Below are 57,671 nucleotides of genomic sequence, written 5' to 3' on the forward strand. Positions count from 1 at the left end.
TGCGCCATCAATCATAAATAAAAACATGTAAGCATCTTGGATGGAGACCGTAGCTTTTAAGGTTAAAAGCAACTTATAGATTTCGTTAACAAACCAGTTTCTATAGTCAACTACAACTTTATAGGCAACTGGATAGAGCTTTTCAATTTCAAAAATTGCTTTAAAGGGTAAACGATAAAAGCCATTTAAGTCGGCATGTAAAAGGTAAATCTGCTTAAGTTTATCGAGCACCATTTCTTCACGGTAAGAATTAACAATGGAAAATACTTTTACTTTGAGCGAGTCTTTTTGAAAAGTGAGACACATCTCGATGAGTCGTGCTTTTGAGTGAAAGTCGTTATAGAAAGTAGCTTTGGGAATTTTGGCTTCGGCAATAATCCGGTCGACACCGACTTTATGAAAACCATCTTGATTAAATAAATCTTTTGCTACGTGAAGCACGCGCAGTGCTCTAAATGAAGATTCTAAATTTGGCATAGGAATACCGTTTAAATAATTTTTTGTTGTATCTAAAAGAGATAGAAATGCCGTCACTCTTAAAATGAGTGCTAAAAACAGGCATGCAAAAGCAGCACAAAAATGTGCCTAAGCTATCTCAGGTTTTATTGTTGCTATGATTTTTTAGTCGTAACGAGCTAAGGTTGTAGAAAACCTAGAGTCGGTTAAACCGTTTTAAAGACCAGTTGGGCGGTATGGCAGAGAGTTTGGCAAAGGCCAATAAAGAAGAAATAGTACGCATAGCGGACTCCTAGATGAAATAGAAGTTCTACCGAATTACTGTCAAATAATTATGGTGGCAGAACGAAGGTGGGTTGACAGACCAGTCATCTAGGAACCGGCACGCACAAGGCGTCCCACCTCCGTCCTACCGCTACGAAGGGGGGACGAACGAGTTCGCCACCAAAAAATTACTTTCTTGGTGCCCTAGATGAAAAACAGCCTGTCAAAGCCGGCTGGCGATGTAGGCCAGCAGGCAAAGCATAATCGGAGAGGTTTTAGGTGTCAATGTGATATTGGCTAGAAAATAATTGAATAAATATTATTTTTCATTGGATTAGAAATTGATTATTTAGTAAAAATAATAATAGAACAAAAGAGGGTTAGCAGACTGGGCATATAGAACCAGCACGCACAAGGCGTCCCTCTCTCATCCTGAAACGAAGAATAATAAGAGAGATTTTAAGTGTCAATGTGATATTCGGTGAATTCTTAAAGTTTATTTTTTATTTTAAATTATATGCTGTGATACACCGATAAAATGAATAATTAAATCCATTTTATCGGCTTACTTACAAGATTTTTAAGATTCCATTTTATTTTCTAATATAGTTTGGAAATTCTTTTAAAACCGTATTACATAATTGGCCTTTCGCATCTCCTCTCTTGCGTGCTTCAAATTGGTCCATACCTAATCGCATAACTTCTCTACCGTATTTCTCACCTAGTTCATGTTTAGTACATTTGTCAGCTTCATGAACTAATTCTTGTGAAGTATAGTGATAGTTACAATCAAGTTGAGCACGGCTTAAATAACCATGTAGTTGTACTGTTCTCTCGCAACTTGATCGCTGTATATAAGTTTTGGACTCTTGAGCCGCATAAACTGAGGTTCCTACCAATAAAGTGAAAGCTGTTACTAAAATATTACGCATTATTTCCCCGATAAAATTATTAAAAGTATTAGTGGCAATGTTGCGGGCATATTAAATAATAATTGTTTACAAGTGTCTATTAATAATAAGAAAATTGGATAAATCTATTTCTGTTTTGAATACTTAATCACATTATTAAATGTTGTTTGATTAAGTTTTATCAAATGAATGATATTAGATTGATCTAATACCCAGCTATTCAAGAAAAGAGTTCTAGTAATGTTCAATTTATTTCTTATCTACTAAAACCCTTACTCATTAGCACTTTAAAATCCTAGTTTCTTAAAGACGAAATAACCCACATGGCTTTCAAAGCTTCCGTCCTTTTGGATTTTGAAATATTTCTTAACGAGGTCAGATGAACCTTCCTGCAAATAGCGTAAAGTTTTGACTTGATCTTCAGGAGTTTTCATACGCTTTACCCAACTATCAAAGTCTAATGAGAGCGTTTGCTTGTCTAAGCCCACTAAATCAAAGCCTGCATCTTCAATAAAATAGACCCACTCTTTCACACTATAGTTTCGTACATGACTTGGGTCTCGAATAGTTTCGATTGTCTGTAAAAACGTATCTAATATAGGCAAACTAGAACTAATAATGTCTACAAAAATAACAATGCCATCTGACTTAAGAACGCGGTTTATTTCTTTCATGGCAGTCGGAACATGCTGCCAATGATGAGCTGAATATCGGCTAATCACGACATCAAACTGTTGATCACTAAAAGGCATATCTTCGGCAATGCCCTGCTGCACAAAGATGTTTTTTAATTTGCGTTGGCTAGCAGCCTTAGAGACGGTGTCTAACATTTCATGAGATAAATCGTAGGCAAAGACTAGGTCAGCATGTGGAGCAACATTATAAGAGACATGACCACCACCACAGCCTAAATCTAGAACGACAGCCTTTTCATATTTCTGAATTTCATGAATAAATTTATTAAATTCAATTCCTTCAGAATGCGCTTGGCTATTCAAATAGTCTAAAGATTTATTTTGATATTGTTTTTGGTTTATATCGTGCTGGGTGATCATAACCTTGCTTCCTACTTTGCAATGAAATCACCATAAAGGAAAAGTTAGATAAAAAATAATGATTAGTTTTTCTTCAATTGATAAATAAAAGTTATTATTTAATTTATTTTAATACACAGTAAGCACAAAATTTTAAAATCCTTAAATTCAATAGACAGCTATACTGGCGTTATCTAAAAATTCTACAAAAACAGAAAATGCTAAAAGCTATTTTATTTGATTTAGATCAGACTCTACTTGACAGAAATACGTCACTTAAAAAATTTGTTGAATGGCAAGTAAACTTTTTCCAATTGGTATCACAGAAGAATAAGCAAAACTTTATCACTCGATTTATTGAATTAGATAACAATGGAAATGTCTGGAAAGACTTGGTTTATACCCAATTGCTTAAAGAATTTAATATCAAAAACTTTAACGTCGAGACCTTGCTGAACTCCTACGTTAATGACTTTAATAAGTTTTCTTCTTCATTTGAAAGAGTTCCTGAAACAATTCAAAATCTTTATAACAAAGGATATAAATTAGGCTTAATTTCTAATGGGAAATCCCCTTTTCAAGAAAATAACTTTTATGCACTAGGTCTTAAGGAATTTTTTTCTACAATTATTGTTTCAGAGGCTATAGGCTTACGCAAACCCGATATACAAATATTTGAACATGCATGTAAAGAGCTGGGCTTTATTCCTAATGAATGTATTTTTGTAGGTGATAATCCGAAAGCCGATATTGAAGGTGCTAACAAAGCCGGAATGAAAACGATCTTTTTCCATCCTGACCCTTCCATTGATTATCCTTTAGCAGATAAAAAGATTCACCATTATGATCAGCTAGAAATAGCAATTAACAAATTAGAGAATTCGATTCTTTAACAATAGATTTAAGAACTTATAAGAAATCCGCAAAGAGCACTGTTTAGTCACCCTTACTGAAACAGTGCTCTTTGCTCCATCACAACCCTTATCCAGAGAGGTTCGATGCATAGAACTAGTGTATGTACCTTTAACTCAAAATGTTTCCTGTATTTTTTAATATTTTTAAATATTCTAAGCATAAAAATGAAGTATATTTAAATTTATCAGAAGATTCTTCTTTGGTTTATATTTTGAACAGAACAGAATACACACTAGATCGCATAGATCGGAAAATTTTATCTGCATTACGTGGAAATGGCCGTTTAACCGTTGCTCAATTAGCAGAAGAAGTCGGTCTTTCATCCTCACCATGCTGGACACGACTAAAACGCCTAGAAACTTTAAAAATTATTGAAGGCTATACGGTAAACGTAAACCCAAAAGCGATTGGCATTCATGAAGTATTCTTTATAGAAATTACTTTAGAACGCCATGACGATGAAATGCTGGAAAATTTCAGCGAAGCATTAGCCGATATACCTGAAGTTGTAGAAGCTCATCTGGTTACAGGTGATTATGATTATTTGGTGAAAGTAGCTGTAAAAGATGCTGACCATTACGAACGTTTTTTACGAAAAAAACTCTATTCAATTAAGGGAATTCGACACACCCGTTCGACCTTTGCCCTGCGCCCTCTTAAATCTGCCAATACCGCCGATTTAATGTTGATTGAATAAAAGGTGTAGCGTCTATAGATCATCAAATTAAGTTATTGATCTAGAATTCTTATTAAGTTAAGCGACTAAAAACATAACAGATTTAGACTCTGTTATATTTTTTTTAAAAAATTCTGTATCTATGATTACAGCCTCCTCATCTCCATAATAAAATTAATCTGAATTGGAGGCATCGCCATGAACATTTTGAAGAAAAAAAATAAGGCCAGTTTTGTATTCTTTATTATTACTCTCTATTCTTTTATTGGGTTTGGCTTAGGTTATATTATTTGGGAATACTTTTTAAAGACCTAGTTTGCTAAAGAATGTTTAACCCACCTCAGAAATAATTTCTGAAGTAATTTCTTTGCTACGATGATATGCGGCCTTCATAGCTAAACGTATATCATCTGACACATTGCCTAATTCAAACATTCGTAAAGCAGATTCGGTAATCCCGTTTGCTAAAGTGACCTTACTACATAAATCCGCAGGTGAGACATTACTTTTACGAATCATTTCAACTGCCCCACTGGCTGCTTGAAGCGCAAGATCTAAGGCAAATTGCTTATCTAGCCCTAGTGAAACGCCCGTCTTAATCATGCTATCTAGAATATAGAAAAAGTAAGCTGGCCCTGAACCTGATAATGCAATAATGGCATCACTTTGTGTTTCGGACTGCGCCCAAAAAGTCTGTCCCGTTGCAGAGTACAACGTATCAATTAAGTCTTTATCAAGCTGATCCATTTGCTCTGAAGCAATGAGCACATGAGTACCCGTGTGCGTAAGCACAGGCGGATTTGAAATCACACGAACGATTTTTTTTGAACCGGTAAAACTCGATAGATGCGCAATATCAATCCCTGCCATCATAGAAACAATAATCTTATTGGTTAACCATTTTTTAAACGGCGCAAGTGCCTCTTTTAATTGTTTCGGATCGAGTAATAACACAACAATGTCAGCTTTTTTTAAACCATTCTCTTTTTGCTTCAATGCATTTATATCATTAATTTTTTTCTCTTCAATTAAATGTATCTTTTCTTTTTTAAATCCTTTTAAAACCATGCCACCTATTAACGCTAAAGCTAGATTACTACTGCCAATAAAGCAAATATTAGGTTGTACTTCATTTAACATTTAAAACATTTTCCTTTCTAAGGGATGCTACAACAGTAAATATTATCTATAGTTTAATTATAAATATTGAATTAAAGATATCCATCTAAATAAAGAAACAACTCAAATAAAATATATTAAATTGGGGTTTCATTTTACTTACACAATGAATAAAAAACTCCAACTCAAACCCAATGTATAACTATATTTAGAAAAAAACATATCTGAATTGTTAAAATATGCAACTATTTTCCAAAACTCTGTAAATTACCACCTAATACATTAAAACAAAATATTTAAATACAAAATCTTAAGTTTTTCTGTTATAGCCATTTTGATTAATTTAATAAAAATATATTATATTAAATCGTAATTTTTTAAATTAAGAGGCCATAACAAAGGCATTATGATTTATTAGTTAAATATTTTCTTTTTTAAAATTATCTCGGCTTTTCTTATTGCTTGACTTAAATCAACATCTTCACATACCCAGAAGGTAAAAATTTGTCCAAACAAGTGAAAGTGTTGTTTAATATATTTAGAACTATTGTCTGAATAATGCTCTTCTATCTTAAAGAAATCATTATTGTTTTCTATTTTCTGACCGTCAAAAATACCGCCAATACAAATATCCATTTTAATACTACATACCTAATTGCTTATATTATAATATAAAATATAGAAGCATTTCTTAAACTATTATTTTTCGCTTCTTCTTATTTTAAATATAATTTTCGTTAAAATTTATAAAAAACCCACAAAAGTAAAGTGGGTTTTTTAAACTCTCTAAAATGTGATACTTTAAATATAATTTATTTAAAAGTACTCATGCATTTTATTTAATTATGAATTTTGAAGAATCACAATATTTGAAGCCTGTGGACCTTTTTTACCCTGTACTACGGTAAACTCAACACGTTGACCTTCCAATAGAACTTTAAAACCTTGTGTTTGAATATCAGTAAAATGAGCAAAAATATCTTTACCTTCATCAGTCACAATAAAACCAAAACCTTTAGTTTCATTGAACCATTTTACTGTACCAGTAGTTGTAGACATATCTTATATCCTGAATCTTAAAATATTATAACTTATTATTGGGTAAACCAATTTAACTAAAAAATAGACGTCAAAACTTAAATATCTGAAAAACCCAAGGATTATAAATAAAACTGCGCAAATAGAAATTTATAATGACATGAATATTTTGTTAGTTATTTTCGATAATACACGCTTCGGAAGCATTTGCAATCGATATTCAAATAAGAAGGCTTCCATACTCTCACGCCCTCCTATTTCATATTGATTTCATTAAATTTTATTTCATTTAAAAATCAAATTTTGTTGCATTTCAAGTGAAAGAAGTAGCTTTACTACACATCATAAGACCATTAATAAAACTTCTGTTCACCAGCAGGACGTGTCTTAAAACGTCGATGGAACCACATGTATTGTGTAGGAGCAATACGAATTTGTTTCTCAATAATTTTATTGACTCTTTCAGCATCACTCACTTCGCACCCACTCGGAAAATTCTCTAATTTAGGTTCTACGAGCACATGATATTGAGGATTTCTAATATCACCACTTCTGTAAAAGTACAGAGGTACTGCTGCTGCTTTTGAGATATCCATCAGTCTGCGGTGGGCTGTGACAGTAGCTGCCTGCACCCCAAAAAATGAGGCCATTACCCCTTGTTTTAAGCCAAAATCCTGATCTGGGCTATACCATATCGCATGACCATGTTTGAGATTTTGAATAAGCCCACGCATGTTGTCACGAGAAATCTGGTTTTTATAGACTCTTGCACGACTACGATGAATCAGAAAATCTAAAAAGGGATTGTTTTGAGGTCGGTACACCACGTCCATATTAAAAAATAAGGTACAAGCGGCTCCACCAGCATCTAAAAGCGTACTATGAGTACCTAATAGAAGTACGCCATTTTCTTGATTATTGGTTAAGTTCTCTAGTCCATCTATATGAACGCGGCTTTTAAACCAGTTTGGGCTGTACCAAGCATTTAAAGCTTCAAATACACCCGTTATTGTATCTACAAAAACCTGTTTGGCTTTATCTTCAATTTGCATAGATGTTTTTTCAGGAAAGCATGCCTCTAAATTACGTAGTGTTGTTTTTCTTCTTGAACCTAAAGATTTCCATGCTATTTTTGATAGAAGATCGGCGAGACGCCATTGAATAGCCCAAGGTAACATGGCAAATAACATCAAAATAAAAGCTAAAAACCATAAACCCCAATATTTAAACGATAAAAAGGAAAATCGAAATTCGCCAGATTTAAACTGCCGTTCTATTTTCGTCATATTGTATATTTCTTGAGGTGTAGACTTAGCATACTAACACGCCCAATCATTGGACTTGTATGTTTATGTTGCTCTCCCTTTTATATTTTTATATACCCTATCTATGTATATAAATGCATATTTTATTTCGAAACTTTCAAATTTTAATATTTAATCTATTTAATTCTTAAATATACATAACCTTCTGTATACATAAATTATTTTCTCATTTAAAGTAATCACACAATCTTGCCTCAATTGATAAATAGGATATATCAGCGTGAGCGGTCTTTTAGTTTTTATAACAATTGCATTTCTTACCCTATTAAGCCCCGGCCCGGGCGTTTTATTTACTGTCACAAATTCAATCAATTATGGTGTTAGAACCGCTTTATTCGGTATTAGCGGCTTAATTATTGGTATGTTTGTAATTGCTGTAATTTCCGCGAGCGGTGTAGGTCTTATTATTACGAGTAACCCTACTATTTTTACGGTTTTAAAATTTATTGGTGCATTTTATTTAATGTATCTGGGATATAAAAACTTCAGTAAAAAAACGCCATCGCAAGATTTAATCACTGATCAGCAAAGCGATAAGGATGTAAGTAAATCTAAACTCTTTTATCAAGGCCTCCTCGCATCATTGCTTAACCCAAAAACCATCGTGTTTTTTATTGCGTTATTCCCTCAATTTATTGATATAAAGAAAGAAATTTTAACTCAGTTTTTAGTTCTATCTTTAACCTTTTGTTTTATTGGTTTCTTAATTCATTTGGTCTATGCAAATTTCTCTTCAATTTTTAAAGAAAAGATGTTGGCTGGAAATAATTTTTCTATACTCAATAAAGTCAGTGGAGCTGTTTTCTTTTTACTTGCAATTTTACTCATCGCACAATAAATCATTATTTTTCAGAATTATGCTTTAAAAGCCTTAACTCATGTTTAGACTTTTAAAGCATTTTTATTATTCAGCATCTTTTCATCTAATTACAATTTTTACAACGACACCCTGTTTAAAACCCATCCATAAAAGAAGTCTTCATAGTTTGGGTTCTTCTCTGTAATTTCGATATAGTGCTGCCCTTGCATAATATTTAAAACGCGTAGTAATACCGTTTCTCCATCTTTATTACGCCTGTTCAAATAAGTACTCAGTGCTTGAAAAGTCAGAGGACCATATTGGCCATCTAAAGCAAGCTTGGGCCAGCCTTCCTTCCCCTGCTTATTTAGCAGATTTAAAGCACGTTGTAACAAGGGCTTTGCAAAGTTGACTCCGCAATTTATAGCTGTATCAAATAACTCTTCTGCAATAGCAGGGCTAATCTCATTGATCTGATCAAATTGAGGTTCAAACCAATATTGTTTTTTATAAATAGATTTGGCCACAGCTAAAGGTAAATCTTGCATATCACCTTGATAGCCGTTCGATCGAGCGACTGCCTCTGTAATGCCAAATTTGGTGGCATGCCCATGGTCTGATGGATGATTAACATATCCACCTTCTCTGTCTATGATTGCTTCTAAGTATTGGTCAATATTCATTTTATTTTACCTTTATGATTGAAACTGTTTTTAGCTATTTTGAAGATCATCTTTCGCTTTTTTTAAGTCTTTCATGACTTCCACAATCGTTTTACCTTCTTGTTTATTAATGAAGTTAAATATCCATCTCACAATCGCCCAGCCCGGCAAACCGCAAATAAAGAAGAATCCACATAGTGTGATCATTCCCCAAATGTCCGATACCCATTCATGTAAATTCCATTTCATGATAATAAATGAGCCACCAGTTAAGCTTGAAACCACTGTACATATCAGTCCAACAATCCATTCTTGTGGTGAACGAGGGAAACGCATCATCAACACGACTGCCACAACTAAGCTGACTGCTAAAGCCACCATAATTGCAATGCTATAAAAATTTAAAAAGGTGGTTAATCCACTCATTGGAACTGTTTTCATCATCTTGTCCTGCTTTAAAGGGTAAAACTTGAAAACTCGCCACTCTTACCAGCTTGTTGTTTTTCAGGTTTTATCAATACCCTTAGTTTTCTTTATTACAGTCAATAAAAAACACTAACGCTTTTTTAACCGCGCTAAATCGCAAGACGAACTTATCCTTGACCCCATATTTTCAGGGGTCCAAGAAAGAATGTTTGTATGCTAAAGCCTGTTAGTGTGCACTGTTTAAGGCTTGTTCAATCAACTCAATCACGGTGATTGCACCTATCGCTTTTTGCATAGAGACTTGATCATCGAATTCGAATGCATCATCTTCAAGCTCACTTGCAATTTGCCTTGCCTCTTCAAGTGCCCTTTTTATTTTTTGTACCTTGTATTTGTTTACGTCTTTTGCAATTGTTGGGGCATATCCTCCACGTTTTGCATTTTTAAGTTGTTTAGCTCTGTTCTGCATTGCTGTAGTCATTCACTATCTCCAACTCACACGTTTAGTAAGGTATCTTTATCGTTTGTTATTCTTGAAGTTTTGATCCATTCTTTGAGCAATATAGCTAAGCTATGACTACAAATGTGTGTTCAAAACGTTTCATCTGGTGCAACAAACATAAATAACTAAACGGTATGCATTTAAAGCATTAATTTAAAAATAGATATTTCCTTTTCTAAAATTGTAAAAAAGTATGAAAGTGCTTAAATTTAAGCTTTTTTCGCACTTTAATTTTTTGACCAAAAAGTTCAAATAAGGCTTTGCCGTATATCGGAAACTTTTGTTAGGACTCACAATCTTTGCTAAATTCTTCATGTTCTTGATACCCTTTATCGACGAACATTAAGCCTGATCCACGGAATCGGGCTTTTTTTATTCCAATTTTTGTTTTGATAGCCTACTTGTAAATAATAATTGAGCTATCTCCGTTTTATTTTGCCTCTTATAGAAACAAAATAAATTTAGCTTCCATCTCAATACGTTGATAAGCCTATAAATAGAGTCTCAAACTCTACTTAAACTTTATCTATTCATCTGAAGATATAACTGATATTATAACTATAGTTATTAATAGTCAATAACTATAGTTGTTTTACTAGATATAACTTTAGTTATATATTTGTTATAAGTTTGCTGGTGTAACCATTATGGCTCTTAAAGATCGTTTAAAAGATTCCAGAATTAAAGCGAAGAAAACTCAGGCTGAAGTCGCAGAGGCAGTAAAGATGTCTCAGCCTGCCTACCAAGCTTTAGAGTCTGGAAAAAATTTAAAATCTGCGTTTCTTCCACTTATTGCCCAATTTTTAGGTGTAGATGGTTATTGGTTAACGACTGGAAATACAGAAGACTCTTTTAAAGAAAGTGATGTATTTAGTCCTACTGTTGTGAGTGCTGAATCCTCCGATCAATATGCCTGGATTGAAGTAGTAGAAGCTAGTTTTTCTTGTGGTACAGGTGAGTCGATCGAGTTCCACTTCGATGCAATTAATGGGAAAATTCCTTTTCCTGCTTCATTCTTTAAAGAAAAAAGAGTTGCTCAAGAGTGCATGCGCATTATTAAAGCTAAAGGCGATAGCATGACAGACTACATTAAAGATGGAGATTTAGTCGGTATTGATATTTCTCAAACTGAAGTGATTGATGGCGAGATTTATGCGGTTTACTTTGCAGGCGAAGGGATGATTAAGCAAATTTTTAAAGAAGCAGATGGTTCTTTAATTTTGCATAGTTTAAATGAAAAATTTAGAGACCGACGTGTAACCGAAGAAAATGGAAAGAACTTTAAGGTCATGGGTCGTCAATTCTGGCGAGCGGGTTAAGGTCGTTATAAATATAATTAAAATAATAATTCTAGCAATTTAATATGTTTTTGCTTTTTATAACTTTAATTGTTTTTATCTATGTAGATATAAAAAAAACCTATCTCCTTTACAAGAGATAGGTTTTTAGCTTTAAGGCTAAACATTTTTATCAACAATACGCAGTTAAACGATAAAGCTGATTAAATCCAGCGTAGAAGCTTTTACCATCTTGGTTTAATTCGATTTCTTCACCAGATTGAAGTTGAATTTTCTTACCAACTTCGACCCAACGATAGCCATCTTGAGAGTTTTGCTTACGCACATGAGGAACGATCCTCACATTAATCTCATTACCATTTACGGATGTGGCAATTAGCCACTCATTTACTATATTCACAATCATTCACTCATCACTGAGCTCATGTGATTTGACGTTATTTAATTAGAACGCTAGATTTAAGGTATGGACAGTCAGTCTAGAATTTAATATTTAGCTTGATATAGGGTTATTTATAAGCTAATGCTTTTCATAATTTTCGCATCATGAAAAGTGGTACATCACAGAGCATAATATTTTGGTTGCGGGGGTTGGATTTGAACCAACGACCTTCGGGTTATGAGCCCGACGAGCTACCAGACTGCTCCACCCCGCAATAGGAAGTAAGCTTTATACGCCTATATATTTCATAAAGCAAACTCTATTTTTCAATCCCTTGTAATTCATCAGATTTATATTTTTTAATTAAGATTATCTTTTTAACTGGATAGTGATTAATAAGCTAAATTTAAAATTAAACTTTTGAATTGTTGTATTTATTTTAAACAGAACCCTAAATTCACAGACAACAATTGCCTTGGGTGGGCTGCTTTTTATACTATCTAGGTTAGTCTTTTAATGTTTAGTTCGTATGTCTGAACCTCAGTTTTCCCTTAGTGAATATCTCGGCACAGTTCAGGAAGTCATACGTTTGGCTTTTGATGAGCCAGTCTGGGTAAAAGCAGAGATTCGAAATTTAAATATTAAAGGTGGTCATTACTATTTAGAGCTTGCAGAAAAAGATACAGAGACTGATAAAGTCATTGCCAGTTGTAAGGCCACCATCTGGAAATTTTCGGCAAGTAAAATTGTTTTAAAGTTTGAACGCGAAACAGGTATTGAGATTTCAAGCGACCTCAATGTTCTCATTAAAATTAGAGCACGTTTTGATCCTCAATATGGTTTTTCAGTCAATATAGAAGAGATCGACTCAAGCTTTACCTTAGGTGAAATTGCTAAACGTTATCAGCAAATTATTGAACGACTTACACAAGAAGGTTTAATTCATAAAAATAAACTTCTCCCTACTCCTTTTGACATTCAAAATGTTTTAGTCATTGCTCCTCAAAATGCTGCGGGCTTAGGTGACTTTAAAAAAGATGCCGATGCGCTAGAAAAAAATGGTGTTTGCCATTTTGTGTATCACACCGCTACTTTTCAAGGGAACACCGCTGCAACTAGCTTGATTGAATCTTTAGGTTCGGGTTTAAGACAATGGGCCAGCACATTTAAATTTCCACCTGACCTTATTGTAATTATTCGCGGCGGTGGATCTGTAAATGATTTGGCTTATTTAAATGATTATGAACTTGCGGCCCTACTCTGCAAACGCACTGTACCGATTTGGGTCGGTATTGGTCATGAAAAAGACCGAACCATTCTTGATGAAATTGCCCATCGTTCATTCGACACACCAAGTAAAGTTATTGCGGGTATTCGCAACCATATTGTTGAACGCGTACAAGAAGCAGTCGATAGTCTGCAAACCATTAAGCTTCTTTCGCAGCATCAAATCACGACCTATCAAAGCAAGAATGATCAGCTACTTCATCAGATTAAATCTTCGGCCCAAGGTCAACTTAGCTCGGCACATCGCCTGCTTGACCAAATGAAAGAACGTATTCAGTTTAGTTCACAGCAACAAGTTAAATTTTCATTAGCTCAAATTGAATCTTTGATGAAAGAAGTCCTTTTACAAAATCCGAAACAAGTTCAAGCCAAAGGCTATGCAATTGTCAGATCCGAAGGAAAAGCGATTCGGTCTATACATCAAATTTCAAGCCCTGCCATTGCGATTGAAATGCAAGATGGTGTGATTGAAGCCAACATTACACAGGTAATTCCAAATGAAAAATGAAGAGTTAACGTTTAAGGACGGCCATGACATTTTGAAAAAAAATGCCGAATTACTTGAGTCTCAAGAAAGCCCCGATATTGATAATTTAATGAAGATTGTTGAAGAATCGATAACTGCTTATAAAGCGTGTAAATCACGTATTGAAGCCGTTCAGCAAGCTTTAGATGAAACATTTAAAGAATAAAATGCAAAGAAAAAGCCCATTCCTACTTCTCATTGAAGGAATGGGCTTAGTGAAAACCACTTAGTCCTGAAATGCAAAAATGTGGATTAGGTCACACTTTTGCAAAAAGTATAGTCCCACAAGAATTGGGCATCTTCAATATTTTAATTGTGTCTATTACGTAGTTTGGCTTTATTTTCAGCACTTCTTAGCTAAAAGCTATTCCTCGCTGAATGCTCCAATCAATTGATAAATCTTCCCGTCTTTAGGGTTTTCATAGAGCAAATCCATGTTCGGCAAAATAATATCATCATCAATTTCAATATGTTCAACACTTTTATGAAGTTCAAGGGCATGGTCATTCATAGGTCGAACTTTTGCCAAAGCAATCGTTTCTTGGTTAAACTGGTCCTTAATAATTACTTTTAATCTTTTCATAAAAATCTCCTGAAATTAAATTTTTTAATATAAATAACGAGTTAAGTTTAAAATAAGCTAATCGCTGAATAGCCGATTGGCATAGCAAAAAAAGTTAAAATAAATGCAGCCGTACGTTATAAATTACGCTGGTTTAACCAAGTTACTTTCTTTGAAATAAATACAGTTCCAAAAGCAATTTAATTGTGCTAGACGAAATATGTCAAAAAGGAGCATCTATTGTCGATAAAATGGTTGTAACAAGAAGTATTGAAATTAATTTTTTTATTTTTAAAACAAATAATTAACTTAAAATGACCATAAATTCACTTACGATTTCAATAATTTTAAATATGAGAAATTCATCACATAAATTCGGAATAGTGAGCTATTCTTTCTTGCCTCCAAGGAATTAACTTGAAAATTTATTACTCAAAAAATAAGCTTTATTTTTAATATTTTTGAGCTTATATAACTCAGTAAATGACAGTTTTCCCCTCACTTGAAATTTTAAAATTGAACAATATACAAACAAGTAGAAATCGTGATTTTACTGAATATGATGTCTCACTCCCCATCAATTCATTGATTGTCGCTTTCATCAAATAAATCAAATGATGGAGGATGCATGATGAATGCTTATGTTCGCCCTCACCCCGATGGTTTTAAATCTTATTTAGGTAAAAATCAGAAAACCGGACTCTATGCTGTGCGGCTTGGTTGGACGGTTTATGAAACGAATGGCAATGGCTCTGTTCTATACATTGTCAAAAATGAAAATAAGATTCCATTGGATGTAGATAAGTTTAAAACTGACCGACCAAAAATCTATGCTGCTCTTCTTAATGAAGTTCAGTTTCAACGCAAGAAACAACTGGCGATTGATCTCCAACAATCAAATATCCCTTCTTATGACCGTAAAGCCTACAAAAAACGTCGTGGTTTTATAGTCTCTTAAACATATCTATTTATAGTACACATATAGAAAAAGCACCCTCGGGTGCTTTTTCTTTTAACGACCAGTTGTAATTAATACGAACATACTCAGTATTAATGTGCTTAATGATCGTTTGCAATGGATGTGGACTTCATGCTCAGCTCCGTGAGCGTATTTATTAACGTTTTCCATTTCGTGTCCTTCAAAGTTCACATTGCTAATTTGCCTAATATTCACACAATAAGAAATTAGCCAAAAGTATTATATGCAATTAAATTTTACATAGTCCTTAAATTTTATTAAGAGCTCTAATCATCAAGAAATAAGTGCTTTTAAGCTAAAAACTGGATGTAACATTCTACTACGAGGTTAATTATGTATTGGGTATTTGTACCCCTTTCATCTCAAACACCCATTGTTTAAAAAATGATCTATAAAATGGAAAAACATAACAATATTCCATTTTTTAATAAAGACTTTTGGAATAGGAGAATTCATATGCAAACCAATCAAGAAGCAAATAATTCATTATTTTGCCAAGCCTCTAGCTCAATTCAAGCCTGTGTAGAATGTATGATTGCTTGTAAGACCTGTGCAGCCGCCTGTTTGCAAGAAGAACATATGATGCGTGAGTGCATTAAACACTGTCTGACTTGTGTAGAAATCTGTCAGTTATGTACTTCTTTAGAGTTAAGGCATTCTGAGTTAGCTGAACAAGCGATGCCATTATGTGCCCATGCATGTCAACTTTGTGCAGCAGAATGCGGCAAACACAAGCATGAACACTGCCAAGTTTGTGCTAAAGCATGCCTAGCTTGTGCTCAAGCGTGTCAAGCCTATCGTGCATAGTCGCGTAATGCATAAAGAAGTTTATATAGCTGATTTATAGTTAGGCGATATATGGTAAGAAAATTTCTAAAAAACTTAATAACTTAAAATATTAAAAACTAATAATTTATCTTTTTTATTTAAGAGAGGTTAATAATAACTTTTCTTTAGGCATAAAAAAAACCCGCATCTTGGGGAAGAATGCAGGCTCTTAGATCTCCCACAACGACCATGAGTTCATTATTAAACTTGAACTTTAAACCGTTAAGTAAATGTACCTATAAATAAATTAAATTGCAATACAGAAGAGTCTGTATATTTAAAATATTTTATTATTTCTACATCTTTTTATTTGCTTAAGACCATATGGTAAAAAATGGCGTCATAAAAAAACTTTATTTATGGCTTGGTCACCCAATAAATAGCTTTTTACAAGCATTAAAAAAGCCCGTTTCACGGGCTTTTCTGCAACGGTGAGCAATCTAAGATTTGTGTCTATCCATCTCTTACATGCTCTTTGCTAGCTATATGTAAGGTCTTATCGTATCTTTTGCCCTGTCCCAAGTTTCCCTGTGGATCGAGGAGATATTACGATTACCTTAAGTACAGTTATAGCACATTATTTATTCATGGCTAGTCTTGTTCACGTTTTTTTACAAATGAATAAAATACGTTCCAACCTTAATATTTAAGAGTTTTCTATCCCATTTTGGTATTGGCGAGCACTATCGCAAATTGGATACCACTTCACTTTTGAAGACACAAAAGCATGAGAAATTACAGATGTCGATATTTCTTCATTAATGAGCCCTACTCTTAAACGTACCACTGCTGGCTTATCTAAACGTTCACTCCAGATCGGTGAACCACAGGTTTTACAGAACACTCTCTTTTTATTAGGCGATGCAAAATAAGCCTGCAACAGGTTTTCACCCTGTAAAATGTTTAAATCATTTTTTTGTACTTGAGTAATGGCAGCGAAAGCAGCACCTTGGGCTTTTTGGCACTGCGTGCAATGACAAACCATAATGGGTTCTAATTCGGCATTAATGCGCAGTTGAATCCCATTACAAAGACAAGAAGCTGTATAAGCCATGATTTTTCCTTTTTTATTTTAATGAAACTTAGCTTACACCCACACCTTTTTCAATGTGATCTAAAATGGCACAAGAAGCCTGTTGGTTACCACAGCAATCATCGGCCGAAGCCTGCAAAATATTAACCATTTCTTGTAGATGGGCAATTTTTTGGTTAAGTTCGGCAATATGTTTTACCGTTAAGGCTTTCACCTCTGCACTCTGCCGGTCTGTATTTTTCCAAAGCGAAATAAGCTCTTTCATCTGTTCAGATGAAAAACCTAACTCCCGAGCATGCTTTAAGAAGTTTAAAGTTTTCAAGTCTGTTTCTGAATAAATGCGATAGCCAGAAGCAGAACGCTGAGCTGCTTCAAGTAAACCGATTTCTTCGTAGTAGCGAATCATTTTCGCCGAAATGCCCGAATGTTTGGATGCCTGACCGATATTCATCTCACACCTCAAATATTAAATTTGGTTTAAGACCTGCTGTCATGATCTTAAACCAAAAGTTGATTTTCAGCACCCTTACTGTACTGGCGCATGAAAGCGTTTTAAGCGTAATGCATTGCCTAAAACAAAAACCGAAGAAAGTGCCATGGCGCCTGCTGCAAACATAGGTGAAAGCAATACACCAAATGCTGGATATAACGCACCTGCTGCAATTGGAATAAGTGCAACGTTATACACAAATGCCCAGAACAGGTTTTGACGTATATTTCGCATGGTGGCTTTACTTAATGCAATTGCGTTCGGTACGCCTTTTAAGCTACCTGACATCAGCACCACATCGGCTGCTTCAATAGCAACATCTGTTCCTGTACCAATAGCTAAGCCGACATCTGCTTGCGCCAAGGCTGGTGCATCGTTAATGCCATCGCCTACAAAAGCCAAACGACCAAATTGTTTTTGCAGTTGGCGAACTGTCTCGACTTTACCTTCAGGTAAAACCTCAGCCACAACTTCATCAATGTTCAGCTTTTTGGCAATTGCTTGCGCCGTATGACGGTTGTCTCCTGTAATCATGGCAACCTTGAGACCTAATTGATGCAAGGCAGCAATCGCAGCATAGGTTGTTTCTTTAATAGGGTCTGCCACGGCAATAATTGCAGCAAGTTTCTGATCAATAGCGACATATAACGGTGTTTTACCCTCTTCGCCCAATTGAGCAGCAATCGCTTGGAATGAGTTAGTGTCTAAACCAAGTTGATGCATATAACGGTCTGCGCCAATTTGTACTTTTTGACCTGATACTTCAGCCTCAATACCTGAACCGGTAATCGAGTTAAAAGCGGTTACTGGTAATAAAGTTAGCCCCTCACTCTCTGCGGCTTGAACAATAGCCAGAGCAATTGGATGTTCAGATTTAGCTTCAACCGAAGCAACCAAAGTAAGGACTTGCTCACGTTCAAAACCTTGTTGCACATTAAAGTCAGTCAGTGTGGGTTTGCCTTCGGTAAGTGTGCCCGTTTTATCAACGGCAACCACTTGCGCTTCTTGTAAAAGCTGTAATGCTTCACCTTTGCGGAACAAGACACCTAACTCAGCACCACGTCCAGTACCGACCATAATAGAAGTTGGCGTTGCAAGCCCCATCGCACAAGGACAAGCAATAATCAGTACCGCAACAGCATTCACCAATCCAAAAGTTAGCGCCGGCTCTGGCCCAAAAATAAACCAGACCAAGAAAGTCACCGCAGCAATGAACATCACCGCTGGCACAAACCACATGGTGACTTTATCGACCAAACCCTGAATCGGTAGCTTAGAACCTTGGGCTTGTTCAACCATGCGAATAATTTGTGAAAGTACAGATGAGCTACCCACTGCGGTTGCCCGAATATTTAGAGTACCGTTCTGATTGACCGTACCACCAACCACCTGCTGTCCTACTATTTTTTCAACTGGGACAGGCTCACCCGTAATCATAGATTCATCAATGTAGCTATGTCCTTCGACTACTTCACCATCGACTGGTACACGTTCACCCGGACGAATTTCTACAATAGTTCCACTAATCACTTCAGCAACAGCAACTTCCACCACTTGACCGTCACGCTGAATACGAGCCGTTTTGGGCTGCATTCCCACTAAATGTTGAATGGCTTGCGAGGTTCGTCCTTTAGCTTTTGCTTCAAAATATCGCCCAAGCAAAATTAAACTGACAATAACGGCAGCCGCCTCAAAGTAAACATTGACTGTACCTTGTGGTAACACATGCGGCATAAAGGTTGCTACGACTGAAAAACTGTAGGCAGCCAAGGTTCCAACAGCAACCAGCGAGTTCATATCTGGTGCTAAACGCCATAAGGCTGGAATACCTTTTTGGTAAAAACGGCGACCAGGAAAAACGAGTACTAATGTGGTCAAAACAAACTGTAAAAGCCAGCTATTGTATTGACCAATGGTGTGCATGCCCCACATGTGAAAAGCTGGAATGAGATGTGAACCCATTTCCAAAATAAACACCGGTAAGGCCAATACAATCGAAATGATCAAATCTTTTTTAAGCTGATCTAACTCTGACGCTTTTTTGTCGAGCTGCTCATCTTGATTTTTTTCAGATGCTTTCGCGTCGTAACCTGCTTTTTTAACAGCGCGAATTAAGTCTTCGACATTGACTGAATTATCTGCCTGCACCCAAGCCTGCTCTGTTGCTAAGTTAACCGTAGCTTCTTGAACGCCGTCTACTTTTTTTAAGGCTTTTTCAACACGTGCAACACAAGATGCACAAGTCATCCCCTCAATGGATAACTCCACTGGCGCCGCTTTTGGAACATCATAACCTGCTCGTTCAACTGCTTTAACCAGTGCTTCACGCTGGATTGGTTGATTTGAATAAACAACGGCTTTTTCTGTTGCCAAATTAACATTGGCAATCTCTACATTTTCAACTTTCTTAAGTGCTTTTTCGACACGACCTACACACGAGGCACAGGTCATGCCTTCGATTGGAAGTGTTTCACTATATGCTGGCAATTTTGTGTTTTTTGAGTCCATCAAACACCTCTGCAAATTTGCAAAATTTAATATTCTGTATTGAGCATACAGATTCCCATCATGGGAAGGTCAAGCATATTTTTTTAAAAATTTGGTCTTGACCTTACAATCATGACAAGGTTTAGACTCAGTGTTATCCAAATAAACATCTCATTCTTGATGGAGTATGAACATGAAACTACTTATTGAAAATATGACTTGTGGTGGCTGCGCTCGTGGCGTGACTGCGACGATTCAAGATATCGACCCAAATGCAAAAGTAGATGTAGATTTAGCGACAAAAATCGTGACTGTTGAAAGCAGTGAAAGCGTCGATAAAATTACTGAAGCACTTGAAGAAGATGGTTTCCCAGCTCAAGTGCAATAAAATAAAATATTTTGCATAGCTTCAACCTTTGAGGCTATGCCCTTCCCTTATTTAAAAATCGATACCGATTGAATCATCTATTGGGTTCTGATCGAGTGTAAAAACAGTCCGTTGATAAGGTATCCCTTCTAAATCGTAAACCTGATAAATACAATCAAATAAAAGCTGTAAATCTTCACTTCGGTCCATTGCGCGTGCGGTAATAAAAATCGGACTGACGGCGCCGTTATCGAGAATTGGTATGTAATTTAAGTGCGGAAAACGAATGGTATCGGCACTGGCAGGAATAATACATAAACCTTCACCTGCTGCCACCAAGCCCAAAGCCAGCTGAATTTCCCGTATTTCATGCATATTTTTTGGAACCAAACTATGTTCGGCAAAAATGTTCAAAAGCTGGGTCGAAAAATTAGGTTTCGGCGAAGTGGGATACATAAACATTTTTTCATCAATTAGATCGGCCAGATATACCCCTTCTGAACGCTGAGCAATGGGATGGCTGGTATGCGCAGCAACCACCAATCGCTCTTTACGCAGCAGAATTCGTCTCACGGCAGGGTCACTAATTCTTAAACGTCCAAATCCGACATCAATACGGCCTTCTTTTAATGCCTGTAGTTGCTCAGTTGTACTTAACTCCATCAGTTGAATATTCAAATGAGGTTGTTGTTGCCGAAATAAATAGATGATTCGCGGCAGTAAACCATAGAGCAAAGACCCCACAAAACCAATCGTCACGCTTCTTTCGATCAGACCAATCCGCTTGGTCATACTTTTTATTTCTTCAGCATTCGACAAAAGTTTAAGAGCATGTTGATAAAAGAAATGTCCAGCTGGCGTTGTTTGTAAAGGACGGCTTCCACGCTCAAACAGTTGAATTCCAAGCTCACTTTCCAAATTTTGAATCTGTCGGCTCAAAGGTGGTTGAGCAATAAATAGTTTTTCCGCGGCTTTTGTAAAGCTCTGCTCTTCAACAACAGCCACAAAATACCGTAAATGTCTTAGTTCCATAAGGCTTCCATACCTTTAAGATATAAAAAAATGCAAATTCAGTCTTAGACACAGTTTAACCATTCTTTTAAGGTATATACAAGCAACAAACCGATGAAGTGATGAATTGCTTTGTGAAAAGCCTTCTTGCCAATCTTCCAGTGATTCATCTTCATCAATTCACGGTTAAACACCCCTCGCGCTCATGCGCTTCATTGACAATATTAGGATATCAAGACCTTTTAGACCCTAGCTAAGGCCTTGGTGACTTCCACACTTTTGGAAAGTCGGAGAACGGACATGCCACGTATTCCTGTAATCAATACTAGCCATCTTGACCGTATTGATGAATTACTTGTAGATAATATCGATACAGGTGAATTTAAACTTCATCGCTCAGTGTTTACTGACGAAGCCCTATTTGACCTTGAAATGAAATACATCTTCGAAGGTAATTGGGTTTACTTAGCACACGAAAGCCAAATTCCAAATAATAATGACTACTACACCACTCACATTGGTCGTCAGCCAGTCATTATTGCCCGCAACCGTAACGGCGAATTGAATGCCATGATCAATGCGTGTTCACACCGCGGAGCACAACTTTGCCGTCACAAGCGTGGTAACAAAGCAACATATACCTGCCCTTTCCATGGTTGGACTTTTAATAACTCTGGTAAATTACTCAAAGTTAAAGACCCAAGTGAAGCTGGTTACTCTGACTGTTTTAATCAAGACGGCTCACATGACCTTAAAAAAGTGGCTCGCTTCGAGAACTATAAAGGCTTTTTATTTGGTAGCTTAAATCCAGATGTACCTTCACTTGAAGAATTCTTGGGTGAAACCACCAAAATCATCGACATGATTGTTGACCAGTCTGAACATGGTTTAGAAGTTTTACGTGGTTCATCTACCTATACATACGAAGGCAACTGGAAACTCACTGCTGAAAATGGTGCCGATGGTTACCACGTTTCTGCTGTGCACTGGAACTATGCGGCAACAACTCAACACCGTAAAGAAACTCAAGCTGCCGATAACATTCGTGCCATGAGTGCAGGTTCTTGGGGTAAACAAGGCGGTGGTTCATATGGCTTTGAAAATGGCCACATGTTACTTTGGACACAATGGGCAAACCCGGAAGACCGTCCAAACTTCCCGAAAGCAGATGAATACACCGAAAAATACGGTGAAGCAATGTCGAAATGGATGATTGAGCGTTCACGTAACTTGTGTCTTTACCCAAACGTTTATTTGATGGATCAGTTTGGTTCGCAAATTCGTGTACTTCGCCCACTTTCGGTTAATAGAACCGAAGTCACCATTTACTGTATCGCACCTAAAGGCGAAGCACCTGAAGCTCGTGCACGTCGTATCCGTCAATATGAAGATTTCTTTAATGCCTCAGGTATGGCAACACCAGACGATTTAGAAGAATTCCGTGCTTGTCAGGCAGGCTACGCAGGTATTGCACTTGAGTGGAATGATATGTGCCGTGGTTCAAAACACTGGATTTATGGACCAGACGATGCAGCAAACGAAATCGGTTTAAAACCAATGTTAAGTGGTATCAAAACTGAAGATGAAGGCCTTTATCTTGCCCAACATCAATATTGGTTACACACCATGAAACACGCGATTGCATCAGAGAAAGAAATTGCTGATCAGGGAGAAACAGCATGAGTGCTCAAGACAAAGCAACTTTAGAAAATATTGCTCAGTTTCTCTATCGTGAAGCTCGTTTTTTAGATGATGAACAATGGGATGACTGGCTTGCATGCTATGCACCCGAAGCTTCTTTCTGGATGCCAGCTTGGGACGACGACGATAGATTAACTGAAGATCCGCAATCTGAAATTTCACTTATTTATTATCCAGACCGTCAAGGTTTAGAAGATCGTGTGTTCCGTATTAAAACCGAGCGCTCATCTGCAACCATGCCGGACACACGCACAAGCCACAATATTTCCAACGTTGAAGTCGTAGAACGCGACGGCGACAAAGTCACGGTCCGCTTTAACTGGAATACCTTGAGTTTCCGTTACAAGACAAATTACAGCTATTTCGGTATGTCACGTTATGTGATCGATTTTTCAGGTGAACAACCAAAAATCTTGAGCAAGTATGTCGTTTTAAAAAATGACTACATCAATCAAGTGATTGATATCTACCACCTTTAAGACATACCCCCTCAGCTAAACGGACTGTTGGCTGAGGGTCAAAGTTTCAAATATTTTGTAGGATACATGCCATGTCAAACCACAATGTTGCACTTCAATTTGAAGATGGTGTTACACGTTTCATTAACGTAGCTCAGGGCGAAACCCTATCTGACGCAGCCTATCGCCAAAAAATTAATATTCCTTTGGATTGCCGTGATGGTGCATGTGGAACTTGCCGCGCATTTTGCGAGTCTGGCAGTTATGACATGCCAGAAGAAACCTATATTGAAGATGCATTAACTCCAGAAGAAGCTGAGCAAGGCTATATTCTTGCTTGCCAATGTCGTCCAACTTCAGACGCCATATTTCAAATTCAAGCCTCGTCAGATGTTTGCAAAACTGCAATTCATAGCTTCCAAGGTACATTAGCCCGCGTTGAAAACTTATCAGACTCAACCATCACATTTGATATTCAACTTGATGAAGGTCAACCAGATATTCATTTCCTTGCAGGCCAGTACGTCAATGTTGCAATTCCTGAAACTGGCGAAACCCGTTCATATTCATTTAGTTCAAAACCAGGCAACCGCTTAACCGGCTTTGTGGTCCGTAACGTACCGAACGGCAAAATGAGTGAATTCTTGAGCAAAAATGCCCAAGCTGGCGACAAAATGACATTTACGGGTCCATTCGGTAGCTTCTATTTACGTAATGTAGCGCGTCCAGTGCTGATGCTGGCAGGCGGTACTGGTATTGCCCCATTTATGTCGATGTTACAAGTGCTTGAAGAAAAAGGTTCAGAACAGCCTGTTCGTTTAGTCTTTGGCGTAACCAATGACTTTGATTTGGTTGCTTTAGAAAAACTCAATGAATTGCAGGCGAAATTCCCATGGTTTGAATATCGAACTGTAGTTGCAAGCCCTGAGAGCAATCATGAACGCAAAGGCTATGTCACGGGTCATATTGAAAGTGAATGGCTAAACGGTGGCGATGTCGATGTTTATCTATGTGGGCCTGTTCCAATGGTAGAAGCTGTACGCGGCTGGTTAGAAACTGAAAATATCAAACCTGCTAATTTCTTGTTTGAAAAATTCTCTGCGAATTAACAGGTGGAGAAGTTATCTATGTCAAACCGTCAAAGATTTACCGATAAGGTCGTGATTGTTACGGGTAGTGCTCAAGGCATTGGTCGTGGTGTGGCACTACAAGTTGCAGCTGAAGGCGGCCAAGTCGTCATGGCTGACCGCTCTGAATATGTTGAAGAAGTTCTCAAAGAAATTAAGAGTGCTGGTAGTGATGCTGTCACGATTAATGCTGACCTTGAAACCTATGCAGGCGCGCAAGCGGTTGTTGCAAAAGCCATTGAACATTATGGTCGGGTAGATATCCTGATTAATAATGTGGGTGGCGCGATCTGGATGAAACCTTTTGAAGAGTTTTCCGAAGAAGAGATCATTAAGGAAGTAAATCGCTCATTATTTCCAACTCTATGGTGTTGCCGCGCTGTGCTACCCGCCATGATTAAGCAACAAGCGGGTGTTATTGTAAACGTATCTTCAATTGCAACACGTGGTATTAATCGCATTCCCTACTCTGCATCTAAAGGTGGTGTAAATGCTTTAACGGCATCGCTTGCTTTTGAACATGCCAAAGATGGAATTCGAGTCAATGCCGTTGCAACTGGTGGAACCGAAGCACCGCCTCGCAAAGTACCACGTAACGCCAATCCGTTAAGTCAAAATGAAAAAGACTGGATGCAGCAAGTGGTTGATCAAACCATAGATCGAACATTTATGGGCCGTTATGGCACAATTCAAGAACAAGTGAATGCAATTTTATTTCTCGCATCAGACGATGCATCGTATATGACCGGATCGGTTATTTCGGTCGGAGGTGGAGATCAGGGTTAACCCTGATCTTTTTGCATGATTGGGTAAATAATATGATTTGCATGGAGGCAATCACACATGGCAACCCTGTTAAAGACATTAAAAAATGACTGGTCCATATCAGCAACAGTTGCGGGCTTTCTCGCGGTTTTAATTTCTTACTCAGGCCCACTGATTATTTTTTTCCAAGCTGCTCAGCATGCCCATGTCTCAACCAATATGATGGTGTCATGGATTTGGGGAATTTCAATTGGTGCCGCCGTTTCAGGTATTTATCTTTCGATTAAATATAAAACGCCTGTCATAACCGCGTGGTCTGCACCGGGCACTGCCCTATTAGTTACCCTATTTCCAAACGTCTCGTTGAATGAAGCGGTAGCCGCCTATATTACTTCTGCTATCGTTATTTTTTTAATTGGCGTTACTGGTTATTTCGACAAATTACTGAAGTGGATTCCGCAAGACGTCGCTGCGGGCATGATGGCGGGTATTCTTTTTCAATTCGGTATTGGCCTATTTACCGCATCTGATAGCATGCCCTTTATTGTCTTTAGCATGCTCATTGTCTTTTTAATTGCTAAACGTTTAATGCCGCGCTACACCATGATTTGGGTATTAGCTGCTGGAGTTTTATTAAGCCTCATTTTAGGAAAAATGAATCCGGTTGATGTAAGTTTTAGTTTAGCGATTCCACAGTGGATTAGCCCAGAATGGACATGGAACTCAACTCTTAACCTTGCTCTTCCTCTCATTTTAGTCAGTCTAACCGGCCAATTTTTACCGGGTATGGCGATTATGAAACTCAGCGGTTACGACACACCAGCCAAACCCATTATTACTGTCACTAGTATTGCCTCTTTAGCCGTTGCCTGCGTCGGTGGTATTACAATTGTGCTTGCCTCAATTACCGCTGCTTTATGTATGGGCAAAGATGCACATGAACTGAAAGAAAAACGGTACATTGCAGGAATTGCCAACGGGATTTTTTATATTTTAGGAGGCTTATTTGCTGGCAGTATTGTCATGCTATTTAGCTTACTTCCTAAAGAGTTGGTTGCAGCACTGGCAGGTTTAGCCTTGCTTGGAGCGATTGCCACAAATATTTCTGTTGCTATGAGAAATGATAGTCAACGCGATGCTGCTCTCATTACATTTTTAGCTACAGCATCAGGCATGCATTTTCTTGGATTAAGTTCCGTTTTTTGGGGTATTTGCATTGGTGTAATCGCTCATTTCATTCTCACACCACGATCAACTCCAGCCACAAATTAAGTTTTTTATCTAAACACTCCAACCAAAATAAAGCCTCAATCGCCAAATCAGGATGCAAATAATTTGCCAATTCGGATTTGGCGATTTTTTATTGAATATAGATTAAATTTCATTTTTAAGATGAATCTCTAAAATAATTAAATAATAGACTTTAGTATTTTGTTTTTATATTTCCACTTCAACTCACAATATAAATTTAGCTCTATTTTTACCAGTGATTCTTAGCAAAAAAATCAAGAATAAAACACCAATAAAAACATTGAAATTCTCACCATATAATATTTACCGTCATTTAATACAGATGATAAAACTCATTTCAACATTCAAAATAAATTCATATTTTTCAAATAATTAAATTAATAAAAATACAATACCTTAAAGACATAAAGATATATCAATTAGGTTTTTGACTCCAACTCAATAACAAAATAGTTTATTAAAAAATAACGCGATACTTCACAAATTGGAGGTGAAGAAAATGGATGCTAGCAAGGTTAATATTAATGAGCTAATTGATAAAGCACGTTTTACATCTTTCCATTGGAAAGTTTTAATCTGGTGTTTACTTATTATTATTTTTGATGGATATGATTTAGTTATTTATGGGGTTGCTCTTCCTCTGTTAATGCAACAATGGTCGTTAACTGCGGTAGAAGCGGGTTTACTCGCCAGTACTGCTCTATTCGGAATGATGTTCGGTGCCATGATTTTTGGTACGCTTTCAGACAAATTAGGGCGTAAAAAAACGATTCTGATTTGTGTCACCTTATTTAGCGGATTTACCTTCATTGGTGCCTTTGCCAAAGGACCAACAGAGTTTGCCATTCTGCGCTTTATGGCAGGCCTTGGGATTGGTGGCGTTATGCCAAACGTTGTGGCGCTTATGACCGAATACGCACCCAAAAAAATCCGCAGCACATTGGTTGCAATCATGTTTAGCGGTTACGCAATTGGCGGCATGACATCTGCTCTACTCGGTGCATGGCTGGTTAAAGATATGGGCTGGCAAATCATGTTTTTAATTGCGGGTGTTCCACTTTTATTACTCCCACTGATCTGGAAATTTTTACCTGAATCTCTCACCTTTTTAGTGAAATCAAACCATAGCGAGCAGGCAAAAAGTATTGTTTGTAAAATTGCGCCAGAAACTCAGGTAAACACTAATACACAACTGGTGTTAAACGAAAGTACAACCACAGATGCACCTGTCCGTGCACTTTTCCAACAAGGCCGTACCTTCAGCACATTTATGTTCTGGATTGCTTTCTTTATGTGCTTACTCATGGTGTATGCCTTAGGAAGCTGGTTACCTAAACTTATGCTGCAAGCGGGCTATTCGCTAGGTGCGAGCATGTTGTTCCTGTTTGCGCTCAATATTGGCGGTATGGTCGGTGCAATTGGTGGCGGTGCTTTAGCAGACAGATTCCATTTAAAACCTGTTATTACGATCATGTTTATTGTGGGATCAGCAGCTTTAATTTTACTTGGTATCAATAGTCCACAATTTATTTTATATAGCCTGATTGCAATTGCTGGCGCTGCCACAATTGGTTCGCAAATCTTACTCTACACTTTCGTTGCACAGTTCTATCCGACAGCACTTCGCTCAACTGGCATGGGCTGGGCATCTGGAATTGGCCGTATCGGTGCGATTATCGGACCAGTTTTAACTGGAGCCCTACTCACACTTGAGCTTCCGCACCAAATGAATTTCTTAGCGATTGCGATTCCGGGTGTGATTGCTGCACTTGCAATATTTATGGTCAATCTAAAAGCCTCTGTTGCCGCACAGACTCCATCAACATTTAACACTCAAAACACACTTACCCAGCAGTAAACATACATGTGCCTAGGACTGGCGCATAGATTTTGGAAATGGATTATGGAATTATTACATCGCTTTAAGCCACGTGCTTTAACTTTTGCAACCTTAGTATTGATGTGTGGCAATTCATTCGCTGCAAATCCAAATCAGCAGGCTGAAGATGAATGGAAATTCACTTTAAAAAACGCCTATATCAACCGTAATTTTGATAATGATGCACTCAAAGATACTGGTAGCTGGTCTCAGGCTGCATCGTTATTTTATAAATCGAAAATGCATGACACCCCACTACAAATTGCAGACAAGCCCATCACGATTGGTGCAGATGCTTCTGTTCAATACGCCGTTCGCTTGAGTTCAGACAAACACGTTGCGGACACGGTTTTGCCTTTTAATAAAGAAACTCAATCACAAGCATCAGACTATTTAAAATACGGCGCGACTTTAAAACTGGGCTATGACAAAACCCTTTTAAGTGTCGGTGAACTCTGGCTCGATTTACCTGTAACCGCTGTCGATGCCAGCCGACAATTGCTCGCTTCTTATTGGGGAACCAATTTAAAGTCGCAACTTTCAGATCAGCTCTATGCTGAAATTGGTCGAGTTGAAAAAGTATCCCCACGAAATGAAGAAGACTTTAAAAAGTTTTCTTTTACGGCAAATGGAATGACTAAAGAATCTGATGGCTTAAATTATATTGACCTACGCTACCAATTTACGCCGTCACTCAAGGGTGAGTACTACTTTGGTAATTTAGACGATCTCTATAACAAACATTACGTAGGACTTGAGCATAATTGGAAACAACCTAATTTTGCTCTTACATCTAAGTTTAAGTACTTCAATGCAAAAGATGATGGCAATACTTTTGATATTGATGCGCAAAACATTGGGGTGCTAGAAACACTCAAAGTAAAAAATCATACCTTTGGTTTAGGTTATCAACAAATTATGGGTGAGTCGGCTTACCCTCTACCGGATGGCTTTTTGCCAGAGACTTATTTCATTAACTGGAATACCACCGGATTCTTTAAAGAAGACGAGAAGTCTTACCATGTGATGTATGGCTATGACTTTAAAGATTATGTACCGGGCCTAAACGCGATGGTGAAATATGTGTATGGCCATGATTTTAAAGCAGCCACTGGCGAGAAAAACCATGAAACTGAGTCGAATGTGATTTTAAACTATGCGTTTCAGCAGCCGTTCTTAAAAGGTGTTGCTCTGCAATACATTCGCATTGATTACAATGTTAAACATGGCAATGATTTTGGTGAAGACCGATTGTTTGTAAACTACACCAAAAAGTTTTAATAACTTTTGATTCAATCTAAGCGGGCCAATTTTGGTCTGCTTTTTTATATTATTTCGCTCATAAAAAAACGCTCTTACGAGCGTTTTTAATTAACCTTGCAACTTAAGCAACATGCTTTTGTACAACAATCGAACCTACTGAATAACCAGCGCCGAAAGATGAAATCACGCCATACTCGCCATTATCTACTTCATGGCCTGTACGGTGTAAAGCAATAATAACGCCTGCTGAAGATGTATTGGCAAACTCATCCAGAATAATTGGGGCACGGCTTAAATCCGCTTCTTTACCAGCCACATATTTCAAGATTAGCTCATTCATATTGGCATTGGCTTGGTGTAACCAGAAACGCTTAATATCATTTGCAGTTAACTGCATTTTTTCCAACTGCGCATTAATGATTTTTGCCACTAACGGACAAACATCTTTAAATACTTTGCGGCCATCTTGACGGAATAACTTGTCATCAACCACTGCATCTTCGCTACGGTTTAAGAAACCAAAGTTATTACGAATGTTGTTTGAAAATTGAGTAAATAAATGAATATCTAAGATTTCAAAACCAGTTTTAGTAGTCGTTTCTTCAATAATAGAAGCGGTTGCAACATCACCAAAAATGAAGTGACAATCACGGTTACGGTAATCTAGGTGACCAGAGGTAATCTCAACATTCACCAATAAAACACGGCGAGCACCTGAACGAATTGCATCTGCCGCTTGTTTCAAACCAAAAGTTGCAGCTGAACATGCAACGTTCATGTCGTAAGCATAACCTTGAATACCAAGTGCCGACTGGATTTCAATCGCAACTGCTGGATAAGCACGCTGCATGTTTGAACATGCTAAAATCACAACATCAATATCTTCAGCAGTAACGCCTGCATTTTCCATTGCTTGTTTCGCAGCAATAACGCCCCACTCTGCTTGAAGTGAAAGTTCATCATTTGAACATTCAGACAAACGAGGACGTAAACGATTTGGATCAAGAATACCTGATTTTTCGATTACATAACGACTTTTAATACCAGAAGCTTTTTCAATAAATTCAGCGCTTGAACCACGTAATTCTTCTAGTTCACCCGCTGCAATTTTCTCTGCATTCTCTTGGTTATATTGTTCCACATAAGCATTTAAACTGACGGCCAGTTCTTCATTAGAAATGGTTTCTGTTGGGTGAAATAGCCCAGTACCTGTAATACGAATGCCCATGTAAAACTCCTAAAAAAATGAATAGGGTCTGTTAATCTTTCATTTATAAATTGTGTTGTAAGCTAAACAACAACATAAACAGACCCCGATCTATCTTAACTGATTCCCAAACGATCCCATAACTTTTGCAGTCGAGTTGGCGAAATAGGCATCTTGGTTTTCATCGGTTGAGAAAATAAAGAAATGCGGAATTCTTCCAACATCAAATACAATTCTTTGATTTTTGGATCGTTTTTGAATTTAAATACCTTGTCCATCCATGGATCGACATCATCAATAGCGGCATGATCTCGCTGTAGATTATTTGGCAATCGGTCTAAACGCAATAGCAGCGCTTTTAAATATCGCGGATATTCCTGCCAAAGATCGACGGGTTGGCAATAAACAAAATTGCCCAGTGACATTAAATCTAGCTGATCTTCAATATCATCAACACTACGGCCAAATATGTCTCGGTCAAGCACTAAAAGCTGACGGCGAATTTGCTGCCATTGAATATAAATATCACTTAATTGCTCAAGTGCTTGCTGACCATGACTCAAAAATTGCTTTTTGACCTGCTCAAGCAGTTTGTTAAATTCATCTGCATTAATTGGCAAAGTTGTAATTGCCATTTGCAAAGTTGCATAGACTAACATCTGCTCAAGCTTAGCTTTATCGCCCAAAGGTGAATATGCCAAAGCAAGCGGTTTTGAAATCTGCTTTTTCAACTGACGCACCAAGTCACCAAGCTGCATATGGACCAGACGAATAATACCTTCACGATGCTGCTTAATGGCTTCAGCCTGATCATTAAAAGTCTGAATAACAACACCAAAGTCATCTTTAGCTTCAATTTCAGCAAAAGCTTTTGTAGGTACCAAAGCCTGATATTGTTTCACAACAACACCAGTAACTTTATGTGAAGCCTCAAAAGTAAAATTCTCAGGGAAGTTTTTAAACTCACCTTTTTGCTGTTTCACTGGACGATGCGTTTCTACGCGGCAACGCGCTTTTAATTCAGGTAAATCACGGCCTTTTGCAATCAACTTACCTTTTTCATCAATAACTTTAATGAAAGGTACCAAATATGGATCAATGCGTTCAAACGAGAAATCTTTGTCGGTAATTTGCTCACCACGTAAGGCAAAAGCTAAATAACTAAAAATATGTTCACGTAAATGTACTGCATCAATGCCTTGCATAAGCTTACGAGTAGTATCGGGAATAGGCACCACATTACGACGCTTGTCTTTAGGTAAGGCTTTGAGTAAAGCCTCAATCAAATCTTGGCGCCATCCAGGAATTCCCCAGGACCATATATTTTCATCGACCTGAGGCAGTGCCTGAACAGGAATTTGAACAGTTGCACCATCTTCGTCATGGCTCGGGTCAAAATGATAGGTCGTTACTAAACGTAGCTGACCATTATGTAAATGATCTGGAAATTGCTGTGTTGTTGGTCGGTCATTCAGCCAAAGTGCATCATCTTCAACAAACAAATAACGCGGATTATTTGCTTCTACCGTCGCGCGCCAATCTTCAAAGCTACGACGGCTTGCGATTTCTTCTGGAATTTTAGAGGCATAAAACTGGTAAATCGTTTCTTCATCGACCACTAAATCACGGCGACGCAATTTATCTTCAACTCGCTCCACTTCTTCAAGTTTAAGCAAGTTGTGTTTTAAAAATGGTGGGATCGTACCCAAATTACCTGTGGTTAATGCATCGCGTAAGAAAATCTCATGCGCAGCAGGCTGGTCAACCTTCTCAAAATTAATTAACCGTTTTGGTTCAATAATTAAACCAAACAGCGAAATTTGAGCATAGGCATTTACAATACCAGCTTTCTTAGACCAATGCGGCTCAAAATAGTGATATTTCAATAAATCACGGGCAGCAAGCAAAATCCATTCAGGGTCAATTTTGGCTAAAGTACGTAAATACACTCGAGAGGTTTCGACCATCTCAAAAGCCATCACCCAAGAGGTATTGGTTTTGTGCAAAGTACTTGCTGGAAAGACTTTAGCCTTTTGCTGACGCACTGCCATAAAGGTATTTCGCTCATCAGTTTTATTGGCAATAAAAGATAATAAACCTGTCAGCAACGCACGATGCAAGTTTTCATAGTTTGCATCTTTTTCATTAAAGCTAAGTTTTAAACCTTCTGCTAACTCAACTAATTGCTGGTGTGTCTGCTTCCACTCACGTAAACGTAACCAACTTAAAAAATTCTGCTTGGCAAACTGACGTCGTTTATTTTCAGACATGCCTGCTTCACCTTTAGGATTTAAAGTATCCCAAAGTTTCAAATAAAACAGAAAATCTGAATCTGCTTCTTTGAACAAAGCATGCTTCTGGTCTGCCTGCATCTGTTTATCAGCTGGGCGCTCACGTGGGTCTTGAACCGCTAAAGCACTCACCACAATCAAGATTTCTTTGAGCACGCCAAAATGAGCACCGCCAATGATCATACGAGCGAGTCGTGGGTCAATCGGCATACGAGCCATCATTTGCCCGACTTTAGTCAGCTCATTTTTCTTCTCGTTAAGTGCCCCTAACTCAATGAGTAACTTACGACCATCATTTACAAGACGGAAATCTGGTGGCTCAATAAAATCAAAGTTTTCTAACTCGCCCAAACCTAAACTGTGCATTTGCAAAATAACAGAAGCCAAGTTGGTTCGTTTAATTTCAGGTTCGGTAAATTCTGGACGGCTTAAAAAATCTTCTTCGCTGTATAAACGAATACAGACACCAGCAGCAATACGACCGCAACGCCCTTTACGCTGATTGGCAGCGGCTTGGGAAATAGCTTCAATGGGTAAGCGTTGAACCCGTGATCGATAGTTATAACGAGAAATACGGGCAAAACCGCTATCAATCACATAACGAATATTTGGAACAGTCAGCGCAGTTTCGGCAACGTTGGTCGCAATAATAATACGGCGACCCTTTCCACCTGGACTGAAAATCCTTTGTTGCTCAGAAACAGCTAAGCGCGCATACAAAGGTAAAATTTCGGTATGTCTTGGCCCGTACTTTTGCAAGGTTTCCTGCAACTCACGAATTTCTTGCTCGGTGCTTGAGAAAATTAAAATATCAGCATGTTCAGGATGACCTTTTGCTTCAGCATCAGCAAAGCATTCTTCAACTGCCTGTACGACTGCTCGAGGTAAGTTTTCTTCGAAATCATCAAACTCATCGTCATCACTTCCGCCAATATTCATCTCTGAAATTGGACGATAAAGCACTTCAACTGGGTAACTACGCCCTTCAACTTCAAAAATTGGTGCATCATTAAAGTAATTACTAAAACGATTTACATCTAAAGTTGCAGAAGTCACGATAACTTTGAGGTCTGGGCGTTTTGGCAACAACTGCTTTAAATAACCCATAATAAAATCGATATTGAGTGAGCGTTCATGCGCCTCATCAATAATGATCGTGTCATATTTAGACAAAAAACGGTCATTGCCTAACTCGGCAAGCAAAATACCATCGGTCATTAACCGCACAATCGAATCTTGCGAACCCTGTTCATTAAAACGGATTTTAAAACCAATCGATTCGCCGAGCTTTTCGCCGACTTCTTCTGCAATACGCTGAGAAACACTACGTGCGGCTAAACGACGAGGCTGAGTATGCCCAATCATACCTGTTAAGCCACGGCCTGCTAACATTGCAATTTGAGGAAGCTGAGTGGTTTTACCTGAGCCAGTTTCGCCTGCCACAATAATGAGCTGATGCTTTTGAATCGCATCAATTAAACGGTCAGCATATTGCGAAACAGGTAAATCCTGATTGAGTTTAATTTTAGGGAGACGTTCAAATCGCTGCCTTACTTTGGCATTAGATTGTTCAAATAATTTTTCAATCTCGGCTGTATTGGCTTTTTTATCTTTACGCAAACGATTTAAACGGTAACGATCTCTTGCCATTACCCACTGATCAATATTTAAATCATTCTGCACAGACAAATTTTCCTGAAAATACAACAATCCTCTATTTTACGCTCTAATGCCCTTCAGGTAAAACACTTGGTTTTTTATATATTTTTAATTTTTTAAAATTTTACCCTTGAATTTTGGCTAAGTAGACTTCATGTTGTTATGCAAGTTTCTTTTACTATAACTGTCATTTGATTTACATGTTTTTGCAGTCAAATCGAATACAGTGTTTGGGGACTTAAAAATCGTAAATTTATCACTTATTCAATTTTCCGATTTTAGTCATGTAAAAATACTATTTCCCCAATAAAGAATTTTTATTTATTCTACATCTCGTAAACAAGTTTAAATATAAACCTCAATCATGGAGACAATGATGAGCTTGATTAATACTGAAGTTAAACCATTCCAAGCAACTGCTTACCACAACGGCCAATTTGTTGAAGTTAACGAAACTAACCTTAAAGGTAAGTGGTCTGTTGTATTCTTCTATCCAGCTGACTTCACTTTCGTTTGTCCAACTGAACTTGGTGACTTAGCTGACAACTACGCTGAATTCCAAAAACTTGGTGTTGAAATTTACGCTGTATCTACTGATACACACTTCACTCACAAAGCTTGGCACGACACTTCTGAAGAAATCAAAAAAATCCAATATCCATTAGTTGGTGACCCAACTTGGACTCTTTCTAAAAACTTCGACGTTCTTATCGAATCTGAAGGTTTAGCTGACCGTGGTACTTTCGTTATCGATCCAGAAGGTAAAATCCAAATCGTTGAACTTAACGCTGGTGGTATCGGCCGTGACGCGTCTGAGCTTCTTCGTAAAGTAAAAGCTGCTCAATACGTACACTCTCACCCAGGTGAAGTTTGCCCAGCTAAATGGAAAGAAGGCGAAGCTACTCTTGCTCCATCTATCGACCTAGTTGGTAAAATCTAATTTTTTAGATTAGGCCAATACGTCTAAAAACCACCCTTTTTAGGGTGGTTTTTTTATTGGTTATTTTTATAAATCTAAGCTCTATTCCACACCAAAATTTTATAGCTAATTTTTTACAATTCTTATACTTATAAATTTATAGCAACATTCATTTATGAATTGTCAGCCTGCTTAACTTAGAGTACTGTCGAATTATGAAACAAAAGAGCTTTATATATGTATTAAAAGATCAAACAAAAGTAGGAGTAGTTATATGGAAAAATCTGTTGTTGTAACCTCTTGGAAATACGATGTTTCTTCACGCTATTTAAAAATTTTCTATAGCAATGGCTCAGGTGAGCTCTATCATCCAGTTCCAGAGTTTATCTACAATAATTTGTTACGCACCAATGATAAAACTGCATTTGTTCACAAATATCTTGAGTTTGATCTGCATTTTAACAGACTCCGTATTTCTGCTTAATCATAAAAAATCAGCCCGCTGGGGCTGATCTGTTTTATATCTTTTGGCTATTAAGCCACGTCATTTTGCTCAATATATTTCTCTAGCATTTTTTCCTTTACCTCAATATGCATATTGATTTTACTAAGGTCCCCCTTATAGTGCTCGACCACGCGATCATCCATAATTCTTGACCACCAAGATGGAATAAATGCAGGCAAAATCATTGCACCATAACCTGCTGGTAATTGCGGTGCATCTTCAAAGTGACGTAAGGTCTGAAAGCTACGAGTTGGATTGGCATGATGATCTGAATGGCGTTGTAATTGATATAAGAACAGATTGGTCACCACATTATTATTGTTCCAGCTGTGCTCTGGCATAGTACGTTCATATTGGCCATTTTCTTTCTTTGCACGCTTTAAACCATAATGTTCAATGTAATTCACCGATTCAAACAAAGTTACTGCATAAGCGGCTTGAGTAACTTGAAATGGGATAGAACGCGCACCAAATTTCGCAAACATGGCTGCATGGTACACAGCAGACATCGCCCAGCCATGAATCAGCTCATTTTCCTTACACAAGAAAGGCAATTTCTTACGTTCTAAACGATTCTTTTCAATTTCGATTGCCGATTTAAAGCTACCAATTACGGTACGCGGCAAAAACTTCCAGAAGGTTTCACCAAATTGCGAAGATGCTGGATCTTCAGGTGTCGCAACGCGGCGGTGGTGTCCATAAGGGTGTTCAATTCGGAAATGGTTATAACCCGAGGGCGCTAACGCTAAATGCGATAAATAATGTTCAAGCTGCCCATTCTTGTGGCTAAGTTCATGTGCCGTATTAATGGCAATTCCATTGACCATTCCCACCAAAGTGCCAAGTAAAACCTGATCAGCAAGAGGTGTATTTTTACGACTGGCTAAATATGCTCCATAGATATTGGTTGCATATTGCAAAGGGATAAAAAGTTTAACAATGCGAGCGTAATACGGATCCGCTTCTAAATCTGCGATTGCGTCTAATGGCGGATTTTCCGTGTCTTCACCAATCAATTTATCCAATGCCGGAATAACACCATGAATAAATAATGGCCCAAATGAAGCGAAGAACTTTTTAGTTTTTTTAGGACCAAATTGATAGCCCGCTAGGCCACCCATTGCAATGGTCGGTACAGCCAAACCCAATAGCCATAAATGACGCTTTTTATCCTTAAATGTTGTTGTCGCTTGCTCGACATCCAGTTGAGTATGCATATTCATTAGAGACTCCAATCAAACACAAAATGTTTTGCTTGAATTGATTGTGCTCGTTCATCGCCCCTCTATATTATCATTTTAAGACTTGCTATTATCATTTTAAGACTTTGCTGAGTTTTTCTTGTGCAGAAGCAACAGATTCCTGTTATTCCATCACGTTATTATTTACGGCTGATTGAAATTTTAATCAGCACGCATCAATACGATAATGATTTATTGAGGGCATTCCAGCAAGAACTGGCAAAAACAGAATTATTATCAATTCAACAAATTGAACAATTCATTGAGATTGGTTTGAGTCTACCCAATACTCAAGACTTGGCCTTTGAACTGGGTAAAAATATAAAACTCAGCTCACATAGTCTAGTGGGCTACGCGCTAATGACCAGTCCTAATTTGGAACATGCACTTAGGCTGATTGCACAATATTTTAGACTGATTATGCCGAGTTTTAAGCTCAGCATTCAGTTTCCGACCAATCAGCAAAAGGTTGAACTATTATTTGAACCAATTTTGCAGATGAATAAGCAGTGTTTGGCTTTTCATATTGAAGCGATTGCCGTGGCGTTTTACTACAGCTTGTTAGAATTGGCAGGTCAGCAATTACAACGCTACCAAGTATATTTGAGTGTTCCAGAGCCGAGCTATCAAGAACGTTACATATCCTTAGTGAAAGCTAATTTCCACTTTAACTATACGTGGCTTTCAGGAATACGTGTGGTGATTGATCAGCAACAATTAGCACTACCCTTGCCTTTAGCAGATGCACATAGTCTAAAAATAGTTGAACAACGCTGTCAGGAACAAATCCAGAAGATCTATCATCAAGGTGAAATTGTTGAATGGGTCAGCATGATGTTGCGACAAGCTAATCAAGTCCCGACCCTAATGGAATGTGCCAAAGTATTAAATATTTCGACCAAAACCTTGCAACGCTATTTACAGCAGCAAGGCGTTGAATTTCAAAATTTAAAGCAACAGATCAGTACTGAGCGTGCCATTGATTTATTAGAGAATTCTACCTTTACCATTACCCATATTGCCTACGAACTAGGCTATTCCAACCCTGCCAACTTTACCCGCGCATTTAATAAAGTACAGGGTTGTAGTCCCCAAGCTTATCGGCAAGAATATCTCAAGAAAGTTAACCTACTTCAGAACCACCATACATAAACCTGCACCTATCGGCAAAATACTGCTCATAAAATTTCCATCGTTTTTAATTAAAGATAAGAATGAACTTACTTCAGCCGCATGTGAAATGACGTTATCAATAATGAGAACACCACCATTGGGCTTCATCAGACGTTTTAAATCTGGCCAATAATTCTCGTAAGCATGACGCTCGGCATCTAATAAAATAAAATCAAACGTTTCCTGCGTTTCTTTTAAATAATCAGCTGCATCGCCTACCCAAAATTGAACGATTTCACTAAGCTCTAACTCAGCAACATGGCGTTTCGCCTCAGCACTTCGCTTTGCATCAATTTCAACTGTAGTCACCTGCCCACCAGTTGCCTGAGCGGCTTCAGCTAGCCATAAAGTTGAGTAACCCGTTGACGTACCGATTTCTAAAATAGCCTTGGCTTGCTGCATACGAATAAATTGCGACAATAGTTTTGCAGACTCAGCCTCAATATTGCGATAACGCAGCAAGCGATCTGCCTGCTGGGCATCATGCCGTTTAAAGGTGTCATATAAATCTGCAACTCTTTGTAAGAAAAAAGTATTTGGCATCTATTCACCCTTTAAACTCGTTATTTTATATGACAGCCATTTAAGTTAAGTGCTTTGAATTAACTTAAACCGCGGTACAATACTTCCATCAGCCACTTGAACCGTTTCAGTAAACATATCTAATGGACGTACCCAAGTTGAATAGTCACCATAAAGACACTGATAAACGACTAGCTCCTCTTCAGTCTCACTGTGTTTTGCCACAGAAAAAACTTGATAGAGATTACCTTTATAATGCTGATAAATGCCGCGTTGCAATGACATGAAAGTACCTTTTGATGTTATGACATAAAATCTTTACAGCCATATAACATATATAAATTTTTAAATACTTTCACTTTAAAAGATAAAAAAGAGTAATAAAGGACACTTAAAGACAAATTACCGCATTAAATTATTGATATTGTTTACGAGCACCACACAGCATTCAGAAAACCGATTAAATCTATAAAGACATACTGTTTTACCTGTTTTATGTTTTAACGTACTATGCATCTATTGAAAGAATTTGGATGCATTGGAGTAAAAACAGATGTTAGATCAAAACATTAAAACTCAATTAAAAGCTTACTTAGAACGTTTAGAAAGTCCAATCGAATTAGTTGCTGCTTTAGATGAATCAGATAAAGCGGCTCAAATTAAAGAATTAGTAACTGAAATCGCCGAACTTTCTGACAAAGTGACTGCCCGTTTTGATGGCAACAATACACGCCGTCCAAGCTTTGGTGTGGCTAAAGCAGGTGAACAACCTCGTGTGTTCTTTGCAGGCTTACCAATGGGTCATGAGTTTACATCTTTGATCTTAGCGCTGTTACAGGTGTCTGGTTATGCACCTAAAGTGTCAAATGAAGTGTTGAACCAGATTAAAGGTTTAAACCTCAAAGCCAACTTTGATGTGTTTGTATCGCTAAGCTGTCATAACTGTCCGGATGTGGTACAGGCGCTTAACCTGATTGCCATTTATAACCCGAACACAACAGCAACCATGATTGATGGTTCATTCTTCCAAGACGAAGTTGAGCAACGCAAAATCATGGCTGTACCAATGGTGTTCCAAGACAATCAACACATTGGTCAAGGTCGTATGACACTTGAAGAGATTGTGGCAAAACTTGACACTAACTCAGCTGAAAAAGATGCAGCAGTACTCAATGCCAAAGATGCTTTTGATGTATTGGTAATTGGTGGTGGTCCTGCGGGCGCAACAGCAGCAATTTATGCAGCACGTAAAGGTATTAACACTGGTATTGTAGCTGAACGCTTCGGTGGTCAGGTGATGGATACCATGGACATTGAAAACTTCACTTCTGTACAGAAGACTCAAGGTCCTAAGTTTGCTGCCGAGATGGAAGCACACGTTCGTGAATACGATGTCGATATCATGAACCTGCAACGTGTCAGCAAAATCACTGGTGCGAACCAAACAGCTAATAGTTTGGTTGAAGTTGAACTTGAAAACGGTGCAAAACTTGAATCGAAAACTGTGATCCTTTCAACAGGTGCACGTTGGAGAGAAATGAATGTACCGGGTGAGCAAGAATACCGTACCCGTGGTGTAGCGTACTGCCCACACTGTGATGGTCCATTATTTAAGGGCAAACGTGTTGCCGTGATTGGTGGTGGTAACTCAGGTGTTGAAGCTGCAATTGACCTTGCAGGAATTGTTGAGCATGTGACTTTGGTTGAGTTCGATACAAAACTTCGTGCAGACCAAGTCTTGCAAAACAAACTACATAGCTTGCCGAACACAACTGTGATTATGAATGCCTTAAGCACAGAAGTGTTAGGTGACGGCTCACAAGTGACTGGTCTTAAATATAAAGATCGTGCCACTGATGAAGAGCATGTGGTTGAGCTTGCAGGAATCTTTGTACAGATTGGTTTACTGCCAAACACTGACTTCTTAAAAGACAGTGAAGTTGAGTTAACCAACCGCGGCGAGATCATTGTGAATGACCGCAACGAAACCAATGTCAAAGGTGTATTTGCTGCAGGTGACTGTACGACTGTACCTTACAAGCAAATTATTATTGCTACAGGTGAAGGCGCTAAAGCATCACTCTCTGCATTTGATTACATTATCCGTTCTGGGCAGTAAAATCAGTCAAACCGTTATTATTTAACCCAAGCCTAGCATTACAAAATGCTAGGCTTTTTTAATATTGGAGTTACAACTCTTTAACAATTTTTGATCTTTATTAATCAGTTAGTTTATGTTTATATTTTAGACATCCATAATTTTGGATGCCATGAATTAGAAGGAAAAACACAATGAATAAATTACTTGTTGCTTTAGGTCTTGCTGCGACCGTTGCTCTTGTTGGATGTAATAAAGATAAAGCTCCAGAAACAGGCGCGACAACGGGTGAACACTTAGAAAATGCTGCTCAACAAGCAACTGCTGATATCAAATCTGCTGGTGACAAAGCCGCAAGCGATATTGCTACTGCAACTGATAAAGCGACTGCAAAAATCGATGCTGCAACTGACCATGCTGCTGATGCAACCGCTGAAGCTGCTGCAAAAACTGAAGCGACTGCTCGTAAGGCAACTGCTGATACAGCTCAAGCTGTTGAAAAGAGTGCTGCTGATGTTAAAGAAAAAGCTCAACACTAATTCCTAGACTTAGAAAAAAGCCCCTGTTCATACAGGGGCTTTTTTTTAAGTCTAAACCGATTATGAAATTAGACCTTCATCACGCATTGCAATTTGTACAGATTGACGTTCTGCTACTTTATTACGTAGTGCAATAATATGTTTATACGGCGTTAAATCATGCTCAATTGAATTTGACCAATTTGTTAAAACAAATAGATAAGCATCTGCTGGGCCAAAATTATCATTTACCAAATAATCATAATCAGATTCAGACAAATAGTTATCGATATATTTTAAAAGACGATCAATTTCTGCATAAGCTTTGGTTTTTTCATCACTTGTTAATGATCCCCCAAAGAATACGGCATAAGCATCATGTAATTCAGAGTTCAAATATCCCAACCACTCTAATACTTTCGCACGCCCCATCCCTGATGGAGGAATTAAATCCTGTTTAGGATCATGCTGAGCAAGAAACGGTAAAATCGCAACGTTTTCAGTTAACATTAAACCTGGATTAATTTCTAAAGCAGGTACATAACCTTTTGGATTAATCTCGTAATAATCTGCACCTTTTTCTGTTTTATGAGTTTTTAAATTTACCCGTTCTAAGTCAAAATCGACATTAATTTCATTTAAAATAATATGTGCTGCTAAAGAACATGCGCCTGGCGAATAATATAATTTCATATCTGATCCTTGTTATCTCACGTTAATGTTGAAAGTGGCATTATTACAGCTTGTAAAATTAACCAAAACCAATCTGCACAGCCTATTTTTCTCGCTTATGTAAATGACTATTATAGAAAATTCATGCTATTGCAAGCAGTGTTCTGTCGATTTCAACATTATTTCATACATAAAATATACAATCGTGATGACCATATCATTTCAAAAGCAAGAATCGAAAACTATCATCAAAATAAATAGGGACTGCTGCATTTATAACAGTCCCCGCAAAGCTATTATTTCTGTTTACGCATACGTGCTGCCCACAGACCTAAGCCAAGTAAACTTAAAATTGACCATGCATCAAAACTACCAGAACTGCTTTTTGAAGTCATAGCTTCTGCTGTGGATGTATCATTCAAGTCTAGATCGACAATAATCGGATCGTGATCTGAAGAGCGAAATGCATTATCGGCATAAAATGCAGCCTTTTGCTCATCCGTTTTATATTCTTCGTTGTAATCTAACACTGCTGGTTCATCCGAATTGATATGCCATGCGAATGTCTTTTTCACAAGTGGATATAAATCTGCATCGGCAAGTACATGGTCAAGGTTGCCTGAACCGCCATTTCCATCGGTGTTACTGCCCACACCAAAGACATAGCTGTACCCGTTCTTCCCTTCACCAACTTTTTCATCAGTCAATAATGGTTTAAAGCCTGCTTTTTCAAAGGTTAAAATCGGATCTTCTTTCGCATAGCTGTTCATGTCCCCGACTAAAAGTACATTTGGCTTTTCTACTTTTGTCGGTTTTTGTGCAATCCATGCGATTAATTTTTGTACTGAGTTAACACGCAGTGGGTTCCAGCAACTTTGTCCATCTTTTTGGTCAGCATTTTCACCTGTTGCTGCATCATTTCCTGTACCACAGCTTTTTGATTTTAAATGCTGAGGAATCACTGTAAAAATTTTTCCACCTGAAATTGGCTGGAAGCTTTGCGCAATCGTTTTACGTGTTTTACTATCGGCAAAATCTAGAGTTACAGGGTCATTAACGGGTTTAACTCGCTTGCTGTTATAAATAATTGCAACAGCAATAGCATCTGTACCCAATTTATCATCGTCTTTTGGAATCACATATTTCCAATCTGCACCCAAAGCACTGGTTAAATAAGCAACTGCACTTTTATCGCTATAACCATTGTTGGCAATTTCCATCAATCCATATACATCTGCATCAATGGTTTTAAGTGCTTTCACAATTTTGGCATGTTGTTTGTCAAACTCGGCTTTGCTTGTCGCACCACGTTCAGTTGGAAAACCTTTCGCTAAACCATTGTCATAATTCAAGACATTAAAAGAGGAAACACGAACTTGCTTACTGTTCTTAGCAACTACTGTTTCTGGACGTTTATTGCTATCCGCAATCACTTCAATATTATTTCGTCCCAAGATAGGCTGAACACGCCATGCACTGTTACTATACTGCATGATACCTTCGACATTTTTCAGTTGGGCACCTGTACGAAGGCTATGATTAGCATCAAATTGGAGTGGCAACCATGGTGTACGGTTTTGGGTATTATAGCCATCATCAAGGATAAGCTCTGAACGTTCATTGAGTTCTGCCAATGCTTTCGCTTCTGCTGAACCAGCCGAATACAGTTGGGTCGGCATAAATAAACGATTTGGACTTAAGCTCACTGAACCATAGCGACCATAGTTATAGTTTTCACTGACTGTTAGCGTCTGGTTAAATTTAACCAGTTCACCCGCGTAAATACTTGGTGTGGTCAATGCGGAAAAAGGTAACTCAAGTGGTTTTGCAGCCACCCATGTGCTCGCTGCAGTATTACAGGTTAAGACATCAGCGGTTAAGTTGGCCAATTGTAGCTGCCCAGAGAAAGCACCTAATGTACCCTTCACAACGACTTCTTCACCCACCTGACCACCTTTAGCGGTACCCGTTGATGGAGCATAAACAAAAATCGCATTACTCACACTAGCTTTTGCTTTCGTATCAGCGGTTTGCATGAAGAAACCATTATAGCCACCGTCATAGCGATAATCTGCCGTAATCACACCACGTACCGTATAGACACTTCCTTGTGTGTCATTGCGAACATCGGCAATCGGTGTCGTTGTAGCAGAACAGCTTAACGTATCTTTAGGTGGCTCTGTAGGAGCCGTATTTGCACCTAAATGCGCTGAGAAATCATTACGGTTTGACCATGCTGTCCATGAACTGTCTAAATCAAATGTTGTAGCAGGATCAATATTAGTCACATTATTGTTCGTTTGTTTACGGGCAAAACTATTTCCCGAGCTTTTAACTGTGCTCCCCCAACCACCATCCGGACGTTCCCCGACTTTACCAAAACGGTCAATCGCTGTGCCTTTATAATAAAGAACGATTGCATCATCACCATTAAAAGCCAAATTTGCAACCTGATTGACCTGATCACCCAAAGTTGTTTTTAAAGCGCTATGCCCAACTAAATACTTGGCTTTACTCGATAATGTACCCTGTAATGTAACCGTTAAATTGGGAGTTGCTTCACCATTAGCAAATTGTTTGATTTGATAATCAGTCAAATTGACGGCTGTACCATCAGGATTATAAACTTGTAGCCCCTTATTGTTACTGTTGCCATCAATATATTGGCTAAACATCAACTGAGCGTAGGCAGTATGGCTCAGTGCAGTAGTACTACCCAATACCATTAAAATGGTACTTAAACGATTAAGCTGAAAAGTTTTCATAACATCATCATAATTGTTAAAATCGCCAACCATGCTATGTATCTGCTATGACATTGCGATGAAAGATACATTAAAATTCAGTAACATTTTCTCAACCAAACGGTATAATTATCCAAAACATTTGACTTGATCACATGAAGACTTAAAATACCGCATTTGAATTTCAATATTGCCCAGGTTATGTCGATCGATCAGTTAGAAACGCAAATTGCAGACTTAGACAATTTGCCTGAACACCGTGAAATTGTGACGTTTATGCGTCGTTCAGCACCACTTAATACGTCTCAACGCACGGCATTAGAACAACATCGCGATTTAATTTTGGAATATCCTGTTGGCGACTTACGTCAACACTTCGAACACCCAGAGCGCCCTTTAACTGTTGAAATCGGTTTTGGTATGGGTCGTTCGTTAGTACTGATGGCAAAAGCGCACCCTGAACGCAACTATGTGGGTATTGAAGTCCATGTACCTGGTATTGCTCAATGCCTATATGAAGCAGGTATAGCAGAAGTTAAAAACTTACGTGTACTTGATGCAGATGCAATTCAGGTTTTACGTGAAATGCCAGACAACAGCATTAACTGCGTACAACTTTACTTCCCAGATCCTTGGCAAAAGAAACGTCATTTTAAACGCCGTTTTGTTGCTCATGAGCGTATGCCATTGGTTGAACAAAAACTTGAGCTTGGCGGTACGTTCCATGCTGCAACAGATTGGGAACCGTATGCAGAATGGATGCTAGATGTATTAGACAACCGTCCAGACCTTGAAAACTTAGCAGGTAAGGGTAATAGCTACCCTCGTCCAGATTGGCGCCCAGTGACTAAGTTTGAACGCCGTGGTATCGAGTCAGGTCATAAAATTAATGACTTTATCTTTAAAAAGGTTAAGTAAATAATAAAAAAGGCTTAGTAATAAACTAGGCCTTTTTATTTTAATATTAAAAAGAAAATAAATAATCATAGTTTATCTATTCTATTTCTTCTTCCTAATTAATGATTGCCAATCAAGCTAAATCTAGCTATTTATAGAAATTGATACTTGCTACACTAAAGCTTGCTGAGGACAACACATGTTAAAAATATTAGGGCGCGATAACTCCATTAATGTTCGCAAAGTCTTATGGCTGTGTGAAGAGTTAAATCTTGAATATGAAAGAGAAGATTGGGGACGAGGATTTCGCTCAGCACAATCACCTGAATATTTACAATTAAATCCAAATGGTCAAATTCCTGTTGTTTTAGATGGCGATTTAGTCCTTTGGCAGTCCAACAGTATTATCCGTTATCTAGCAAATGCCTACGATAAAGAACATCTGCTTTACCCTACTCAAGCGAAAGAAAGATTCTTTGTCGACCAATGGATTGATTGGCAAGCGATTGAGCTGAATAACAGCTGGACCTATACCATTATGTCTCTCTTGAGACATTCTCCAGATCATCAAGACCCAAATTTATTACAACAAGGTATTGATGACTGGAATCATCATATGCAAATTCTTGATCAACAACTCGCAAAAACTCAGGCCTATGTTGCAGGTACTGAGTTCACTCTAGCGGATATTCCAATTGGTCTATCTGTACAGCGCTGGAAAGCTACACCTTTTAATCATCCAACACTTAAGCATGTCGACCAATATTTTGAACTTTTAAATCAACGGGCTGGTTTCTTAAAATGGGGAAATAACGGCGAACCTTAACTTTTAAATCAGCTTTAAGCTAAGTGATGGCGCTTCACAATGCCATCACTTAAAAGTTGATAGACCTGCTTTAAATCATCTCGATTTGCTTGAGCTAATAAGTCTTGATGCATTGCTAAAATGTTTTGATCACCCCGCATCGCAGGCCCAGTTTGCATTTGCTTTGGATCATTTTGAGTCGCTTTTTTAGCTGTTTCCACAATTAATGGATAGAGCAAGCTAAAGTCGACTTGCTCTTCATCTACAACCTGCTTTGCCATATCCAAGCAATAGTTACTAAAATTACAGGCAAATACGGCAGCTAAATGCAAAGTTAAACGCTGCTTCGAGGTGTATTGATACACTCGGTTACTTAGGCTATTTGCTAAATCTGCAAGTAGTTTCTGATCAGCATCTACTGCCGCTTCAACAAACAACGGTGTTGCAGACCAGTCAACTTCTCTTTCAAAGCTAAATGTTTGTAATGGATAAAACACGCCTGCTTTTTCATGCACATGACTGATGACTTCAATATCAGTACTGCCCGAGGTGTGAACAATAAGAGTTTCGGGAAATAACTCATGTACCTGCGTTGCGAGCTCAGCAATTGCACTATCTGAAACTGCCAAAATAATTAAGTCAGACGGCTGGAACTCTTGAAGTGACTGGCATGCTTTTGCTTGAATTTGTTCTGCAAATTTTTGGGTTTTCTCAAAATCACGCGCATAGACTTGTGTAATGTGATGACCTTTGGCCAATAAAGCCTTCGCCAAATGAAAAGCAACACGCCCACTTCCTAACAAACTGATTTTCATACCAACCCAACAATATTAATCTCTATGAAAAAAGCTTCTCAAAATGAGAAGCTTTTTTCAAATCAGAATTCAATAAAATCAAATTTTTTTATGAATCTATTGATTATTGAGCTACAGAAAACTCAATACGGCGGTTTTTAAAACGCCCTTCATCAGTTGTGTTTTCTGCAACTGGCTGCTCTGAACCATGACCTTGAGCAACAATTTTAGATGCATCCACTCCTTTAGAAACCAAATAATCTACGACAGCTTGAGCACGGCGTTGAGAAAGTGCTTTATTTGCAGTTGCATTACCTGTTGAGTCTGTATGACCACCTACATTTAATTTCAAGCTATCCACTTTATTTAACAGTGGTGCAGCTTGATCAAGAATGGCTTTGTTATCTGCTGGAATTTCACTTGAACCACTCGCAAAATTAATAATTTGCAAGTTAAGCGCTTTAACTAAAGCATTTACATCTACATTGTTCGGGTCGATTGAGCCTAGAGCAGTTTGCGAAGCACTTAAGCTATTGCTTACAGATTGCTCAGCTGTTGCTGGTGCTGTACCGACAACCTCAGTATGTGGCACCAATGCTTTTACTTTTGCAGTTAAAGCTTCTAAAGCTGCTGCATCGCCAGCTTTCAATGTGATTTTGTCACCAACCCATTCTAAAGATGCGTTTGGAACACCTTTTAATGCACCAAGTACACCTGCTAATGCATCTTTATCAGTAAATGCAGCGGCATAAGTTTGGCTGGTATCTACATTACAGTCTTTAGGGGCTGAAAGAACTTTTTTAACTTGAGTTTGTAAAGTCGCCAAGAAACCTTGATCGCCTATACCTGCTTGGCACTGACTTACTGCACCTTTATCATCTGTACTTAAAGTTAAAGTAGCTGGTGCAGCAGCCGCTGCCGCTACGCCACTTGCAGGAGTAGTCTCAGCTACAGGTGTCGCCTCTTTGTGATGGCAAGAGCGCCATAACCAAGCAATAATAAGACCCAGAATAATGAGGGCAATAATGGGTAAGAACCCACGAGATTTACCAGTTGTCTCTGATGCTGCCGCAAGCGGAGGTACGCTTGAATGTGCTGCTGATGATAATCCTGCACCAATACCCAATGGTGCCAAGAGTCCAACTGCCCACTCCGGCAAGTATGAACGAATCGTTTCAGCATGCTGACGTAAATAGTTCACAATACTTTGCTGATCATTTCCGGCAACATCTGAAATTACATTAAGGCTGGGTTTAATTGCGCTGTTGAGTGTACTTTCTATTTCATTATTTGGCGCTGTACCGCTTAAATGGGTAAGTACAGTATTCTTAATTTGATCATTATGAGAAAAAAGGTCTGATAAGGAAGGAGCCAAACTGTTTTTCAATTGTCCAATAAGATCAGGTTTTGCAGCTAATAGTGAAAGCAAGATTGGATAAAATTTAGATAAAGCATTTGTTTTGTCGCCGAGGAATCCATCCTGGTTGTTTAATATTGTTGATGATACTTTTTCTTTAAGCAGTTCTATAGGGTTTATCGACATTGGTTATTCTCCCGAATCTTATAAGTCGTAACCAGCAACTTTTGATTATTCAAATACTTTTCTTTGCTGATAGTTTTTTATTCTAATGTGCGCGAAATTTTTTGTTGTTTTTTAAATAATTTATATACAATTTTCCATCGAGTATTTACAAAACAGGTAGACCATTATGATCTACCTGTTCATATCTTAAATTTACTTTAACTAAGTATTTTATATGTTAGCAAAAGTTTGAAGTACTTTACCCGTCAAGGTTTGTCCCAACAATGGGGTATTTTTCCCTTGTGATAAAATCGTTTCTTTGCTTACTGTCCAGCTTAAAGTAGGATCTACCAACACCCATCCGGCTTCATTTTCCCAACGTGAGGTCATATTGGCAACCTCTGCTGGCACGCTAGTGACTTTAGCAACCCATTCTAAAGGTTCGAATAAACCTTCATTAATAAGTTGAATGCCTAAAGATACATAGGTATCAAAAGCTGTGATGCCTGGCTGAGTTTCAGCAAATGGTGCCATTTTTGCCGAACTGCTTAAAGGCTCATGGTGCGTACAAATTGCATCAATTGCCCCTTCTTTTAAACCTTGACGTAAAAGTTCTTTATCTTGCTCTGAACGCAATGGTGGGCGAACGTGTGCAAGTGAGTTGAAACCGTCTATTAAGTGTTCAGTTAAATGTAACTGGTGCATTGCAACATCGGCAGTCACAGGCAAGCCTTTTGCTTTTGCCGCACGGATTAATTCAACCGATGCACCACAAGACAACAAACCAAAGTGAGCTTTTACGCCAGTTGCTTCAATCATAAGCAAATATTTTGCAATCGCTACAGTTTCAGCAAGCGCCGGAATCATCGGCAAACCTTGGCGAGAAGCAATAAAACCTTCGTGTGTACATCCATCTTTAGCAATCTGAGGTTCTTCGGCATAGAACACAACTGTTAAGCCAAGACCCGCTGCATATTCCAAAGTACGAATAACCACATCATCATTTTCAAAAGCAGCGTTGGCATTTGAAACAGCAGTACAACCACCCTTTTTAAGACCGGCCATATTTGCAGGTTGTTTACCATTTAGACCTTGGGTTTGAGCACCAATAATATGCATATGAATGCCGCCATCATGCCATGCCTTTTCAATCAAGCCATGAATAAGCGCACCGTTGTCTTGTACAATCGGCTTTGAATCTGGTGGGGTAATCACATGCAAAATGCCATTAGCACGTGCTGCCTTACCTTCAGATTTAAGTGTACCGTGTTGCTGTTGACCGGGTTCACGCAAACGCGCACACAAATCAACCATGGTTGGCATTAACCATTTGCCTTGACCATCAATCGTTTGTTCAACTTGCTCGGCTTGAGCAACCAACTTGCCATTTTGAATATATACAGTTTGTACGCTGTCTGTTTTTTGGATTGGGTCTAACACACGTACATTTTCAATTTTTACAATACTCATGTGATCCATTCCTTACAACGTAATCGCTTCAATTAAACCTTGCTCTTGGAGCTGGCCTTGCATTGACAGTGCCAACACAGCCATACGAACCGCAATACCATTGGTTACTTGTTTCAAAATAACCGACTGGTCTCCATCTGCAACACTTGAGTCAATTTCTACGCCACGATTCATTGGCCCCGGATGCATTACAATACAGTCCGGTTTAGCTAAACCAAGACGTTCTTTGTTTAGGCCATACATTCTGTAAAATTCAGACTGTGAAGATAATGCTGGAGAGTCAATACGCTCATTTTGAATACGTAGAGCAATAATCACATCACAATCTGCAATCCCGGCATCCATGTTATTAAATAAGCGAACATGTTCGCCATATTCTGAAAAGCCCACGGGTAATAATGTATTCGGTGCAATCACACGAATATCTTTACATCCTAGTGTTTGTAATGCAGCCACATCCGAACGCGCTACGCGAGAGTGTTTGATGTCACCAATAATGGCAACACTCAACTCTTCAAACGGTTTCTTTGTTTCACGGCGAATGGTAAGCATATCAAGCATCGCTTGCGTTGGATGAGCATGACGTCCATCTCCAGCATTAATAATTGCGACCTTTGGACATACATCTTTAGCAATGAAATGTGCAGCGCCCGAAGATGAATGGCGTACAACAAAAATATCCGCAGCCATTGCTTCAAGGTTCCAGAGCGTATCTCGTAGCGTTTCACCTTTTGATGTACTTGAACGTGCAATATCAATATTCAATACATTGGCAGACAAGCGTTTTGCTGCTGCTTCAAAAGTAGTACGAGTACGGGTGGAGTTTTCAAAGAAAAGATTCATAACCGTCAATCCCTCTAAGAGCGGACGGTTAATTAAATTATTATTATCATCTAAAAAGCTTTGTGCGGTATCTAAAATCTTCGTGAGGTTTTCTTTTGAAAGTCCCTCAATCGTTAAAAAATGTTTTAAATTTCCGTCTTGATTGAGCTGAACCTGGCTCGGCTGATGCAACGCTGCAATATGCATAATGGATTCCTATGGGTCGAATCGCGAAAACGTGCATAGTGTAGCTGAATTCCGCTCTTTTCGCAGAAGAACTTTACAGAATAAGACCCTAAATTGACCAAAAATTTAGGGTCTTATTCGAGATTACCTTAAAGCACCAATATAATGGTGTGGAACTTGTGCCCGATAAATGTCTTCGGCTGTTATTTCTGGCTCTTCATCAACCTTAACAACTGCAAGCGTTTCTTTTTGAGGAGGTTCTGGTAGTGTGTCAACTAAGGATCTTAATCGCTCAACATATCGTTTTAATTCATCATCTTCTGTTTCTAATGCCACCGTAATTACATATTTGGCATAATCTTTATTTTGAATCACATACATTGCATCTATTACCCGTCCTGTGACCCGACGCATACGCACATATATTTGTGTGGCCACCGAGAAAGCATCTGCATTAGCAATAAAACCATTCCCCAACATGTCTTTCATTTACAACGTCCCCATCCATTAAAATTATAAAATGGTTAAAAACTGACTTTGTCTGTTAAATAAATAACCATCAATAATGTTGATCTAGCAAAATACATACCAATTTCAAGGTATTATTCTTTAAAAATCAGTTTTTTGGTTGCAAAATGATAGGTTGCAATAATTTAAAAACCTTTAGACATCAAAATACGTTAAACTTTGCATCGTTAATATTTATATGTTTTGGTCAATCGAGTTTATGAATACCTCTTTACGTTTAAACCACTATTGGATTACTTGTGCTGATGGTTTAGAACCCCTCTTACAAGAAGAAATAGAACAACTTGGCACCAAAGTGACAGAACGTAAAGCAGGACGTTTAATCATTGAAGGGACGCTTGAAGAAGCTTACCGCATTTGTATGTGGTCGCGTCTCGCTTCTCGTGTTTTACTTCCTATTCATACTTATGAACTTGATTTTACGCATGATGCACGTGATGTCGCAGAAGAACTCTACGAAGGTGCAATGAGCTTTGACTGGTCACTTGTTTTTGCACCACAAAGTACTTTCGCAATCCGCTTGCATGCTGAACGTGAAATCATGGTCAATTCGCAATTTGCCACACTACGTGTAAAAGATGGCGTTGTTGATTCTTTTATGGAAGCTGTAGGTCGCCGCCCAAGCATTGACACCAAACAACCAGAAATTACGATCTATGCTTTGGCAGGTAAAACTGAACATACCTACTGTCTAGATTTATCAGGTGATTCGCTCCATAAGCGTGGTTACCGCCGTTACATGACGGATGCACCAATTAAAGAAAACCTTGCTGCGGCAATTTTACAAAAAGCTCAGCTCAAACAGCGTAATCCTGAGATTGTGCTTGACCCAATGTGTGGTTCAGGCACATTCATCATTGAAGCATTAATGATTTTAACTGACCGTGCACCAGGACTTGTTCGTCGTTTTGGATTTAATGGCTGGCATGGTCATGACCGCGACCTTTGGCTTTCACTTAAAGCAGAAGCAGCAGAACGTCACGAAAAAGCGCTTGAATTACCTTTACCTAAATTTTATGCCTACGATGCAGACTGGGAAGCGATTAAAGCAACCCGTGAAAATATTATTGCGGCAGGCTTTGAAAATGTATTAGGTCAGATTCAAATCGAAGAGCGTACTTTAGCTGACTGGCCAGATTTTGCTGCTGAAGGCAAAACTGCATTTATTGTCACTAACCCGCCTTATGGTGAACGTTTAGGTGAAAAAGCTTCAAACCGTTCTCTATACCTAGGTTTATCAGCACTTTTACAAAAGCATTTCCCAAATCAATATGCAGCAGTTATTGCAGCTCAAATTGAACAATCTGATGTTCTAGCATTTGAAGCGCCTGAAACGTTACGTTTAATGAATGGTAAATTACCAATTTATATTCGTTTCGGTGTAATCAAACCTGAAAAAGTAACTCAACCATTTTTAGCAACTTGGCAAGCTCAACCTATTGAAATGGAAGAAGCTCAAGACTTTGCTAACCGTTTGCAAAAAAATATGATTGCCTTGAAAAAATGGGCAACGAAAGAAAATGTTTATTGCTTACGTTTGTATGATGCAGACTTACCTGACTTTAATGTCGCTGTTGACTTATATGGTGACCGTTTACATGTTCAGGAATATGCACCACCAAAAACAATCGATCCAGAAAAAGCTAAAAAACGCTTTAATTTAGCGCTTGCTGCAATTCGTGCTGTTACTGGCTTAAACCGTGATGCCATCTTTATTAAGACACGTGCACGTCAAACTGGTACAACTCAATATACGAAGCAAAGTACGGCTTCAAAACGTTTTATCGTGCAAGAAGGTAAAGCTAAAATTTTAGTTAACCTGACCGATTACCTTGACACAGGTTTATTCCTTGACCATCGTCAAATGCGTTTACGTATTGCTCAAGAAGCACGTGGTAAGCACTTCTTGAACTTATATAGTTATACGTCTACTGCAAGCTTACATGCTGCGCTTGGTGGTGCTGCTAGTACAACAAGTGTGGATTTATCTAACACTTACTTGAACTGGTCAAAAGAAAACTTCGTTTTAAATGGCTTAACTGTAGATCATGCAGATGAACAGCATATGTTCTTTGCTAGTGACTGTTTTGAGTGGTTAAAAGAAGGTCATGAACAATACGACCTTATTTTTATTGACCCACCGACATTCTCAAACTCGAAAAAATTCTATGGTACATTCGATGTACAACGTGACCATATCTCACTGATTAAACGCGCAATGAACCGTTTGCACAGTGAAGGCACGCTCTACTTCTCGAATAACTATCGCGGTTTTGAAATGGACGAAGAAATTGAAGCTATTTTTCAGGTTGAAGAAATCACTTCTGAAACCATCGGCCTTGATTTTAAACGTAATCAAAAAATCCACCGTGCATGGAAAATTCAGCACCCTGCTCTAGATCAATATTAATAACACTCGAGGTTATTATTACTTCACGGTAATAATAACCTCACCATGAATATTTTTTGATTCAAAGTCATAACGTGTAAATCGATCTGTTCGGTCTGGTAGTACAACGATCTCTAACTTTTTCTTTTCTTTAATATCTATAACTTGATTTTGTTTTTGTTCTTGATAAGGCGATAACACACTTGACCTTAATGTATTCCAGTGAACTTCTTGTAAATAGTTATCTCCTAATACTTTCCGGGCTTGGTGCTGCTCTATTTCCGTTTTTTTTGCATCATCTTGAGCTTTCGCAATAATGACGGGTAAAGACGCAGTTATCGCTCCAGTTTGAGTTGCAAGCGCACTTTCTGTCATTGGTTGTGCTGCCCATGTATTTGATAATAATACAGATACACCGCTCAAAATTCCCAGCATATATCCTTGTTTATTATTCATTAGCTATTTCCTAAAATTGTTATTGTTTGTTATATCAAATCAAACTAGCAACTTTTTAATCTTGTCGCAATGTTATAAATAAACTTCCCGACAATTAACATTGATCGTTTTAAAACCTGAATTTTTTGACAGGCATTTTGTGAATATTCAAGTTTTTTTATAGATTGTTATCTCAGACTTGAATGCCCCCCCCTAAATCACTTACTGTGATTTTATTAATAAATCAAAACCATATGAGGTGAAATAATGCTTCAGCACTGCTGCCAACTATTAGAAAATCTTCAACTCAAAATTGCATTTATTGAAAGTGCCAGTTCCGGTTATTTAACCAGTCAATTTTCCATTCATAAAAATAGTGGTGCAGACATTTTATTGGGTGGTTTAGTCAGTTACGACCCCAGCATTAAAATTAGTATTTTAAATATCGATCCAAAGTTAATAGAAACTTACACGGCCGAATCACCACAAGTCACAGAAGAAATGTGCAGACTGGGCCAAAGCTTATTTCAACAAGCCAATATTATTGTAAGCTGTACGGGTCTATTAAAATCTGGAGGAAGTGAAACCGCAGAAAAGCCTGTAGGTACTTTTTTTATTTGTATTGCTTACCAAGAACGTATTTATCATTACCATTATTTTTTATCTGGCCACCCCGAACAAAAATTAAAAACATTAACTCAAAAAGTTTCAGACATCTTAATTGCTTTACTCACACCAAAAACACAAATAGTCTCGCCATAAAAAAAGAGAATATGTTTCCATATTCTCTTTTCGGTTTTAGCAGAAAAACTTAGCTGAGTTTCATTTTATCAAACACTAAGTGGCCATGTTCACCTTTAACCAAAATGGTATCACCTGCAACAAAATCACCTGACAAGATTTTTTGAGCTAATGTGTTTTCAATCTGTTGTTGAATCGCACGTTTTAATGGGCGCGCGCCATATACAGGGTCGAAACCTGCATCAATCAATAAATCAAAGGCTGTATCATCTACAGTTAAGCTCATATCACGATCGACAAGACGCGAACGTAATCGATCCAACTGAATATCGGCAATGCCGCGAATCTGTGCTTTTTTGAGTGAATGGAAAACCACCAACTCATCAATCCGGTTAATAAATTCCGGACGGAAATGCTGACTTACCGCATTCATTACGACTGTACGCACTTCATCGTCTGTTGCACCCTCACCTAGCTCACGTACATCTTGTGAACCTAAGTTCGAAGTCATCACAATAACCGTGTTTTTAAAGTCGACTACTCGACCTTGTGAGTCTGTTAAGCGACCGTCATCCAACACTTGTAGCAAAATATTGAATACATCCGGATGTGCTTTTTCAACCTCATCAAACAACACCACGCTATATGGTTTACGGCGAACAGCTTCGGTTAAAACACCGCCTTCTTCATAGCCCACATAACCCGGAGGCGCACCAACCAAACGGCTAACCGAATGTTTCTCCATGAATTCACTCATATCGATACGAATCATGGCATCATCACTGTCAAACAAAAAGTTAGCCAGTGCTTTAGTTAACTCTGTTTTACCAACACCTGTTGGCCCTAAGAACAAGAATGAACCACTTGGACGATTCGGATCAGACAAACCTGCACGCGAACGACGAACTGCGTTAGATACGGCAACAACAGCTTCATCTTGCCCGACAACGCGGTCATGTAAAAAACCTTCCATATTGAGTAGTTTTTCACGCTCGCCTTGCAGCATTTTAGTAACCGGAATTCCTGTTGCAGCACTAACGACCTCAGCAATTTCATTTTCAGTCACTTTAGTACGAATAAGTTTTGGCTCTTCGTTCTCTTCTGTGACTTCATCTTGCTCAAGCTGTTTTTGAAGCTCTGGAATTACACCATACTGTAAACGTGCTGCTTCAGCCAAATCGCCTTCACGCTGTGCTTTTTCAAAAGCAATACGCGCTTTATCAAGTTCAACCTGAGCTTGTTTAGTGCCTTCCACAAGAGTCTTCTCAGATTTCCAGATTTCTTCAAGATCGTTGTATTCTTTCTGAACTTCAGCGATCTGTCTTTCAAGATGAGTGACTTCGGCTTTACTACCTACATCTTCATCTTTTTTCACAGCTTCCAATTGCATTTTCAACTGGATTAAACGGCGATCAAGCTTATCAAGCGCTTCTGGTTTAGAATCAATTTCCATCTTAATACGAGAAGCTGCCTCATCAATCAAGTCAATTGCTTTGTCTGGTAATTGACGATCGGTAATGTAGCGATGAGACATTTTTGCAGCAGCAATAATCGCAGAGTCTAAAATTTGCACCCCATGGTGAGTGGCATATTTCTCTTTTAGACCACGTAAAATCGCAATGGTATCTTCAACACTTGGCTCATCAACCAACACTTTTTGGAAACGACGCTCTAATGCAGCATCTTTTTCAATATATTGGCGATACTCATCT

Annotated in this window: 56 protein-coding genes, 1 tRNA gene and 2 pseudogenes (2 of these 59 cut by a window edge); 26 read left to right on the forward strand and 33 right to left on the reverse strand. The window is 38.1% G+C overall.

What is annotated here, in order from left to right; all coding sequences use genetic code 11:
* The 3 genes from WA249_RS08265 to WA249_RS08275 all read right to left on the reverse strand — a co-directional run.
* A protein-coding gene (locus WA249_RS08265; protein WP_336167781.1) for a TetR/AcrR family transcriptional regulator crosses the window boundary here: on the reverse strand, positions 1-477 show its 5' portion. It extends 78 nt beyond the left edge of the window; 477 of the gene's 555 nt are visible here — the first part of the coding sequence; it begins with the start codon at positions 475-477; its stop codon lies beyond the left edge, outside the window.
* 836 nt (positions 478-1,313) lie between these two features.
* Entirely contained in the window at positions 1,314-1,652 is a 339-nt protein-coding gene (locus WA249_RS08270) for a hypothetical protein (RefSeq protein ID WP_336167783.1), read from the reverse strand.
* A 266-nt stretch (positions 1,653-1,918) separates the two neighbouring features.
* The gene (locus WA249_RS08275) at positions 1,919-2,686 is read right to left on the reverse strand and encodes a class I SAM-dependent methyltransferase (RefSeq protein WP_336167785.1); all 768 of its coding nucleotides are present in this window, start codon (positions 2,684-2,686) and stop codon (positions 1,919-1,921) included.
* A 197-nt stretch (positions 2,687-2,883) separates the two neighbouring features.
* On the opposite strand from WA249_RS08275, the gene WA249_RS08280 reads away from it, so the two are divergent.
* From WA249_RS08280 to WA249_RS08290, 3 genes are all read left to right on the forward strand, one after another.
* A complete protein-coding gene (locus tag WA249_RS08280; RefSeq protein WP_336167787.1) occupies positions 2,884-3,558 on the forward strand; it encodes an HAD family hydrolase in 675 nt (224 codons plus the stop codon).
* A gap of 233 nt (positions 3,559-3,791) precedes the next feature.
* Complete coding sequence (locus tag WA249_RS08285) at positions 3,792-4,277, forward strand: Lrp/AsnC family transcriptional regulator (protein WP_031945309.1); 486 nt, start codon at positions 3,792-3,794, stop codon at positions 4,275-4,277.
* Between the two features lie 177 nt (positions 4,278-4,454).
* Complete coding sequence (locus WA249_RS08290) at positions 4,455-4,571, forward strand: hypothetical protein (protein ID WP_016138721.1); 117 nt, start codon at positions 4,455-4,457, stop codon at positions 4,569-4,571.
* A gap of 15 nt (positions 4,572-4,586) precedes the next feature.
* Here WA249_RS08290 and WA249_RS08295 read toward each other — a convergent pair whose 3' ends face one another.
* From WA249_RS08295 to WA249_RS08310, 4 genes are all read right to left on the reverse strand, one after another.
* Complete coding sequence (locus WA249_RS08295; RefSeq protein WP_336167789.1) at positions 4,587-5,396, reverse strand: pyrroline-5-carboxylate reductase family protein; 810 nt, start codon at positions 5,394-5,396, stop codon at positions 4,587-4,589.
* Positions 5,397-5,789: 393 nt separating this feature from the next.
* Complete coding sequence (locus WA249_RS08300; protein WP_336167791.1) at positions 5,790-6,011, reverse strand: hypothetical protein; 222 nt, start codon at positions 6,009-6,011, stop codon at positions 5,790-5,792.
* A 207-nt stretch (positions 6,012-6,218) separates the two neighbouring features.
* Positions 6,219-6,434 carry a cold-shock protein gene (locus tag WA249_RS08305; protein WP_252609221.1) on the reverse strand — a complete coding sequence of 72 codons (216 nt, stop codon included), beginning with the start codon at positions 6,432-6,434 and terminating at the stop codon, positions 6,219-6,221.
* Positions 6,435-6,766: 332 nt separating this feature from the next.
* Positions 6,767-7,699: an LpxL/LpxP family acyltransferase gene (locus WA249_RS08310; RefSeq protein WP_336167795.1), complete on the reverse strand. Its 933-nt coding sequence runs from the start codon at positions 7,697-7,699 to the stop codon at positions 6,767-6,769.
* A 259-nt stretch (positions 7,700-7,958) separates the two neighbouring features.
* Here WA249_RS08310 and WA249_RS08315 point away from each other — a divergent pair, with 259 nt between their 5' ends.
* Positions 7,959-8,576, forward strand: coding sequence for a LysE family translocator (locus WA249_RS08315; RefSeq protein WP_336167797.1), 618 nt, complete (start codon positions 7,959-7,961; stop codon positions 8,574-8,576).
* A gap of 98 nt (positions 8,577-8,674) precedes the next feature.
* On the opposite strand, the gene WA249_RS08320 is transcribed toward WA249_RS08315, so the two are convergent.
* The 3 genes from WA249_RS08320 to WA249_RS08330 form a co-directional block, all read right to left on the reverse strand.
* Positions 8,675-9,220 carry a glycoside hydrolase family 108 protein gene (locus WA249_RS08320; protein ID WP_336167799.1) on the reverse strand — a complete coding sequence of 182 codons (546 nt, stop codon included), beginning with the start codon at positions 9,218-9,220 and terminating at the stop codon, positions 8,675-8,677.
* 30 nt (positions 9,221-9,250) lie between these two features.
* The gene (locus tag WA249_RS08325) at positions 9,251-9,640 is read right to left on the reverse strand and encodes a hypothetical protein (RefSeq protein ID WP_336168056.1); all 390 of its coding nucleotides are present in this window, start codon (positions 9,638-9,640) and stop codon (positions 9,251-9,253) included.
* A gap of 211 nt (positions 9,641-9,851) precedes the next feature.
* Positions 9,852-10,106, reverse strand: coding sequence for a hypothetical protein (locus tag WA249_RS08330; protein ID WP_016138729.1), 255 nt, complete (start codon positions 10,104-10,106; stop codon positions 9,852-9,854).
* 668 nt (positions 10,107-10,774) lie between these two features.
* Between WA249_RS08330 and WA249_RS08335 the strand changes: the two genes are divergently transcribed.
* Entirely contained in the window at positions 10,775-11,446 is a 672-nt protein-coding gene (locus tag WA249_RS08335) for an XRE family transcriptional regulator (RefSeq protein ID WP_016138730.1), read from the forward strand.
* A gap of 151 nt (positions 11,447-11,597) precedes the next feature.
* Here the strand turns inward: WA249_RS08335 and WA249_RS08340 are convergent, their stop codons facing one another.
* Complete coding sequence (locus WA249_RS08340) at positions 11,598-11,831, reverse strand: hypothetical protein (protein WP_016138731.1); 234 nt, start codon at positions 11,829-11,831, stop codon at positions 11,598-11,600.
* A gap of 173 nt (positions 11,832-12,004) precedes the next feature.
* Positions 12,005-12,081 (reverse strand) — tRNA-Met (locus WA249_RS08345).
* A 255-nt stretch (positions 12,082-12,336) separates the two neighbouring features.
* Here WA249_RS08345 and xseA point away from each other — a divergent pair.
* Both xseA and xseB read left to right on the forward strand, forming a co-directional pair.
* Positions 12,337-13,602: an exodeoxyribonuclease VII large subunit gene (xseA, locus tag WA249_RS08350; protein WP_336167803.1), complete on the forward strand. Its 1,266-nt coding sequence runs from the start codon at positions 12,337-12,339 to the stop codon at positions 13,600-13,602.
* Entirely contained in the window at positions 13,592-13,786 is a 195-nt protein-coding gene (xseB, locus tag WA249_RS08355) for an exodeoxyribonuclease VII small subunit (protein WP_002119890.1), read from the forward strand. Before xseA ends, xseB begins: the two co-directional genes overlap by 11 nt.
* Before the next feature lie 198 nt (positions 13,787-13,984).
* Here the strand turns inward: xseB and WA249_RS08360 are convergent, their stop codons facing one another.
* Positions 13,985-14,203, reverse strand: coding sequence for a hypothetical protein (locus WA249_RS08360; RefSeq protein ID WP_004793583.1), 219 nt, complete (start codon positions 14,201-14,203; stop codon positions 13,985-13,987).
* 47 nt (positions 14,204-14,250) lie between these two features.
* Positions 14,251-14,382 (reverse strand): annotated as a pseudogene (locus tag WA249_RS08365) (LysE family translocator); the annotation flags it as partial.
* Positions 14,383-14,810: 428 nt separating this feature from the next.
* Between WA249_RS08365 and WA249_RS08370 the strand changes: the two are divergent.
* Both WA249_RS08370 and WA249_RS08375 read left to right on the forward strand, forming a co-directional pair.
* A complete protein-coding gene (locus tag WA249_RS08370; RefSeq protein ID WP_336167805.1) occupies positions 14,811-15,140 on the forward strand; it encodes a hypothetical protein in 330 nt (109 codons plus the stop codon).
* A gap of 477 nt (positions 15,141-15,617) precedes the next feature.
* Positions 15,618-15,968, forward strand: a complete 351-nt coding sequence (locus tag WA249_RS08375) for a four-helix bundle copper-binding protein (RefSeq protein WP_336167806.1) — start codon at positions 15,618-15,620, stop codon at positions 15,966-15,968.
* A gap of 667 nt (positions 15,969-16,635) precedes the next feature.
* Here WA249_RS08375 and WA249_RS08380 read toward each other — a convergent pair.
* The 3 genes from WA249_RS08380 to WA249_RS08390 form a co-directional block, all read right to left on the reverse strand.
* Positions 16,636-17,043, reverse strand: a complete 408-nt coding sequence (locus tag WA249_RS08380) for a GFA family protein (protein WP_336167808.1) — start codon at positions 17,041-17,043, stop codon at positions 16,636-16,638.
* Between the two features lie 28 nt (positions 17,044-17,071).
* Positions 17,072-17,473: a Cu(I)-responsive transcriptional regulator gene (gene cueR, locus WA249_RS08385; RefSeq protein WP_336167810.1), complete on the reverse strand. Its 402-nt coding sequence runs from the start codon at positions 17,471-17,473 to the stop codon at positions 17,072-17,074.
* A 75-nt stretch (positions 17,474-17,548) separates the two neighbouring features.
* Positions 17,549-20,020: a heavy metal translocating P-type ATPase gene (locus WA249_RS08390; RefSeq protein WP_336167812.1), complete on the reverse strand. Its 2,472-nt coding sequence runs from the start codon at positions 20,018-20,020 to the stop codon at positions 17,549-17,551.
* A gap of 166 nt (positions 20,021-20,186) precedes the next feature.
* Between WA249_RS08390 and WA249_RS08395 the strand changes: the two genes are divergently transcribed.
* Positions 20,187-20,387 (forward strand): heavy-metal-associated domain-containing protein, encoded by a 201-nt coding sequence (locus tag WA249_RS08395; protein WP_077162564.1) that lies wholly within the window; start codon positions 20,187-20,189, stop codon positions 20,385-20,387.
* A 51-nt stretch (positions 20,388-20,438) separates the two neighbouring features.
* Here the strand turns inward: WA249_RS08395 and WA249_RS08400 are convergent, their stop codons facing one another.
* Positions 20,439-21,398 (reverse strand): LysR substrate-binding domain-containing protein, encoded by a 960-nt coding sequence (locus tag WA249_RS08400; RefSeq protein WP_336167814.1) that lies wholly within the window; start codon positions 21,396-21,398, stop codon positions 20,439-20,441.
* Between the two features lie 44 nt (positions 21,399-21,442).
* Positions 21,443-21,571 carry a hypothetical protein gene (locus tag WA249_RS08405; protein WP_080758582.1) on the reverse strand — a complete coding sequence of 43 codons (129 nt, stop codon included), beginning with the start codon at positions 21,569-21,571 and terminating at the stop codon, positions 21,443-21,445.
* A gap of 106 nt (positions 21,572-21,677) precedes the next feature.
* On the opposite strand from WA249_RS08405, the gene benA reads away from it, so the two are divergent.
* The 7 genes and pseudogenes from benA (at position 21,678) to WA249_RS08440 (ending at position 29,839) form a co-directional block, all read left to right on the forward strand.
* Complete coding sequence (benA, locus tag WA249_RS08410; RefSeq protein WP_080026602.1) at positions 21,678-23,060, forward strand: benzoate 1,2-dioxygenase large subunit; 1,383 nt, start codon at positions 21,678-21,680, stop codon at positions 23,058-23,060.
* Positions 23,057-23,576 (forward strand): annotated as a pseudogene (gene benB / locus WA249_RS08415) (benzoate 1,2-dioxygenase small subunit). Before benA ends, benB begins: the two are co-directional and overlap by 4 nt.
* A gap of 52 nt (positions 23,577-23,628) precedes the next feature.
* On the forward strand, positions 23,629-24,645 hold the full coding sequence (gene benC, locus WA249_RS08420) for a benzoate 1,2-dioxygenase electron transfer component BenC (RefSeq protein ID WP_336167817.1): 1,017 nt from the start codon (positions 23,629-23,631) through the stop codon (positions 24,643-24,645).
* A gap of 18 nt (positions 24,646-24,663) precedes the next feature.
* On the forward strand, positions 24,664-25,449 hold the full coding sequence (locus WA249_RS08425) for a 1,6-dihydroxycyclohexa-2,4-diene-1-carboxylate dehydrogenase (protein ID WP_336167819.1): 786 nt from the start codon (positions 24,664-24,666) through the stop codon (positions 25,447-25,449).
* 57 nt (positions 25,450-25,506) lie between these two features.
* A complete protein-coding gene (gene benE / locus WA249_RS08430; protein WP_336167821.1) occupies positions 25,507-26,700 on the forward strand; it encodes a benzoate/H(+) symporter BenE in 1,194 nt (397 codons plus the stop codon).
* A 478-nt stretch (positions 26,701-27,178) separates the two neighbouring features.
* A complete protein-coding gene (locus tag WA249_RS08435) occupies positions 27,179-28,537 on the forward strand; it encodes an aromatic acid/H+ symport family MFS transporter (protein WP_336167823.1) in 1,359 nt (452 codons plus the stop codon).
* A gap of 45 nt (positions 28,538-28,582) precedes the next feature.
* Complete coding sequence (locus WA249_RS08440) at positions 28,583-29,839, forward strand: OprD family outer membrane porin (protein WP_336167825.1); 1,257 nt, start codon at positions 28,583-28,585, stop codon at positions 29,837-29,839.
* 103 nt (positions 29,840-29,942) lie between these two features.
* Here the strand turns inward: WA249_RS08440 and WA249_RS08445 are convergent, their stop codons facing one another.
* Positions 29,943-31,049, reverse strand: coding sequence for a beta-ketoacyl-ACP synthase III (locus WA249_RS08445; protein ID WP_336167826.1), 1,107 nt, complete (start codon positions 31,047-31,049; stop codon positions 29,943-29,945).
* 95 nt (positions 31,050-31,144) lie between these two features.
* Complete coding sequence (gene hrpA, locus WA249_RS08450; RefSeq protein WP_336167828.1) at positions 31,145-35,002, reverse strand: ATP-dependent RNA helicase HrpA; 3,858 nt, start codon at positions 35,000-35,002, stop codon at positions 31,145-31,147.
* A gap of 352 nt (positions 35,003-35,354) precedes the next feature.
* Here hrpA and ahpC point away from each other — a divergent pair, with 352 nt between their 5' ends.
* Positions 35,355-35,918, forward strand: coding sequence for an alkyl hydroperoxide reductase subunit C (gene ahpC / locus WA249_RS08455; RefSeq protein WP_016138759.1), 564 nt, complete (start codon positions 35,355-35,357; stop codon positions 35,916-35,918).
* A 253-nt stretch (positions 35,919-36,171) separates the two neighbouring features.
* Positions 36,172-36,381: a KTSC domain-containing protein gene (locus WA249_RS08460; protein WP_004793625.1), complete on the forward strand. Its 210-nt coding sequence runs from the start codon at positions 36,172-36,174 to the stop codon at positions 36,379-36,381.
* A 50-nt stretch (positions 36,382-36,431) separates the two neighbouring features.
* On the opposite strand, the gene WA249_RS08465 is transcribed toward WA249_RS08460, so the two are convergent.
* On the reverse strand, positions 36,432-37,625 hold the full coding sequence (locus WA249_RS08465; RefSeq protein WP_336167832.1) for an alkane 1-monooxygenase: 1,194 nt from the start codon (positions 37,623-37,625) through the stop codon (positions 36,432-36,434).
* A 120-nt stretch (positions 37,626-37,745) separates the two neighbouring features.
* On the opposite strand from WA249_RS08465, the gene WA249_RS08470 reads away from it, so the two are divergent.
* Entirely contained in the window at positions 37,746-38,795 is a 1,050-nt protein-coding gene (locus WA249_RS08470) for a helix-turn-helix domain-containing protein (RefSeq protein ID WP_336167834.1), read from the forward strand.
* On the opposite strand, the gene WA249_RS08475 is transcribed toward WA249_RS08470, so the two are convergent.
* Positions 38,772-39,359 carry an O-methyltransferase gene (locus tag WA249_RS08475; protein ID WP_336167836.1) on the reverse strand — a complete coding sequence of 196 codons (588 nt, stop codon included), beginning with the start codon at positions 39,357-39,359 and terminating at the stop codon, positions 38,772-38,774. The genes WA249_RS08470 and WA249_RS08475 overlap by 24 nt on opposite strands.
* 45 nt (positions 39,360-39,404) lie before the next feature.
* Positions 39,405-39,623 carry a DUF1653 domain-containing protein gene (locus WA249_RS08480; protein WP_003652655.1) on the reverse strand — a complete coding sequence of 73 codons (219 nt, stop codon included), beginning with the start codon at positions 39,621-39,623 and terminating at the stop codon, positions 39,405-39,407.
* Positions 39,624-39,891: 268 nt separating this feature from the next.
* Between WA249_RS08480 and ahpF the strand changes: the two genes are divergently transcribed.
* Both ahpF and WA249_RS08490 read left to right on the forward strand, forming a co-directional pair.
* Entirely contained in the window at positions 39,892-41,457 is a 1,566-nt protein-coding gene (ahpF, locus tag WA249_RS08485) for an alkyl hydroperoxide reductase subunit F (protein WP_336167839.1), read from the forward strand.
* 173 nt (positions 41,458-41,630) lie between these two features.
* Positions 41,631-41,975: a hypothetical protein gene (locus tag WA249_RS08490; protein WP_336167841.1), complete on the forward strand. Its 345-nt coding sequence runs from the start codon at positions 41,631-41,633 to the stop codon at positions 41,973-41,975.
* Positions 41,976-42,035: 60 nt separating this feature from the next.
* On the opposite strand, the gene WA249_RS08495 is transcribed toward WA249_RS08490, so the two are convergent.
* Positions 42,036-42,647, reverse strand: coding sequence for a glutathione binding-like protein (locus WA249_RS08495; RefSeq protein ID WP_336167843.1), 612 nt, complete (start codon positions 42,645-42,647; stop codon positions 42,036-42,038).
* Between the two features lie 275 nt (positions 42,648-42,922).
* Entirely contained in the window at positions 42,923-45,391 is a 2,469-nt protein-coding gene (locus tag WA249_RS08500; protein WP_336167845.1) for an ExeM/NucH family extracellular endonuclease, read from the reverse strand.
* 180 nt (positions 45,392-45,571) lie between these two features.
* On the opposite strand from WA249_RS08500, the gene trmB reads away from it, so the two are divergent.
* Both trmB and WA249_RS08510 read left to right on the forward strand, forming a co-directional pair.
* On the forward strand, positions 45,572-46,288 hold the full coding sequence (gene trmB, locus WA249_RS08505; protein ID WP_336167847.1) for a tRNA (guanosine(46)-N7)-methyltransferase TrmB: 717 nt from the start codon (positions 45,572-45,574) through the stop codon (positions 46,286-46,288).
* Between the two features lie 178 nt (positions 46,289-46,466).
* Positions 46,467-47,093 carry a glutathione S-transferase family protein gene (locus WA249_RS08510; protein ID WP_336167849.1) on the forward strand — a complete coding sequence of 209 codons (627 nt, stop codon included), beginning with the start codon at positions 46,467-46,469 and terminating at the stop codon, positions 47,091-47,093.
* Between the two features lie 14 nt (positions 47,094-47,107).
* On the opposite strand, the gene WA249_RS08515 is transcribed toward WA249_RS08510, so the two are convergent.
* The 5 genes from WA249_RS08515 to WA249_RS08535 all read right to left on the reverse strand — a co-directional run bounded on the left by WA249_RS08515 (position 47,108) and on the right by WA249_RS08535 (position 52,355).
* Positions 47,108-47,887 carry a Rossmann-like and DUF2520 domain-containing protein gene (locus WA249_RS08515; protein WP_336167851.1) on the reverse strand — a complete coding sequence of 260 codons (780 nt, stop codon included), beginning with the start codon at positions 47,885-47,887 and terminating at the stop codon, positions 47,108-47,110.
* A 103-nt stretch (positions 47,888-47,990) separates the two neighbouring features.
* The gene (locus WA249_RS08520; protein WP_336167854.1) at positions 47,991-49,409 is read right to left on the reverse strand and encodes an OmpA family protein; all 1,419 of its coding nucleotides are present in this window, start codon (positions 49,407-49,409) and stop codon (positions 47,991-47,993) included.
* Between the two features lie 210 nt (positions 49,410-49,619).
* Positions 49,620-50,858 carry a dihydroorotase gene (locus WA249_RS08525; RefSeq protein ID WP_336167856.1) on the reverse strand — a complete coding sequence of 413 codons (1,239 nt, stop codon included), beginning with the start codon at positions 50,856-50,858 and terminating at the stop codon, positions 49,620-49,622.
* A gap of 12 nt (positions 50,859-50,870) precedes the next feature.
* Complete coding sequence (locus tag WA249_RS08530) at positions 50,871-51,887, reverse strand: aspartate carbamoyltransferase catalytic subunit (protein ID WP_003652674.1); 1,017 nt, start codon at positions 51,885-51,887, stop codon at positions 50,871-50,873.
* A 123-nt stretch (positions 51,888-52,010) separates the two neighbouring features.
* Positions 52,011-52,355, reverse strand: coding sequence for a hypothetical protein (locus WA249_RS08535; RefSeq protein WP_336167858.1), 345 nt, complete (start codon positions 52,353-52,355; stop codon positions 52,011-52,013).
* A 238-nt stretch (positions 52,356-52,593) separates the two neighbouring features.
* Between WA249_RS08535 and rlmKL the strand changes: the two genes are divergently transcribed.
* Entirely contained in the window at positions 52,594-54,804 is a 2,211-nt protein-coding gene (gene rlmKL, locus WA249_RS08540; protein WP_336167860.1) for a bifunctional 23S rRNA (guanine(2069)-N(7))-methyltransferase RlmK/23S rRNA (guanine(2445)-N(2))-methyltransferase RlmL, read from the forward strand.
* A gap of 18 nt (positions 54,805-54,822) precedes the next feature.
* On the opposite strand, the gene WA249_RS08545 is transcribed toward rlmKL, so the two are convergent.
* Positions 54,823-55,239 carry a hypothetical protein gene (locus WA249_RS08545; protein ID WP_336167861.1) on the reverse strand — a complete coding sequence of 139 codons (417 nt, stop codon included), beginning with the start codon at positions 55,237-55,239 and terminating at the stop codon, positions 54,823-54,825.
* Between the two features lie 246 nt (positions 55,240-55,485).
* Between WA249_RS08545 and WA249_RS08550 the strand changes: the two genes are divergently transcribed.
* Positions 55,486-55,980 (forward strand): CinA family protein, encoded by a 495-nt coding sequence (locus tag WA249_RS08550; RefSeq protein ID WP_336167864.1) that lies wholly within the window; start codon positions 55,486-55,488, stop codon positions 55,978-55,980.
* A 49-nt stretch (positions 55,981-56,029) separates the two neighbouring features.
* Here WA249_RS08550 and clpB read toward each other — a convergent pair whose 3' ends face one another.
* On the reverse strand, positions 56,030-57,671 hold the 3' portion of the coding sequence (gene clpB, locus WA249_RS08555; RefSeq protein ID WP_336167866.1) for an ATP-dependent chaperone ClpB. Its footprint extends 938 nt past the window's final position; the window shows 1,642 of its 2,580 coding nt (coding positions 939-2,580); its start codon lies beyond the right edge, outside the window; the stop codon is at positions 56,030-56,032.

It is taken from the genome of Acinetobacter sp. 161(2023) (assembly GCF_037027805.1).
GTDB lineage: Bacteria > Pseudomonadota > Gammaproteobacteria > Pseudomonadales > Moraxellaceae > Acinetobacter.

Bases quoted from the DNA above. Each gene is read 5' to 3' on its own strand.
- WA249_RS08270 (WP_336167783.1), bottom strand. From the start codon at position 1,652: ATGCGTAATATTTTAGTAACAGCTTTCACTTTATTGGTAGGAACCTCA.
- WA249_RS08275 (WP_336167785.1), bottom strand. From the start codon at position 2,686: ATGATCACCCAGCACGATATAAACCAAAAACAATATCAAAATAAATCT.
- WA249_RS08280 (WP_336167787.1), top strand. From the start codon at position 2,884: ATGCTAAAAGCTATTTTATTTGATTTAGATCAGACTCTACTTGACAGA.
- WA249_RS08290 (WP_016138721.1), top strand. From the start codon at position 4,455: ATGAACATTTTGAAGAAAAAAAATAAGGCCAGTTTTGTATTCTTTATT.
- WA249_RS08295 (WP_336167789.1), bottom strand. From the start codon at position 5,396: ATGTTAAATGAAGTACAACCTAATATTTGCTTTATTGGCAGTAGTAAT.
- WA249_RS08300 (WP_336167791.1), bottom strand. From the start codon at position 6,011: ATGGATATTTGTATTGGCGGTATTTTTGACGGTCAGAAAATAGAAAAC.
- WA249_RS08305 (WP_252609221.1), bottom strand. From the start codon at position 6,434: ATGTCTACAACTACTGGTACAGTAAAATGGTTCAATGAAACTAAAGGT.
- WA249_RS08310 (WP_336167795.1), bottom strand. From the start codon at position 7,699: ATGACGAAAATAGAACGGCAGTTTAAATCTGGCGAATTTCGATTTTCC.
- WA249_RS08320 (WP_336167799.1), bottom strand. From the start codon at position 9,220: ATGAATATTGACCAATACTTAGAAGCAATCATAGACAGAGAAGGTGGA.
- WA249_RS08325 (WP_336168056.1), bottom strand. From the start codon at position 9,640: ATGAAAACAGTTCCAATGAGTGGATTAACCACCTTTTTAAATTTTTAT.
- WA249_RS08330 (WP_016138729.1), bottom strand. From the start codon at position 10,106: ATGACTACAGCAATGCAGAACAGAGCTAAACAACTTAAAAATGCAAAA.
- WA249_RS08335 (WP_016138730.1), top strand. From the start codon at position 10,775: ATGGCTCTTAAAGATCGTTTAAAAGATTCCAGAATTAAAGCGAAGAAA.
- WA249_RS08340 (WP_016138731.1), bottom strand. From the start codon at position 11,831: ATGATTGTGAATATAGTAAATGAGTGGCTAATTGCCACATCCGTAAAT.
- xseA (WP_336167803.1), top strand. From the start codon at position 12,337: ATGTCTGAACCTCAGTTTTCCCTTAGTGAATATCTCGGCACAGTTCAG.
- xseB (WP_002119890.1), top strand. From the start codon at position 13,592: ATGAAAAATGAAGAGTTAACGTTTAAGGACGGCCATGACATTTTGAAA.
- WA249_RS08360 (WP_004793583.1), bottom strand. From the start codon at position 14,203: ATGAAAAGATTAAAAGTAATTATTAAGGACCAGTTTAACCAAGAAACG.
- WA249_RS08370 (WP_336167805.1), top strand. From the start codon at position 14,811: ATGATGAATGCTTATGTTCGCCCTCACCCCGATGGTTTTAAATCTTAT.
- WA249_RS08375 (WP_336167806.1), top strand. From the start codon at position 15,618: ATGCAAACCAATCAAGAAGCAAATAATTCATTATTTTGCCAAGCCTCT.
- WA249_RS08380 (WP_336167808.1), bottom strand. From the start codon at position 17,043: ATGGCTTATACAGCTTCTTGTCTTTGTAATGGGATTCAACTGCGCATT.
- cueR (WP_336167810.1), bottom strand. From the start codon at position 17,473: ATGAATATCGGTCAGGCATCCAAACATTCGGGCATTTCGGCGAAAATG.
- WA249_RS08390 (WP_336167812.1), bottom strand. From the start codon at position 20,020: ATGGACTCAAAAAACACAAAATTGCCAGCATATAGTGAAACACTTCCA.
- WA249_RS08395 (WP_077162564.1), top strand. From the start codon at position 20,187: ATGAACATGAAACTACTTATTGAAAATATGACTTGTGGTGGCTGCGCT.
- WA249_RS08400 (WP_336167814.1), bottom strand. From the start codon at position 21,398: ATGGAACTAAGACATTTACGGTATTTTGTGGCTGTTGTTGAAGAGCAG.
- benA (WP_080026602.1), top strand. From the start codon at position 21,678: ATGCCACGTATTCCTGTAATCAATACTAGCCATCTTGACCGTATTGAT.
- benC (WP_336167817.1), top strand. From the start codon at position 23,629: ATGTCAAACCACAATGTTGCACTTCAATTTGAAGATGGTGTTACACGT.
- WA249_RS08425 (WP_336167819.1), top strand. From the start codon at position 24,664: ATGTCAAACCGTCAAAGATTTACCGATAAGGTCGTGATTGTTACGGGT.
- benE (WP_336167821.1), top strand. From the start codon at position 25,507: ATGGCAACCCTGTTAAAGACATTAAAAAATGACTGGTCCATATCAGCA.
- WA249_RS08435 (WP_336167823.1), top strand. From the start codon at position 27,179: ATGGATGCTAGCAAGGTTAATATTAATGAGCTAATTGATAAAGCACGT.
- WA249_RS08440 (WP_336167825.1), top strand. From the start codon at position 28,583: ATGGAATTATTACATCGCTTTAAGCCACGTGCTTTAACTTTTGCAACC.
- WA249_RS08445 (WP_336167826.1), bottom strand. From the start codon at position 31,049: ATGGGCATTCGTATTACAGGTACTGGGCTATTTCACCCAACAGAAACC.
- ahpC (WP_016138759.1), top strand. From the start codon at position 35,355: ATGAGCTTGATTAATACTGAAGTTAAACCATTCCAAGCAACTGCTTAC.
- WA249_RS08460 (WP_004793625.1), top strand. From the start codon at position 36,172: ATGGAAAAATCTGTTGTTGTAACCTCTTGGAAATACGATGTTTCTTCA.
- WA249_RS08465 (WP_336167832.1), bottom strand. From the start codon at position 37,625: ATGAATATGCATACTCAACTGGATGTCGAGCAAGCGACAACAACATTT.
- WA249_RS08475 (WP_336167836.1), bottom strand. From the start codon at position 39,359: ATGCCAAATACTTTTTTCTTACAAAGAGTTGCAGATTTATATGACACC.
- WA249_RS08480 (WP_003652655.1), bottom strand. From the start codon at position 39,623: ATGTCATTGCAACGCGGCATTTATCAGCATTATAAAGGTAATCTCTAT.
- ahpF (WP_336167839.1), top strand. From the start codon at position 39,892: ATGTTAGATCAAAACATTAAAACTCAATTAAAAGCTTACTTAGAACGT.
- WA249_RS08490 (WP_336167841.1), top strand. From the start codon at position 41,631: ATGAATAAATTACTTGTTGCTTTAGGTCTTGCTGCGACCGTTGCTCTT.
- WA249_RS08495 (WP_336167843.1), bottom strand. From the start codon at position 42,647: ATGAAATTATATTATTCGCCAGGCGCATGTTCTTTAGCAGCACATATT.
- WA249_RS08500 (WP_336167845.1), bottom strand. From the start codon at position 45,391: ATGAAAACTTTTCAGCTTAATCGTTTAAGTACCATTTTAATGGTATTG.
- trmB (WP_336167847.1), top strand. From the start codon at position 45,572: ATGTCGATCGATCAGTTAGAAACGCAAATTGCAGACTTAGACAATTTG.
- WA249_RS08510 (WP_336167849.1), top strand. From the start codon at position 46,467: ATGTTAAAAATATTAGGGCGCGATAACTCCATTAATGTTCGCAAAGTC.
- WA249_RS08515 (WP_336167851.1), bottom strand. From the start codon at position 47,887: ATGAAAATCAGTTTGTTAGGAAGTGGGCGTGTTGCTTTTCATTTGGCG.
- WA249_RS08520 (WP_336167854.1), bottom strand. From the start codon at position 49,409: ATGTCGATAAACCCTATAGAACTGCTTAAAGAAAAAGTATCATCAACA.
- WA249_RS08525 (WP_336167856.1), bottom strand. From the start codon at position 50,858: ATGAGTATTGTAAAAATTGAAAATGTACGTGTGTTAGACCCAATCCAA.
- WA249_RS08530 (WP_003652674.1), bottom strand. From the start codon at position 51,887: ATGCATATTGCAGCGTTGCATCAGCCGAGCCAGGTTCAGCTCAATCAA.
- WA249_RS08535 (WP_336167858.1), bottom strand. From the start codon at position 52,355: ATGAAAGACATGTTGGGGAATGGTTTTATTGCTAATGCAGATGCTTTC.
- rlmKL (WP_336167860.1), top strand. From the start codon at position 52,594: ATGAATACCTCTTTACGTTTAAACCACTATTGGATTACTTGTGCTGAT.
- WA249_RS08545 (WP_336167861.1), bottom strand. From the start codon at position 55,239: ATGAATAATAAACAAGGATATATGCTGGGAATTTTGAGCGGTGTATCT.
- WA249_RS08550 (WP_336167864.1), top strand. From the start codon at position 55,486: ATGCTTCAGCACTGCTGCCAACTATTAGAAAATCTTCAACTCAAAATT.